Source organism: Blastococcus sp. TF02A-26 (assembly GCF_003319125.1).
Taxonomy (GTDB): Bacteria; Actinomycetota; Actinomycetes; order Mycobacteriales; family Geodermatophilaceae; genus Trujillonella.
In genome coordinates this window covers 1-55,548 of the sequence record NZ_QOHG01000021.1, presented here as the reverse complement: position 1 = coordinate 55,548, position 55,548 = coordinate 1, and the positions used below count along the sequence as shown (strand labels likewise).

The 55,548-nt window shown below is 75.0% G+C and carries 61 protein-coding genes and 1 pseudogene (1 of these 62 only partly in view); 34 read left to right on the top strand and 28 right to left on the bottom strand.

All coding sequences use genetic code 11. The features are described 5' to 3' along the window. Positions 1–955, bottom strand: the 5' portion of a protein-coding gene (locus tag DQ240_RS19720; protein WP_113841412.1) for an MDR family MFS transporter. The gene continues 803 nt to the left of window position 1, outside the view; only the first 955 of its 1,758 coding nucleotides appear in the window; it begins with the start codon at positions 953–955; its stop codon lies beyond the left edge, outside the window. Beyond that, complete coding sequence (locus DQ240_RS19715) at positions 952–1,464, bottom strand: MarR family winged helix-turn-helix transcriptional regulator (protein WP_233498839.1); 513 nt, start codon at positions 1,462–1,464, stop codon at positions 952–954. The genes DQ240_RS19720 and DQ240_RS19715 overlap by 4 nt, the downstream gene beginning before the upstream one ends. A 253-nt stretch (positions 1,465–1,717) precedes the next feature. On the opposite strand from DQ240_RS19715, the gene hrpA reads away from it, so the two are divergent. Beyond that, the gene (gene hrpA / locus DQ240_RS19710) at positions 1,718–5,674 is read left to right on the top strand and encodes an ATP-dependent RNA helicase HrpA (protein WP_113841411.1); all 3,957 of its coding nucleotides are present in this window, start codon (positions 1,718–1,720) and stop codon (positions 5,672–5,674) included. 47 nt (positions 5,675–5,721) lie between these two features. Here the strand turns inward: hrpA and DQ240_RS19705 are convergent, their stop codons facing one another. Further along, positions 5,722–6,102: a hypothetical protein gene (locus DQ240_RS19705; RefSeq protein ID WP_199589411.1), complete on the bottom strand. Its 381-nt coding sequence runs from the start codon at positions 6,100–6,102 to the stop codon at positions 5,722–5,724. A gap of 218 nt (positions 6,103–6,320) precedes the next feature. Between DQ240_RS19705 and DQ240_RS19700 the strand changes: the two genes are divergently transcribed. From DQ240_RS19700 to DQ240_RS19695, 3 genes are all read left to right on the top strand, one after another. Beyond that, positions 6,321–6,710 carry an ATP-binding protein gene (locus DQ240_RS19700; protein WP_113841410.1) on the top strand — a complete coding sequence of 130 codons (390 nt, stop codon included), beginning with the start codon at positions 6,321–6,323 and terminating at the stop codon, positions 6,708–6,710. Positions 6,711–6,827: 117 nt separating this feature from the next. Further along, entirely contained in the window at positions 6,828–6,956 is a 129-nt protein-coding gene (locus tag DQ240_RS24315) for a hypothetical protein (RefSeq protein ID WP_255410920.1), read from the top strand. Between the two features lie 94 nt (positions 6,957–7,050). Beyond that, the gene (locus DQ240_RS19695; protein ID WP_113841409.1) at positions 7,051–8,409 is read left to right on the top strand and encodes a cytochrome P450; all 1,359 of its coding nucleotides are present in this window, start codon (positions 7,051–7,053) and stop codon (positions 8,407–8,409) included. Here DQ240_RS19695 and DQ240_RS19690 read toward each other — a convergent pair. From DQ240_RS19690 to DQ240_RS19655, 8 genes are all read right to left on the bottom strand, one after another. After that, positions 8,396–9,622 (bottom strand): MFS transporter, encoded by a 1,227-nt coding sequence (locus DQ240_RS19690; protein WP_113841408.1) that lies wholly within the window; start codon positions 9,620–9,622, stop codon positions 8,396–8,398. The genes DQ240_RS19695 and DQ240_RS19690 overlap by 14 nt on opposite strands. After that, a complete protein-coding gene (locus tag DQ240_RS19685) occupies positions 9,619–10,983 on the bottom strand; it encodes a sulfate adenylyltransferase subunit 1 (protein ID WP_113841407.1) in 1,365 nt (454 codons plus the stop codon). The genes DQ240_RS19690 and DQ240_RS19685 overlap by 4 nt, the downstream gene beginning before the upstream one ends. Continuing rightward, positions 10,983–11,891, bottom strand: a complete 909-nt coding sequence (gene cysD, locus DQ240_RS19680) for a sulfate adenylyltransferase subunit CysD (protein WP_113841406.1) — start codon at positions 11,889–11,891, stop codon at positions 10,983–10,985. Before cysD ends, DQ240_RS19685 begins: the two co-directional genes overlap by 1 nt. 116 nt (positions 11,892–12,007) lie before the next feature. Continuing rightward, complete coding sequence (locus tag DQ240_RS19675) at positions 12,008–12,733, bottom strand: inositol monophosphatase family protein (RefSeq protein WP_113841405.1); 726 nt, start codon at positions 12,731–12,733, stop codon at positions 12,008–12,010. Then, positions 12,730–13,446, bottom strand: a complete 717-nt coding sequence (locus DQ240_RS19670) for a PaaI family thioesterase (protein ID WP_233498838.1) — start codon at positions 13,444–13,446, stop codon at positions 12,730–12,732. The genes DQ240_RS19675 and DQ240_RS19670 overlap by 4 nt, the downstream gene beginning before the upstream one ends. Before the next feature lie 31 nt (positions 13,447–13,477). Next, entirely contained in the window at positions 13,478–14,971 is a 1,494-nt protein-coding gene (locus DQ240_RS19665; protein WP_113841404.1) for a cell wall metabolism sensor histidine kinase WalK, read from the bottom strand. After that, positions 14,968–15,708 (bottom strand): response regulator transcription factor, encoded by a 741-nt coding sequence (locus DQ240_RS19660; protein ID WP_113841403.1) that lies wholly within the window; start codon positions 15,706–15,708, stop codon positions 14,968–14,970. The genes DQ240_RS19665 and DQ240_RS19660 overlap by 4 nt, the downstream gene beginning before the upstream one ends. 102 nt (positions 15,709–15,810) lie before the next feature. Then, on the bottom strand, positions 15,811–16,584 hold the full coding sequence (locus DQ240_RS19655) for a siderophore-interacting protein (protein WP_233498837.1): 774 nt from the start codon (positions 16,582–16,584) through the stop codon (positions 15,811–15,813). Positions 16,585–16,917: 333 nt separating this feature from the next. Between DQ240_RS19655 and DQ240_RS19650 the strand changes: the two genes are divergently transcribed. Both DQ240_RS19650 and DQ240_RS19645 read left to right on the top strand, forming a co-directional pair. Continuing rightward, positions 16,918–17,127 (top strand): DUF2945 domain-containing protein, encoded by a 210-nt coding sequence (locus DQ240_RS19650; protein ID WP_113841439.1) that lies wholly within the window; start codon positions 16,918–16,920, stop codon positions 17,125–17,127. Between the two features lie 40 nt (positions 17,128–17,167). Beyond that, the gene (locus DQ240_RS19645) at positions 17,168–17,599 is read left to right on the top strand and encodes a DUF2795 domain-containing protein (protein ID WP_113841402.1); all 432 of its coding nucleotides are present in this window, start codon (positions 17,168–17,170) and stop codon (positions 17,597–17,599) included. A gap of 25 nt (positions 17,600–17,624) precedes the next feature. Here DQ240_RS19645 and DQ240_RS19640 read toward each other — a convergent pair whose 3' ends face one another. After that, positions 17,625–18,551 (bottom strand): hypothetical protein, encoded by a 927-nt coding sequence (locus DQ240_RS19640; protein ID WP_113841401.1) that lies wholly within the window; start codon positions 18,549–18,551, stop codon positions 17,625–17,627. A gap of 171 nt (positions 18,552–18,722) precedes the next feature. Between DQ240_RS19640 and DQ240_RS19635 the strand changes: the two genes are divergently transcribed. After that, complete coding sequence (locus DQ240_RS19635) at positions 18,723–20,825, top strand: LCP family protein (protein ID WP_113841400.1); 2,103 nt, start codon at positions 18,723–18,725, stop codon at positions 20,823–20,825. Here DQ240_RS19635 and DQ240_RS19630 read toward each other — a convergent pair. Beyond that, positions 20,812–21,273 (bottom strand): ArsI/CadI family heavy metal resistance metalloenzyme, encoded by a 462-nt coding sequence (locus tag DQ240_RS19630; protein ID WP_113841399.1) that lies wholly within the window; start codon positions 21,271–21,273, stop codon positions 20,812–20,814. The genes DQ240_RS19635 and DQ240_RS19630 overlap by 14 nt on opposite strands. A 94-nt stretch (positions 21,274–21,367) precedes the next feature. Here DQ240_RS19630 and DQ240_RS19625 point away from each other — a divergent pair, with 94 nt between their 5' ends. Beyond that, complete coding sequence (locus DQ240_RS19625; protein WP_113841398.1) at positions 21,368–21,718, top strand: Rv2640c family ArsR-like transcriptional regulator; 351 nt, start codon at positions 21,368–21,370, stop codon at positions 21,716–21,718. A gap of 18 nt (positions 21,719–21,736) precedes the next feature. On the opposite strand, the gene DQ240_RS19620 is transcribed toward DQ240_RS19625, so the two are convergent. Further along, positions 21,737–22,117, bottom strand: a complete 381-nt coding sequence (locus tag DQ240_RS19620) for a helix-turn-helix transcriptional regulator (RefSeq protein WP_113841397.1) — start codon at positions 22,115–22,117, stop codon at positions 21,737–21,739. A 143-nt stretch (positions 22,118–22,260) separates the two neighbouring features. Between DQ240_RS19620 and arsB the strand changes: the two genes are divergently transcribed. The 4 genes from arsB to DQ240_RS24310 are packed head-to-tail and all read left to right on the top strand — an operon-like array spanning position 22,261 to position 24,606. Next, the gene (gene arsB / locus DQ240_RS19615; protein ID WP_113841396.1) at positions 22,261–23,379 is read left to right on the top strand and encodes an ACR3 family arsenite efflux transporter; all 1,119 of its coding nucleotides are present in this window, start codon (positions 22,261–22,263) and stop codon (positions 23,377–23,379) included. Next, positions 23,376–24,035 carry a three-helix bundle dimerization domain-containing protein gene (locus DQ240_RS19610; protein WP_113841395.1) on the top strand — a complete coding sequence of 220 codons (660 nt, stop codon included), beginning with the start codon at positions 23,376–23,378 and terminating at the stop codon, positions 24,033–24,035. Before arsB ends, DQ240_RS19610 begins: the two co-directional genes overlap by 4 nt. A gap of 26 nt (positions 24,036–24,061) precedes the next feature. Then, positions 24,062–24,481 (top strand): arsenate reductase ArsC, encoded by a 420-nt coding sequence (locus DQ240_RS19605; protein WP_113841394.1) that lies wholly within the window; start codon positions 24,062–24,064, stop codon positions 24,479–24,481. Continuing rightward, entirely contained in the window at positions 24,478–24,606 is a 129-nt protein-coding gene (locus DQ240_RS24310) for a hypothetical protein (protein ID WP_255410919.1), read from the top strand. Before DQ240_RS19605 ends, DQ240_RS24310 begins: the two co-directional genes overlap by 4 nt. 133 nt (positions 24,607–24,739) lie before the next feature. Here the strand turns inward: DQ240_RS24310 and pstB are convergent, their stop codons facing one another. The 6 genes from pstB to DQ240_RS19575 all read right to left on the bottom strand — a co-directional run bounded on the left by pstB (position 24,740) and on the right by DQ240_RS19575 (position 30,771). After that, a complete protein-coding gene (gene pstB, locus DQ240_RS19600) occupies positions 24,740–25,519 on the bottom strand; it encodes a phosphate ABC transporter ATP-binding protein PstB (RefSeq protein WP_113841393.1) in 780 nt (259 codons plus the stop codon). A 26-nt stretch (positions 25,520–25,545) separates the two neighbouring features. Continuing rightward, a complete protein-coding gene (gene pstA / locus DQ240_RS19595) occupies positions 25,546–26,625 on the bottom strand; it encodes a phosphate ABC transporter permease PstA (RefSeq protein WP_113841392.1) in 1,080 nt (359 codons plus the stop codon). Next, positions 26,625–27,578 (bottom strand): phosphate ABC transporter permease subunit PstC, encoded by a 954-nt coding sequence (gene pstC / locus DQ240_RS19590; RefSeq protein WP_113841391.1) that lies wholly within the window; start codon positions 27,576–27,578, stop codon positions 26,625–26,627. Before pstC ends, pstA begins: the two co-directional genes overlap by 1 nt. Positions 27,579–27,678: 100 nt before the next feature. After that, positions 27,679–28,806: a phosphate ABC transporter substrate-binding protein PstS gene (gene pstS / locus DQ240_RS19585; RefSeq protein ID WP_113841390.1), complete on the bottom strand. Its 1,128-nt coding sequence runs from the start codon at positions 28,804–28,806 to the stop codon at positions 27,679–27,681. 245 nt (positions 28,807–29,051) lie between these two features. After that, positions 29,052–30,038, bottom strand: a complete 987-nt coding sequence (gene mshD, locus DQ240_RS19580) for a mycothiol synthase (protein ID WP_233498836.1) — start codon at positions 30,036–30,038, stop codon at positions 29,052–29,054. Continuing rightward, on the bottom strand, positions 30,004–30,771 hold the full coding sequence (locus DQ240_RS19575; protein WP_113841389.1) for a response regulator transcription factor: 768 nt from the start codon (positions 30,769–30,771) through the stop codon (positions 30,004–30,006). Before DQ240_RS19575 ends, mshD begins: the two co-directional genes overlap by 35 nt. 196 nt (positions 30,772–30,967) lie before the next feature. Here DQ240_RS19575 and DQ240_RS19570 point away from each other — a divergent pair, with 196 nt between their 5' ends. The 7 genes from DQ240_RS19570 to DQ240_RS19540 all read left to right on the top strand — a co-directional run bounded on the left by DQ240_RS19570 (position 30,968) and on the right by DQ240_RS19540 (position 35,239). Further along, complete coding sequence (locus tag DQ240_RS19570) at positions 30,968–31,813, top strand: hypothetical protein (RefSeq protein WP_113841388.1); 846 nt, start codon at positions 30,968–30,970, stop codon at positions 31,811–31,813. Between the two features lie 7 nt (positions 31,814–31,820). Beyond that, positions 31,821–32,510 carry a DUF2993 domain-containing protein gene (locus DQ240_RS19565; protein ID WP_113841387.1) on the top strand — a complete coding sequence of 230 codons (690 nt, stop codon included), beginning with the start codon at positions 31,821–31,823 and terminating at the stop codon, positions 32,508–32,510. A gap of 40 nt (positions 32,511–32,550) precedes the next feature. Then, on the top strand, positions 32,551–32,994 hold the full coding sequence (locus DQ240_RS19560; protein WP_233498835.1) for a thioredoxin family protein: 444 nt from the start codon (positions 32,551–32,553) through the stop codon (positions 32,992–32,994). Positions 32,995–33,141: 147 nt separating this feature from the next. Beyond that, the gene (locus tag DQ240_RS19555) at positions 33,142–33,576 is read left to right on the top strand and encodes a DUF4395 domain-containing protein (RefSeq protein WP_113841386.1); all 435 of its coding nucleotides are present in this window, start codon (positions 33,142–33,144) and stop codon (positions 33,574–33,576) included. Between the two features lie 35 nt (positions 33,577–33,611). Further along, positions 33,612–34,439, top strand: coding sequence for a sulfurtransferase (locus tag DQ240_RS19550; RefSeq protein ID WP_113841385.1), 828 nt, complete (start codon positions 33,612–33,614; stop codon positions 34,437–34,439). 11 nt (positions 34,440–34,450) lie between these two features. Then, complete coding sequence (locus DQ240_RS19545) at positions 34,451–34,738, top strand: DUF1416 domain-containing protein (protein WP_113841384.1); 288 nt, start codon at positions 34,451–34,453, stop codon at positions 34,736–34,738. Positions 34,739–34,807: 69 nt separating this feature from the next. Continuing rightward, a complete protein-coding gene (locus DQ240_RS19540) occupies positions 34,808–35,239 on the top strand; it encodes a hypothetical protein (protein WP_113841383.1) in 432 nt (143 codons plus the stop codon). A 12-nt stretch (positions 35,240–35,251) separates the two neighbouring features. Here DQ240_RS19540 and DQ240_RS19535 read toward each other — a convergent pair whose 3' ends face one another. Both DQ240_RS19535 and DQ240_RS19530 read right to left on the bottom strand, forming a co-directional pair. Beyond that, positions 35,252–36,442 (bottom strand): PP2C family protein-serine/threonine phosphatase, encoded by a 1,191-nt coding sequence (locus DQ240_RS19535; protein WP_233498834.1) that lies wholly within the window; start codon positions 36,440–36,442, stop codon positions 35,252–35,254. A gap of 167 nt (positions 36,443–36,609) precedes the next feature. Further along, the gene (locus DQ240_RS19530; RefSeq protein ID WP_113841382.1) at positions 36,610–37,287 is read right to left on the bottom strand and encodes a TetR/AcrR family transcriptional regulator; all 678 of its coding nucleotides are present in this window, start codon (positions 37,285–37,287) and stop codon (positions 36,610–36,612) included. A gap of 128 nt (positions 37,288–37,415) precedes the next feature. On the opposite strand from DQ240_RS19530, the gene DQ240_RS19525 reads away from it, so the two are divergent. The 3 genes from DQ240_RS19525 (at position 37,416) to DQ240_RS19515 (ending at position 40,686) form a co-directional block, all read left to right on the top strand. Beyond that, complete coding sequence (locus tag DQ240_RS19525; protein ID WP_113841381.1) at positions 37,416–38,345, top strand: NAD-dependent epimerase/dehydratase family protein; 930 nt, start codon at positions 37,416–37,418, stop codon at positions 38,343–38,345. Between the two features lie 134 nt (positions 38,346–38,479). After that, positions 38,480–39,013 (top strand): FABP family protein, encoded by a 534-nt coding sequence (locus DQ240_RS19520; protein ID WP_113841380.1) that lies wholly within the window; start codon positions 38,480–38,482, stop codon positions 39,011–39,013. Continuing rightward, entirely contained in the window at positions 39,010–40,686 is a 1,677-nt protein-coding gene (locus tag DQ240_RS19515) for a DUF885 domain-containing protein (RefSeq protein ID WP_113841379.1), read from the top strand. Before DQ240_RS19520 ends, DQ240_RS19515 begins: the two co-directional genes overlap by 4 nt. A gap of 31 nt (positions 40,687–40,717) precedes the next feature. On the opposite strand, the gene DQ240_RS19510 is transcribed toward DQ240_RS19515, so the two are convergent. After that, entirely contained in the window at positions 40,718–41,422 is a 705-nt protein-coding gene (locus DQ240_RS19510; protein ID WP_233498843.1) for a hypothetical protein, read from the bottom strand. Positions 41,423–41,757: 335 nt separating this feature from the next. Beyond that, positions 41,758–43,149 (bottom strand): Na+/H+ antiporter NhaA, encoded by a 1,392-nt coding sequence (nhaA, locus tag DQ240_RS19505; protein ID WP_113841377.1) that lies wholly within the window; start codon positions 43,147–43,149, stop codon positions 41,758–41,760. 152 nt (positions 43,150–43,301) lie between these two features. On the opposite strand from nhaA, the gene murD reads away from it, so the two are divergent. The 11 genes from murD to DQ240_RS19450 all read left to right on the top strand — a co-directional run bounded on the left by murD (position 43,302) and on the right by DQ240_RS19450 (position 52,417). After that, the gene (murD, locus tag DQ240_RS19500; RefSeq protein ID WP_158548815.1) at positions 43,302–44,672 is read left to right on the top strand and encodes a UDP-N-acetylmuramoyl-L-alanine--D-glutamate ligase; all 1,371 of its coding nucleotides are present in this window, start codon (positions 43,302–43,304) and stop codon (positions 44,670–44,672) included. After that, positions 44,669–45,988 (top strand): hypothetical protein, encoded by a 1,320-nt coding sequence (locus DQ240_RS19495; RefSeq protein ID WP_113841375.1) that lies wholly within the window; start codon positions 44,669–44,671, stop codon positions 45,986–45,988. The genes murD and DQ240_RS19495 overlap by 4 nt, the downstream gene beginning before the upstream one ends. A gap of 4 nt (positions 45,989–45,992) precedes the next feature. Next, positions 45,993–46,937 carry a glutamate cyclase domain-containing protein gene (locus DQ240_RS19490; protein ID WP_113841374.1) on the top strand — a complete coding sequence of 315 codons (945 nt, stop codon included), beginning with the start codon at positions 45,993–45,995 and terminating at the stop codon, positions 46,935–46,937. Beyond that, entirely contained in the window at positions 46,868–47,326 is a 459-nt protein-coding gene (locus DQ240_RS19485) for a Fur family transcriptional regulator (protein WP_113841373.1), read from the top strand. Before DQ240_RS19490 ends, DQ240_RS19485 begins: the two co-directional genes overlap by 70 nt. Continuing rightward, positions 47,323–48,426: a folate-binding protein YgfZ gene (locus DQ240_RS19480; protein WP_113841372.1), complete on the top strand. Its 1,104-nt coding sequence runs from the start codon at positions 47,323–47,325 to the stop codon at positions 48,424–48,426. Before DQ240_RS19485 ends, DQ240_RS19480 begins: the two co-directional genes overlap by 4 nt. Beyond that, on the top strand, positions 48,423–49,154 hold the full coding sequence (locus DQ240_RS19475) for a 3-keto-5-aminohexanoate cleavage protein (RefSeq protein WP_113841371.1): 732 nt from the start codon (positions 48,423–48,425) through the stop codon (positions 49,152–49,154). The genes DQ240_RS19480 and DQ240_RS19475 overlap by 4 nt, the downstream gene beginning before the upstream one ends. After that, positions 49,151–49,708 (top strand): aerial mycelium formation protein, encoded by a 558-nt coding sequence (locus tag DQ240_RS19470; protein WP_113841370.1) that lies wholly within the window; start codon positions 49,151–49,153, stop codon positions 49,706–49,708. The genes DQ240_RS19475 and DQ240_RS19470 overlap by 4 nt, the downstream gene beginning before the upstream one ends. Next, positions 49,705–50,673 carry an asparaginase gene (locus DQ240_RS19465; protein ID WP_233498832.1) on the top strand — a complete coding sequence of 323 codons (969 nt, stop codon included), beginning with the start codon at positions 49,705–49,707 and terminating at the stop codon, positions 50,671–50,673. Before DQ240_RS19470 ends, DQ240_RS19465 begins: the two co-directional genes overlap by 4 nt. An 88-nt stretch (positions 50,674–50,761) precedes the next feature. Continuing rightward, positions 50,762–51,265 carry a helix-turn-helix domain-containing protein gene (locus DQ240_RS19460; protein ID WP_113841369.1) on the top strand — a complete coding sequence of 168 codons (504 nt, stop codon included), beginning with the start codon at positions 50,762–50,764 and terminating at the stop codon, positions 51,263–51,265. Beyond that, complete coding sequence (locus tag DQ240_RS19455; RefSeq protein ID WP_113841368.1) at positions 51,262–52,014, top strand: hypothetical protein; 753 nt, start codon at positions 51,262–51,264, stop codon at positions 52,012–52,014. Before DQ240_RS19460 ends, DQ240_RS19455 begins: the two co-directional genes overlap by 4 nt. A 112-nt stretch (positions 52,015–52,126) precedes the next feature. After that, positions 52,127–52,417: a DUF2516 family protein gene (locus DQ240_RS19450; RefSeq protein ID WP_113841367.1), complete on the top strand. Its 291-nt coding sequence runs from the start codon at positions 52,127–52,129 to the stop codon at positions 52,415–52,417. 15 nt (positions 52,418–52,432) lie between these two features. On the opposite strand, the gene DQ240_RS19445 is transcribed toward DQ240_RS19450, so the two are convergent. The 3 genes from DQ240_RS19445 to DQ240_RS19435 are packed head-to-tail and all read right to left on the bottom strand — an operon-like array spanning position 52,433 to position 54,382. Beyond that, on the bottom strand, positions 52,433–52,624 hold the full coding sequence (locus tag DQ240_RS19445) for a PspC domain-containing protein (protein ID WP_113841366.1): 192 nt from the start codon (positions 52,622–52,624) through the stop codon (positions 52,433–52,435). 31 nt (positions 52,625–52,655) lie between these two features. Then, positions 52,656–53,516 (bottom strand): spermidine synthase, encoded by an 861-nt coding sequence (locus DQ240_RS19440; RefSeq protein WP_158548813.1) that lies wholly within the window; start codon positions 53,514–53,516, stop codon positions 52,656–52,658. Continuing rightward, positions 53,513–54,382: a class I SAM-dependent methyltransferase gene (locus DQ240_RS19435; RefSeq protein WP_113841365.1), complete on the bottom strand. Its 870-nt coding sequence runs from the start codon at positions 54,380–54,382 to the stop codon at positions 53,513–53,515. Before DQ240_RS19435 ends, DQ240_RS19440 begins: the two co-directional genes overlap by 4 nt. Here DQ240_RS19435 and DQ240_RS19430 point away from each other — a divergent pair. Continuing rightward, complete coding sequence (locus DQ240_RS19430; protein ID WP_369832021.1) at positions 54,307–55,425, top strand: UDP-N-acetylmuramate dehydrogenase; 1,119 nt, start codon at positions 54,307–54,309, stop codon at positions 55,423–55,425. The two genes, DQ240_RS19435 and DQ240_RS19430, sit on opposite strands and share 76 nt — an antisense overlap. Here the strand turns inward: DQ240_RS19430 and DQ240_RS19425 are convergent. Then, positions 55,422–55,548: pseudogene (locus DQ240_RS19425) on the bottom strand (integrase core domain-containing protein); the annotation flags it as partial. The gene DQ240_RS19430 and the pseudogene DQ240_RS19425 sit on opposite strands and share 4 nt — an antisense overlap.

Sequence of the window (55,548 nt, the reverse complement as noted above, 5' to 3'; positions counted from 1 at the left end):
CGATCTGCAGGTACTGCGGCAGCAGCAGGATGCCGCCGAACATGCCGGCGCCCATGACCACGCTGCCGACGCCCGCGACGGCGAACGTGCGGTTGCGGAACAGGCGCAGCGGCAGCAGCGCCTCGTCGCGGTACGCGCGCTCGGCGAGGACGAACAGCACGAAGCCGACGGCGCCGATGGCGTAGCAGGTCAGCGCCGCCCCGGAGCCCCAGCCCCATATGCGGCCCTGCTCGGCCACGATCAGCAGCGGCACGAGGAAGACCACCAGCGCGACGGCGCCGGGCCAGTCGATGCGGTGCTCGCGGCGGGTGTGCGGCAGGTGCAGCACCCGGCTGACGACGACGAGGGCGAGGACGCCCAGCGGGACGTTGATCAGGAAGATCCAGCGCCAGCCGGTGAGGCCCAGCAGCGACTCCTGGCCGGCGAGGAAGCCGCCGATGACCGGGCCCAGCACGCTGGAGGTGCCGAAGACGGCCATAAAGTAGCCCTGGTACCGCGAGCGCTCCCGCGGCGGGACGACGTCCCCGATGATCGCCAGCGCCAGCGACATCAGACCACCGGCACCGATGCCCTGGATCGCCCGGAACGCCGCGAGCTGGTACATCGACTGGGCGAACGCGCAGGCCAGCGAGCCGACGACGAAGACGGCGATGGCGAACATGTAGAACGGCCGCCGGCCGTAGATGTCGGACAGCTTCCCGTACAGCGGGGTGCTGATCGTCGAGGTGATGAGGAACGCCGTGGTCGCCCACGCCTGGAGGTCGTAGCCCTGCAGGTCGTCGGCGATCGTGCGGATGGCGGTGGACACGACGGTCTGGTCCAGGGCGGCCAGGAACATCGCCACCATCAGCCCGACGATGATCGTGACGATCTGCCGGTGGGTGAAGCTGCCGTCGTCGTTGCCGGCGCGGGTGGCGCCCCGGGGGGCCACGGCGTCGCGGGTGGTCTGGCTCATGGGGTCTCTCTCGGGGTGGGGGCGACGGGAGCGGCGTCGGCGTCGTCGGGCAGCAGGGCGGCCATGCCGTCGACGAACCGGCCGAAGAGCTGGGTGAAGGCGGTCAGGTCGGCGTCGTCCCAGTCGGCGGTGATCCGGGCCAGGTGCGCCTCCCGCTCGGCCCGCAGCTGGGCGAGCGTCGCCTGCCCGGCCTCGGTCACGACCAGCCGGCTGGCGCGGCCGTCGGTCTCGTCGGCGACCCGGCGGACGAGGCCGCCGTCCACCAGCGCGGCGACGTGCCGGCTGACGGTCGACGGGTCGGCGTGCACCAGGTCGGCCAGCGCGCCCTGGCGCAGCGGGCCGAGCCGGTCGAGCGGGAAGAGCAGCACGTGCGCCGCGCGGTCGCGGCTGTCGCCGGCCGTGGCGGCCTTGATCGCGTGGATCACCCGCATCATCCGCGGCAGCTGCTCGCCCAGGACGTGCAGCTGGGCCGGGCGGACGGCAGGCGTCGCCGGGGCGGGAGGGCTCACAGGGTCTCCGGAGGGGAGGACGACGGCGGCACAGCGCCGGGAACAGGTGCACCATACAACCGGTTGCTGAGTACATGCATCCAGTTGCGGGGTGCACGCGCGGGTGATGTGGGGCACGCCGGCCGTTGCCTCGACCGGACCGCGCCACGGGGAGTGGGATCCTGGGACGGCTGGTACCCGTCGAACCCGTCGCCACGCGCGCCCCACCGTCCGGGCCGGGCCCCGCCACCAGCCCCACGAGAGGAGTTCCGCCATGGCCGTCGACGCGTCGGCCGCCGGCGACCTCCGGTCGCGGCTGGCCACCCTGACGATCGAGGACGAGCACCGGCTGGGTCGCCGGCTCGACGGCACCCGGCGTACCCGCGACCTCGAGGCCCGCGCCCGGCAGCGGGAGCGGATCGCCGCCGACGTCGCCACCGCCGAGGAGCGGATCGCCCGCCGCCGCGCCGCCGTCCCGCCGGCCACCTACCCGGCCGAGCTGCCCGTCTCGGCCCGCCGCGACGACATCGCCGAGGCCCTGCGCGACCATCAGGTGGTCGTCGTCGCCGGGGAGACCGGCTCGGGCAAGACGACCCAGCTGCCCAAGATCGCCCTGGAGCTCGGCCGCGGGGTGCGCGGGCGCATCGGGCACACCCAGCCGCGCAGGATCGCCGCCCGCACCGTCGCCGAGCGGATCGCCGAGGAGCTGGAGCGGCCGCTGGGCGACGTCGTCGGCTGGAAGGTCCGCTTCACCGACCAGGTGTCGGACTCGACGCTGGTCAAGGTCATGACCGACGGCGTGCTGCTCGCCGAGATCGCGCACGACCGGCTGCTGCGCCAGTACGACACCCTGATCATCGACGAGGCCCACGAGCGCAGCCTCAACATCGACTTCCTGCTGGGCTACCTGGCCCGGATCCTGCCCCGCCGTCCCGACCTCAAGGTCGTCATCACCTCCGCGACGATCGACGTCGAGCGGATCGCCCGGCACTTCGCCGCCGACGGTGCCGAGGTGCCGGTCGTCGAGGTGAGCGGCCGCACCTACCCGGTGGAGCTCCGGTACCGGCCCGTCGTCGACCCCGACGATCCGGACGCCGACCCCGACCGCGACCAGGTCACCGCGATCGGCGACGCCGTCGAGGAACTCGTCGCCGAGGGGCCGGGTGACGTCCTCGTGTTCCTCGCCGGCGAGCGGGAGATCCGCGACACCGCGGACGCGCTGACCGACCGCTTCCCCGGCGTGGAGATCCTGCCGCTCTACTCGCGCCTCTCGGCCGCCGACCAGCACAAGGTCTTCCAGCGGCACACCGGCCGCCGGGTCGTGCTCGCCACCAACGTCGCCGAGACGTCGCTGACCGTCCCGGGCATCCGCTACGTCGTCGACCCCGGGACGGCGCGCATCTCCCGGTACAGCGCGCGGACCAAGGTGCAGCGGCTGCCGATCGAGGCGATCAGCCAGGCCTCCGCGCGGCAGCGGTCGGGCCGGTGCGGCCGCACCTCCGACGGCATCGCGATCCGCCTCTACACCGAGGACGACTTCGACGCGCGGCCCGAGTACACCGACCCGGAGATCCTCCGGACCAGCCTGGCCTCGGTGCTCCTCCAGATGGCGGCCCTCGACCTGGGCGACGTCGCGGAGTTCCCCTTCATCGACCCGCCGGACCGCCGCGCGGTGGCCGACGGCCTGGCGCTGCTGGAGGAGCTCGGCGCGCTCGACGAGCACGGGAAGCTCACCCCCACCGGCCGCGCCCTGGCCGCGCTGCCGCTGGACCCGCGGATCGCCCGGATGGTCGTCGAGGCCGACCGGCGCGGCGTGCTCGACGAGGTGCTGGTGATCGCCGCCGGCCTGACCATCCAGGACCCGCGGGAACGGCCGGCCGAGCACCAGCAGGCCGCCGACCAGGCGCACGCCCGCTTCGCCGACGAGAACTCCGACTTCCTCGCGCTGCTCAACCTGTGGCGGTACCTGGAGGAGCAGCAGGACGCGCTGTCCGGCAGTGCCTTCCGCCGCACCGTGAAGCGCGAGTTCCTGCACTACCTGCGCATCCGCGAGTGGCAGGACCTCTACGGACAGCTGCGCAGCACCGCCCGCCGGCTGGGCATGACGCCGGCCGAGCCGGCGACCGAGCCCGACGAGCGCGGCATCACCGCCGCCCTCCTGGCCGGGCTGCTCTCGCAGATCGGCCTCCAGGTCGAGGACACCCGCAGGTCCGACGGCGACCGGCGCCGCGGCGGCCGCGAGTACCTCGGTCCCCGCAACGCCCGCTTCGTGATCGCCCCCGGGACCCCGCTGGCGAAGAGGCCGCCGCGCTGGGTGGTCGCCGCGGAGCTGGTGGAGACCAGCCGGCTGTTCGCCCGCATGGTGGCCCGGATCGACCCGGAGACGGTCGAGCGGCTCGCCGACCACCTGGTCAAGCGGGAGTACTCCGAGCCGCGCTGGGACGCCAGGCGCGGCTCCGTCGTCGCCACCGAGCGGGTCACCCTCTACGGCCTCCCGCTCGTGGTGGGCCGGCGCGTCCAGTACGGCTCGATCGACCCCGTCGTCTCCCGCGAGCTGTTCATCCGGCACGCCCTGGTGCAGGGCGAGTGGACGACGCACCACCGCTTCTGGGCGGAGAACCAGCGGGCGCTGGAGCGGGTCGCGGAGCTCGAGGAGCGGGCCCGCCGCCGCGACATCCGCGTCGACGACGAGACGCTGTTCGAGCTCTACGACGCGCGCGTCCCGGCCGACGTCGTCTCCACCCGGCACTTCGACCGGTGGTGGAAGGAGGCCCGGCGGCGCACGCCGGACCTCATGTCGCTCACCGTGGAGCAGCTGACGAACGCCGCGGCCGCCGGGCAGGTGCGCGAGGAGGACTTCCCCGACGCCGTACCGCTGACGCAGGGGCTGACCCTGCCGCTGTCGTACGCCTTCGCCCCCGGTGCGCCGGAGGACGGCGTCACCGTCGACGTCCCGCTGGCGGTGCTCGACACCGTCGCCGAGCGCACCGCCGGCAGCTCGCTGGCGTTCACCGTGCAGGGCCAGCGCGAGGAGCTGGTGACGGCGCTGCTGCGCACCCTGCCCAAGCAGCTGCGCCGGGCGCTGGTGCCCATCCCCGACCGCGTGCGCGAGGTGCTGCCGCGGATCGAGCCGACCGAGCCGTTGCTGCCCGCGCTGGAGCGGGAACTGCGCCGCTCGGCGGCCGTCGTGATCCCGCCGGACGCCTGGGCGCCGGACCAGGTCCCCGACCACCTTCGGGCCACCTTCCGCGTGGTCGACGACCGGCAGCGGACCCTGGCCCGGGGGAAGGACCTGTCCGCGCTGCGTGCCGAGGTGGCGCCCCAGGCCCGGGCGAGCCTGGCCCGGGCCGCCGTCGACCTGGAGCGCACGGGGCTGACCGCCTGGACGATCGGGGACCTGCCCCGCACCGTCGAGGTGCAGCGCGGCGGCCACGTGGTGACCGCCTTCCCGGCGGTGGTCGACGAGGGCGAGACCGCCGGCGTGCGCGTGGTGGCCACCGAGGCCGAGGCGGTCCGCCTGCACTGGCGCGGCGTGCGCCGGCTGCTGGTGCTGGCCGCGGGCTCACCGGTCCGGCAGGTGGTGAAGGGGCTCGGGCCGCGCTCCAGGCTCGCGCTGCAGTTCAACCCCGACGGCGAGATCCCCGACCTCGTCGCCGACTGCGTCGACGCCGCCGCCGACGAGCTGATCGCCGCCGCCGGCGGGCCGCCGCGCGAGGAGGCCGCCTTCACCGCGCTGGTGGAGTCCGCTCGCGCACAGCTGCCGTCCCTGACGAAGGACGTCGTCACCCGGGTCGAGGGCGTGCTCACCCAGGCCCGCGAGGTCGCGGTCGCGCTGGGCGGGGCCGCCGGCCGGCGAGTGCCCGAGGCGGCCATCGCCGACCTGCGCCGGCAGATGGCCGGGCTGCTGCACAAGGGCTTCGTGGCCGCGACCGGCCGGCGTCGGCTGCCCGACGTCGTCCGCTACCTGAAGGGCATGGCGCACCGGCTGGAGAAGCTGCCGGCCAACGCCGCCCGCGACGCGCTGGCCATGCACCAGATCGAGGCGGTGACCGCGGAGTACGACCAGCTGCGGAGGCAGGTGCCGCCCAGCGGCGCCCCGGACGACCCGGTCACCGCCGTCCGCTGGATGCTCGAGGAGCTGCGGGTGGCGCTGTTCGCCCAGCAGCTCGGTACGCCCCGCGCGGTCTCCGAGCAGCGCATCTACAAGGCGATCGACCGCATCTCCGCCTGAGGGGTGAGGAGATCCGCCGGCGTGACGCCTGCGGATCTCCTCCACGGTCAGTCGAGGGTGGCGAGGCCGGTGTCCTCCGGACGGTCGCGCAGCAGGGCGGAGATGCGCTGTCGCGTGACGCCGAACAGGGTCGCGATCCGGTTGATGCTCACCTGTTCGGCGTGGAGTGCGCGAGCCTGCTCCCGCCGCCAGGCGCCGCCGGCCGAGGCGAGGGTGGCCAGGACCGTGCTGATCCGCTCCACGACCAGCGGGCGCGCCTCGTCGGTGACGATGTCGAACCAGGCCCCACCCGCCGCACGCTGACGCAGCAGGTCCTCGGCCCGGGAGCGGGCCTGGCGCAGCTCCTCGGTCGAGGCGTCGATGGCGGTCACCAGGGCGCGCAACGCCGCGAGCGCCGAGTCGTCCCCCACCGGGGTGTCCGTCGCCACTGTGCTCCGCTCGCTCGGGCCGGGTCTCAGCCGATCGGTTGCCCACTATGCATCTGAACCCGTGTTGCATGCAACCCCTGTCGCATGCAACACGCCTTACACGCAAGGGGGGTTGCATCTGGCCGGGTCGGATGGTTCTGTATCGCGCAACGGGATAACGCGTCATGCACTGGGCGGCGCGTCATCCCGTCTCCATCGACGCGCACCACGGAGGCTCCATGTCCACCCTCACCGCCTCCATGGACCTCTCGCCGTCCTCGCGCAGCGTGACCGTCGCCCGGCACCTCGTGCTGGACCTGCTCCGGTCGTGGCGTGCGCCGCACGACCCGGAGGACGCCGCGCTCCTCGTCACCGAACTGGTCGCGAACGTCGTGGACCACGTCGGGGGAGACGAGCCGTTCACCCTCGAGGTCGCGTTCTCCGAGGAGTGGCTGCGGATCGGCGTGGTCGACGGATCCGCAGTACGCCCCGTCGTCCGGGAACTGGACACGGGGAACCCGCGCGGACGCGGCATGCGGTTGGTCGCTGCGATCGCCGACCGATGGGGCGCCGAGGACCACCGGGGCGGCAAACGGGTGTGGTTCGAGCTGCGGCCACCCACCGTGTGACTCCGGGCGCGACGGGTTTCGTGCCCTCGGTCGGCGGGGAGGGTCCGGGGGAACAGTCCACGCAGTCGAAGGAGATGCGCGATGACGGAGCCCGGTACCCACGCTGCAGGTGAAGGCGTGTCCGACGAGGAGATGATCGAGAGCGTCGCCGGCCAGACCGACAGCGCCTCGGAGCACGCGGACCAGGCCGGGAAGGACTGGGCGGGCAAGGACCTCGACGCGCCGGCCCCCACGGACCAGGGCTGACCTCCGCGCCGCCCGGGTCCCTGCCCGGGCGGCGTCCGGCCTCCGACGTCCGGCTGCCCCGACGTCCGTGAGCGGTCGCTGGGAGACTCCGCTCATGGGCTCGCCGACGACCGACCTCGACCAGACGGCACCGGTCCGCGAGCCGTCGCCCTCCCCGCTGCTGCGTCCCGCGCGGACCGCCGCCCGCTACGCCGTCCGCCACGCGCTGCCGGCCCGCTACCTCGCCCGCGCCGCGCGCCAGGGCGATCCGGTCGCCCGGCTGATGCGCGACCCGGACCTCCGGCAGCAGCCGTACGCGCTGTACGAGCAGCTCCGCGCGGCCGGCCCGCTGACGCCCAGCGCGCTGGGTCTGGTCAGCACCTCCCACGCCGTGGTGCAGGACGTGCTGCGGTCCGACCGCTTCGGCGTCGGCTTCGACCTCGCCCGTGTGCCCGGGCGGATCGGCCGCGTGCTGCGCTTCGGTGACGAGCTCGACGCCAGCGGCGTGGCGGAGCGGCCCTCGATGCTGGTCGTCGACCCGCCCGACCACACCCGCTACCGGCGGCTGGTGAGCCGGGCCTTCACCCCGCGGGCCACCGCCGCGTTCGAGCCGATGATCCAGCGCACCGCCGACGCGCTGCTCGACGACCTGGCCGGCGCCCAGGGCCCGGTGGACCTCGTCGACGGCTTCGCCGCCCAGCTGCCGGTCCTGGTCATCGCCGAGCTGCTCGGCGTCCCCACAGACCGGCGGGCGGACTTCCTGCGGTGGGGTGCCGCCGCCGCGGCGACGCTGGACGCCGGGCTACCTCTCCGCCGCTACCTGGCCGCCGAGCGTGGGCTGCGCGCCATGCACGGCTTCCTCCGCCAGCACTTCGACCGGCTGCGGCGCGATCCCGGCGACGACCTCGTCAGCCGGCTGGTGGGCCTGCCCGGCGAGGAGGCACTCACCGAGCGCGAGCTGCACGCCACCGTGATGCTGCTGCTCGGCGCCGGGTTCGAGACCACCGTCAACCTGATCGGCAACGCCGTCGTCGCCCTGGACGCCCACCGCGACCAGTGGGACGCGCTGCGCGCCGAGCCGTCGGGCTGGGCGAACGCGGTGGAGGAGGCGTTGCGCTGGGACAGCCCGGTGCAGCTCACCGGCCGCACCGCGCGCGCCGGGGTCGAGGTCGCCGGTCGCCGGCTGCCGCCCGGGACGCGGGTCACGGTGCTGCTCGGCGCCGCCAACCGCGACCCCGGCGTGTTCCCCGACCCGGCCCGCTTCGACGTCACCCGCGCCAACGCCCGCGAGCACCTGGCCTTCTCGGCGGGCGTGCACTACTGCGTGGGCGCGGGCCTGGCCCGGCTGGAGGCGGAGGTGGCGCTGCGGGTCCTGTCCGAGCGCTTCCCCCGGCTGCGGGTGGCCGGCCGGCCGGTGCGCCGCGACCTGCGGACGCTGCGCGGCTTCGAGGTGCTGCCGGTCAGCCTCGGCTGAGCGGGGCGGCGGACGCCGGCTCGGGAGCCTGCTCGGGGGCGGGGAGGACGACGTCGCGTGCGGCACCCCACCCGGCCCACGCCATCGGGACGAGGGCGGCGATCAGCAGGAGCAGCGGCCACGTCCACCCGGAGGTCAGGTCGTGCACCGCGCCGAGCAGCAGCGGGCCCGACGCCGCGACGAGGTAGCCGACGCACTGCGCCACCCCGCCGAGCCGTGCCGCCACCAGCGGGGTGGGGCTGCGCAGCACGATGAGTGTGAGCGCCACGGCGAAGCCCGCTCCCTGGGCCACGCCCCAGGCGCACACCCAGACGACGGTCCCGGCGTCGGGCGAGAGCAGCAGCCCGGCCAGGCCGACGGCGTAGGCGGCCACGACCGCCGCCACGAGCGGCCGCTGCCCGCGCATCCGGCCCGCCTGGGCCGGGGCGAGGAGCGCGCCCGCCGCCCCGACGACGTTGGACAGCCCCAGCAGCAGCCCGCCGTCGCCGCGGGGTACCCCGGCGTCGGCGAGCAGCGTCGGCAGCCAGGCCGAGACCGAGTAGAACTGCACGCTGTTCATGGACAGGAAGAGGCAGACCCGCCGGGCCAGCGGCAACCGCAGCAGCGACCAGGAACCGCCGGGGACGGGGTTCGCCGCCCGCCGTTCGGCGCGGCCGGTCCCGGCGACCGGCAGCCAGAGGACCAGGGCGCCGAGGGCGACGAACAGCCACAGCCCCAGCCCAGTGCGCCAGCCGACGTCCAGGGCGTCGGCCAGCGGCAGCGTGAGCGCGGCGCCGGTGGCCGCCCCGATGTTGAGCGCCGCGGAGTAGGCGCCCATCACGGCGCCGGGCCGGGCGAACTCACGCTTGACGTAGGCGGGGAGCAGCACGTTGGCCAGCGCGATCGCCGCACCGGCCAGCAGGCTCCCGGCGTAGAGCAGCGCGACGGGGGAGAGCAGGCGCAACGCGATGCCGCCGGCGAGCAGCAGCAGCGAGGCCGCGACCGCCGTCTCCAGGCCGATCCGCTGGGCCAGCCGCGGCGCGACCGGCGCGAAGGCCCCGAAGCAGAGCACCGGCACGGTGGTCAGCAGGCCGCCCATGGCCGAGGAGAGCCCGGTGTCGGCCCGCAGGTCCTCGAGCAGCGGCGCCACCGCCACGATCGCCGGCCGCTGGTTCAGCGCCACCGCGACGATCGCGGCGACGAGCAGCCACGCGCTCAGGCGTGCGCGCGTCATCCCGCCGGGGTCAGCATCCCCGCGCCGACGGTGGCGTTGGTGGCCTCGTCGACGAGGATGAAGCGGCCGGTCACGCGGTTGCGCAGGTAGTCGTCGACGAACAGCGGCTGCGTGGTGCGCAGCACGACCCGGCCGATGTCGTTGAGCCCGAGCTCGGCGACCTCCGGCTCGCGGTGCAGGCTGTTCACGTCCAGCCGGTACGCGACGTCCTTGACCATCGCCCGCACCGTGCGGGTGGTGTGCTTGACCGCCAGGCGCTGCCGCGGGCGCAGCGGCTCGTCGGCCATCCAGCACACGAGCGCGTCGAGGTCCTGGGTGACCTGCGGGGCGTTGGTCGGCCGGCAGATCAGGTCGCCACGGGAGACGTCGAGGTCGTCGGCCAGCCGGACGGTGACCGACATCGGCGCGAACGCCTCCTCGACCGGCCCGCGCGGGCCGTCGATGCCGGCGATGGTCGTGGTCAGGCCGCTGGGCAGCACCTGCACCTCGTCGCCGACCCGCAGGACCCCGCTGGAGACCGTTCCGGCGTAGCCGCGGTAGTCGTGGAAGTGCGCATCCCCGGAGCCGTGGATCTGGGGCCGGATGACGTACTGCACGGGGAACCGCGGGTCGGTGAGGTTCCGGTCGCCGGCCACGTGCACGTGCTCGAGGTGGTGCAGCAGCGTGGGGCCCTCGTACCAGGGCGTGTTCGGCGAGTGGGTGACGACGTTGTCGCCGTGCAGCGCCGAGATGGGGACGACGGTCAGGTCGGGCACCGACAGCTTCGCGGCGAACGCGCTGAACTCGTCGCTGATCGCCTCGAAGGTCTCCTCCGACCAACCGACCAGGTCCATCTTGTTGACCGCGACGACGAGGTGCGGCACCCGCAGCAGCGAGGCGAGGAAGGCGTGGCGGCGGCTCTGCTCCAGCAGTCCCTTGCGCGCGTCGACCAGCACGATCGCGAGGTCGGCGGTCGAGGCGCCGGTGACCATGTTCCGCGTGTACTGCACGTGCCCGGGGGTGTCGGCGAGGATGAACGTCCGCCGCGGGGTGCTGAAGTACCGGTAGGCGACGTCGATCGTGATGCCCTGCTCGCGCTCGGCTCGCAGGCCGTCGGTGAGCAGCGCCAGGTCGACGAAGTCGCCCTTGCTGGCCCGGGCCACCGCCTCGTACTGGTCCTCGAAGACGGCCTTGCTGTCGTAGAGCAGGCGCCCGATGAGGGTGCTCTTGCCGTCGTCCACCGAGCCGGCGGTGGCGATCCGCAGGATGTCCCTGCGGGCGGTGGCGATCTCGGCGGCGTGCTCGGCCACCGGGGAGTGGACGTCGACGGCGTTCTCGCCGAGGTGGGTACCGGGCTGGGCGGCCCCAGGCTGAGCGGCCATCAGAAGTAGCCCTCCTTCTTCCGGTCCTCCATGGCCGCGTCGCTGACCTTGTCGTCGCCACGGGTGGCGCCGCGCTCGGTCATCCGGGTCACCGCGATCTCGGCGATGACCTCCTCGACCGTGGTGGCCTGCGAGCGCACGGCGGCGGTCAGGTTCGCGTCGCCGACGGTGCGGTAGCGGACCGTCTCGCGGACCACCTGCTCGCCGTCGCGCGGGCGGATGAACTCGTTGACCGCGTAGAGCATCCCCTGCCGCTCCACGACCTCCCGCTCCTGCGCGAGGTACAGCGGCGGGATGGCGATGTTCTCCCGCGCGATGTACTGCCAGATGTCGAGCTCGGTCCAGTTCGACAGCGGGAAGACGCGGATCGACTCGCCCAGGTGGATGCGGCCGTTGTAGAGGTCCCACAGCTCCGGGCGCTGGTTCTTCGGGTCCCACTGGCCGAACTCGTCGCGGAAGGAGAACAGCCGCTCCTTCGCGCGCGCCTTGTCCTCGTCGCGCCGGGCGCCGCCGAACAGCGCGGTGAAGCCGTGCTCCTCGACCGCGTCGAGCAGCACCGGGGTCTGGATCCGGTTGCGGGAGCCGTTGGGCTCCTCCTTGACCGTGCCGGCGGCGATCGCGGCGGGCACGGAGGCGACCACCAGCTCCACGCCGAGCTCGGCGACCCGCTTGTCCCGGAACTCCAGGACCTCGGGGAAGTTCAGGCCGGTGTCGACGTGCATGACCGGGAACGGGATCCGCGCCGGGGCGAACGCCTTCCGGGCCAGCTCCAGCATCACGATCGAGTCCTTGCCGCCGGAGAACAGCAGCACCGGCCGCTCGAGCTCGGCGGCGACCTCGCGGATGACGTGGATGGACTCGGCCTCCAGCGTCTCCAGCTGCGTCAGCCGGTAATCAGGACTCGTCACGAACGATTTCTCCGGAGCCGGGGGAACACGGGCGGCGGTGCGCGGGGACACCTCTCGTGCCAGCACCAACCGCACCGGTTCGGGAGGGATTCCCGCTCCAGTGTCCGGCATGGTGTTCAGCCGACGGCGGCCAGGAGGGCCGAGGACAGCTCCGGGCGGCAGACCAGCAGGTCCGGCAGCCACGGGTCGGGCTCGTTGTAGCGCAGCGGCGAGCCGTCCAGGCGGCTGGCGTGCAGCCCGGCCGCCAGGGCGATCGCCACGGGCGCGGCGGAGTCCCACTGGTACTGGCCGCCGGCGTGCACGTAGGCGTCGGCCTCGCCCCGGACCACGGCGGTCACCTTGTAGCCGGCCGACCCCATCGGCACGAGCTCACCCCCGACGGCGTCGGCCGCGGCGGTGGCCACCGCCGGCGGGCGGCTGCGGCTGACCGCGATGCGGGGACGGCGGCCCTGGACGTCCGGCACCGCCGGCGGCGGGTCGGTGACCAGCACCTCGCCGACGCCGGGGAGGGCGACGGCGGCCGCGGCGAGGTCGCCGCCGGCCCACAGCGCCACGTGCACCGCCCAGTCGCCGCGGCCGGGCTCGCCGTACTCGCGGGTGCCGTCCAGCGGGTCGACGATCCAGACCCGCTCGGCGGTGAGCCGGCGCGCGTCGTCGGCCGCCTCCTCGCTGAAGACCGCGTCCTCGGGGCACCGCTGCGCCAGCACCGCGGCGATGGCCCGCTGGGCCGCGGCGTCCCCGGCGTCCCCGAGCTCGCGGCCGGTCAGCCCGCCCGCGCGCAGCTCCAGCAGGACGGTGGCGGCGGCCCGGGCGGCCTCGACGGCGATCTCGACGTCGGTCACGGCCGGTCCGCCGGCAGGGGGGCGGTCGCGTCGGTGGGCCGGCCGGGCGGCGACGGCCGACCGGAGGCGTCGGTCACCGTCGAGAAGTAGCTCGCCATCTGCTCGGCGCGGGGCGTGACGAAGACGCCGCGGGCCTCGATCAGCGCGCGGTCGGGATCCGAGGCCAGGGCGATCGAGCCGGTGACCACGGTCTTGCGCCCCGCTGCCTCCGTGACCCGGCCGTTCAGCACGACGCGCGTGTCCAGCGGGATCGGCCCGCGGTAGTCCACCTCGAGGCGGACGGTCATCCCCCACAGGCCCGCGTGGATCGCGGCCGCTCCGAGGACCTGGTCCATCACCAGGCCGGTCATCCCGCCGTGCAGGAAGCCGGGCGGGCCCTCGTAGGCCAGCCCGAACGTGGCCTCGCCGACCACGGCGCCGTCGGCCTCGCGCAGGACCACGGGCGGAGCGAGGGCGCTGCCGACCCCGCTGACCGGGCTGTAGACCCGGCGGAACGCCGGGACGTCGTCGAGCGGGGACAGCTGGCCGGCCGGCCGCTGCGCCGCGGCCAGCCGGGTGGTGAGCTCCCGCGCGCCGGCGGCGGCCGCCCGGAGGTCCTCCGCGGGGACGGCGGTCCGCACCGAGGCGTCGACCAGCCCCCGCAGGGCGTCGCCGAGCTCGGTGACGGCCGCCATCAGCTCGGCGTCGTAGGGCGGTCCGTCGTGCGTCTCCACGTACCGGACGGTAACCAGGGGGACGGCGTCCTCAGCCGGGCACCCCGGCCTGCTCCGGCGGGCCGCTGCGGGGCAGTCTCACCGTGAAGACGGCGCCCTGGCCCGGCGCGGTGTCGAGCCGGACCGTCCCGCCGTGCGCGGCCACCAGCGAGGAGACGATCGCGAGCCCCAGGCCGGTGCCACCGGCCGCGCGGTGCCGGCTGGGATCGGCCCGGTAGAAGCGCTCGAACACGCGGGCGGCGTCCTCGGGGGTCATTCCCGGGCCCTCGTCGGCGACCCGGACCACGACCGTGCCGCCGTCCTCCTCGGCGCCGGGGGGCGCCGGCTCCTCGGCCAGGGTCACGGTCACCCGGGCGTCGGCGGGGGTGTGCACGAGCGCGTTGGTGACGAGGTTGCCGAGGACCTGCCGCAGCCGGGCCTCGTCGCCGAGCACGACCGGCAGCTCGGTCATCGCCGGGTCGACGACGAGCTCCACCGGGCGGTCGGGCTGCAGCGCACGGGCGTCGTGGACGACGTCGCCGGCCACCTCGGCGAGGTCGACCGGGGTCACGGCCAGCGGCCGCTGCTGGTCGAGGCGGGCCAGCTGCAGGAGGTCCTCCACGAGCAGCCCCATCCGGCCGCCCTCGGCCTCGATGCGCTGCATGAGCCGGGCGACGTCCTCGGGGTCGCGCACCGCTCCCTGCCGGTAGAGCTCGGCGAAGCCGCGGATCGACGTCAGCGGGGTGCGCAGCTCGTGGCTGGCGTCGGCGACGAACCGGCGCATCCGGCCCTCGGAGGCCCGGGCCTGCTCCTCCGAGGCGCGCTGGGCGGAGAAGGCGCTCTCGATCCGCGCCAGCATCCCGTTGAGCGCTGCGGAGAGCCGGCCGACCTCGGTGCGCCCGTCACCGGCGGGCACCCGCCGGGAGAGGTCGCCGGCGGCGATGGCGCGCGCGGTGTCCCCGACCTCCTCCAGCGGCCGCAGGCTGTTGCGCACGAGCACGTACCCCGCGACCCCCAGCACCGTCAGCACGATCAGGCCGACGACGACCTCGATGCGGACCAGCCGGGCGATCGCCTTCCGGTCCCCCTCGAGGTCCGAGCCGACCACGAGCGTGTAGCCGCCGGGCAGCTCACCGGCAGCCATCCGCCACTGCTCGCCGTCCGCCCAGACGCTGATCGGCCGGGAGTGCTCGCGCAGCTGGTCGACCTCCCGCGCGCTGAGCTCCGGCAGCTCGTCACCGTCCGGTCCCTGCGGCTCGCCGAGCACCACCGGCTCGTCGCTGTCGGGCGTGAGGCAGGCGACGTAGAAGGGCGTGGGCTGCGGGTAGCCGGGCTCGATGCAGAGGCGGACCAGGGTCGGCCGCTGTGCCTGGATGTTGGCCTGGAGCTCCTCGTCCTGCTGGTCCAGCAGGTAGCCCCGCAGCAGGGACGTCGCCGCGAAGCCGGTGGCGAGCAGGGCGAACGCCACGAGGGCGACGAGCAGGGCGACGAGCGTGACCCGGAGCGGGACCCGGGGGCCGCGGGGCGCGGGAACCGGAGGCGTCATGTGCCCCGCGGCAGCCGCAGCGTGTACCCGACCCCGCGGATGGTGTGCAGCAGCCGCGGCTCGGTCGTGTCGACCTTGCGCCGCAGGTAGGAGATGTAGGACTCGACGACGTTCGCCTCGCCGTTGAAGTCGTAGTTCCAGACGTGGTCGAGGATCTGCGCCTTGGACAGCACCCGTCCGGCGTTGGCCATGAGGTAGCGCAGCAGCTTGAACTCGGTGGGGGACAGGCTGATCAGGGTGCCGGCCTTCAGCACCTCGTGGGACTCCTCGTCCAGCTCGATGTCGGCGAAGGTCAACCGGGGCGCCTCCGCGCCGCGCTGGGCGGCCGCGCTCGTCCGGCGCAGCACCGCCCGGATGCGGGCGATCACCTCGTCGAGGCTGAACGGCTTGGTGACGTAGTCGTCCCCGCCGAGCGTCAGGCCGGAGATCTTGTCCTCGGCGGCGTCCCGGGCGGTGAGGAAGAGCACCGGGGTGTGCCGGCCGGTCTCCCGCAGCCGGCGCACCACGCCGAAGCCGTCGAGCCCCGGCATCATCACGTCCAGGACGAGCAGGTCGGGGCGGAACGAGGCGGCCATCGCCAGGGCCTGCTGGCCGTCCGCCGCCGTCGCCACCTCGAAGCCGGCGTAGCGGAGGCTCGCCGACAGCAGCTCGCGGATGTTGGGCTCGTCGTCCACCACGAGCAGGCGCGCCTCCGGCGCCCGCCCGGCGGAACCGCCCGGATCCCGGGTCCCCTGCACCAACCCTCCCGCAGAACGCACCGATGCCGTCATGGCCCCAGGTTCCGGTCGACGGCTGCGGTCGGACTGGACGCTACCTGTGAAGTGTCTGTACGCCCGCCCTCACCCGGCGGGGGACATCGCGCGGCCGCGGCGCCAGTAGCCGATCGCGTGGTGGCCGGAGCGGCCCAGCCCCCAGCGCGAGCGGAGATCGGTCCGGATCGTCCGGACGGCGGCGGACTCCGCGCCCACCCAGGCGAAGACGTCGCCACCGGGAGGGTCCAGTGCGGCGACCGCGTCGACGAGCAGCGTGCTCTCGCCGGGCGGGGTCCCGCCACGGTGCAGCCAGCGGACCGTCACGCCCGCCGGCGCGGCCAGCGGCTGCTCCTCCTCCGGCCCGGCCACCTCGAGGAGCGCCAGTCCGCCGGTGGTCGGCTCCGCCTCGGCGAGGATCCGGTTGATCGCCGGCAGCGAGGTCTCGTCGCCGACGAGGAGCAGCCAGGAGGCCGGCCGCAGCGCCAGGTCGCCACTCCCCGCGACGCCCAGCACGGCGCCGGGCTCCGCAGCCGCGGCCCAGGCCGCCGCCGGACCGTCCCCGTGGAGCACGAAGTCGATCTCGACCTCGCCGCGCTCGGGGTCCTGCCGGCGGGCGGTGTAGCTGCGCAGGGCGATCCCGTGCGCGCCGATCGGCCAGACGACCCGACCGTCGCGCGCCACCTGCGGCCACCGCGGCGCGGGATCGCCGACCCGCGGCACCAGCAGGTTGACCGTCGGCCCCGCGGCGGCGACCGCCTCCGCCGTCCCGGTGAGCGTCACACGGCGGACGGTGGGCGTCACGGCGGCGACCGAGACGACGGTGAGGACGTCGACCTCGCGCAGGCCGTCGGGAGCGGTCACGCGGCCGAGGGTAGGCAGCCCGGGTGTCCAGGGCCCACGAGGGGCCAACGAGGAGCCCACGAGGGGCCGACCCGGCCGACCCCGGGGGAATGGAGTCGACCGGGCCGGCGATCGAGGACGCGGGTGTCACGGTCGGTAGTCGCCGACCGGTCTCCGACCTGGCAACTCCCGGGGCACTCCCGCGTCGGACACCACGCTAGGTGACCGCGACCGCGGATGCAGCGCCCGCAGGAGTGAACCTCCTGCCCGCGCGGGTGATGTGTGTCGCGCCGGTTCCGGGGGCAGGCAGCGGAGGACGGACGCGACGGCGCCCGACCACGGGAGGACGACGGCATGGCGGACGAGCTGAGCAAGGGCGACCACGTCACGTGGAAGAGCCACGGCGGCGAGGCCGAGGGCACCGTCCGGAAGAAGATCACCGAGGACACGGAGGCGGCCGGCCGGACGGTCAAGGCCAGCCCCGACGAGCCCCAGTACGAGGTGAAGAGCGACAAGAGCGGCGGCACCGCGGTGCACAAGCCGTCGGCGCTGAAGAAGGAGTGACCCCGGATCCACCGCACCACCCAGAACACAGGAGGCAACCGTGAGCGAGTCCGACGACCAGTTCGCCGGCGTGTCATCACGCAGCACGAAGCACAACCCGCGCCTGGACCAGGAGCTCGAGCACGAGATCCAGGGGATGCTCAAGGCCGAGCACGCCACCCGCTCCCACGAGTGGCGCGAGACCGAGCCCGTGGCCGAGGGGGAACCCGACCTCACCACCGACCCGGCCGGCACGCTCGTCGGCGGAGTGCCCGTCGGCATGACCGAGGACGCCGTGGTGGCCCGCGCCGAGCTGGCCCGCTGGCTCGACCGCGCGGACTTCCCGGCCGACGGCCCCGCGCTGGTCGAGGCGGCCCTCGACCACCGGGCCACCGACGCCGTCGTCGACGAGCTGCGCCGGCTGCCCGAGGGCCAGACCTTCGAGCGGATCGGCGACGTCGTCCGCGCGCTGGGCTACCCGACCGAGACCTGACGCTGTCCGGGAGGAGCGGGCCGGCTCAGGAGCCGGCCTGCTCCTCCTGCTCGTCCTCGGCGATCTCCTCCGCGCCCCGGCGGCGGAACAACTTCGAGCCGGGGAAGCCCTTCACCACCTGACGCAGGTCCTGCATCGTGTCGACCAGGTCGTGCACGTCCGGTCCGACCCCGTCCAGGGACTTCAGCACCGGCAGCACGTCGTCGTCCAGGTGGCCCAGGAGGGTGGGCAGCCGGTCGATCATCGTGACCATCGCCTCGATCTCGTCCGGCGCCATGGTCTCGGCCAGCCGCCTGACGACCGGCACCAGCTGCTGCAGCGGCCCCTCGAAGCCGGCCAGCAGCGGGTCGACACGGGCGACGAGGCCCTCGGCCTGACCGACGGTCCCCTCGGCCCGGCCGATCGTGCCGCCCACGGCGTCGATGGCGTCGTCGGCCTTCTGCTGCGTCTCCCCGACGGCGCCGATCGCGTCGTCCGCCTTCTGCTGGGTCTCGCCGACCCGCTCGATGGCGTCGTCGGCCTTCTGCTGGGTCTCGCCCACCCGGTCGATGGCGTCGTCGGCCTTCTGCTGGGTCTCGCCCACCCGGTCGATGGCGTCGTCGGCCTTCTGCTGTGTCTCCCCGACCCGCTCGATCGCCTCGTCGGCCTTGCGCTGGGTCTCGCCGACGGCGGTGATCGCCTCGTCGGCCTCCTCCAGCGTCCCGCCGGCCCGGGTGATCGTCTCGTCGGCCCGGCGCCGGGTGGCCTCGAGGTCGCCCACCGCGTTCTCCACCCGCGCGAGCAGCCCCTCCGCGGTGGTGACGACCGCCCCCACGCGGTCGAGCAGGCCCTCGATCCGGCCGACGGCGCTCACCACCCGGGGCACCAGGGCGACCGCCTCGGACAGCCCCTCGCGGAGGCCGTCCACGGCGGCGAGGACGTCGGAGGGGCCGGGGATCGAGGGGAGGCGCACCTCTCGACGCTACGTCCGTGATCCGACCGACGCCGGACGATCTCCGCGCGTCACCCGTCCGGAGGGCCGCGGGGACGTATCGTGAGGGACCGCCTCCGAAGCGTGTGCGGTCTACCCGCGTGCACGCGGGTAGAGGAACGGCACGGACCACGACGATGGGATGTCGACGCGGTGGGGGACTCGCGAGCGGGGGGCGGCGCCGGCGACGGCGCGTCCGGTCGTGACGGCGAGCCGCTGACCCTCGAGCAGCTCATCCTGCGGCAGGGCGCCGGCCCGAGCGGCCGTCGCGCCGCACGCCGCACCGGCGAGGTGCCGATCCCGCTGCTGCCGGGCGAGTCGCTGCCCGCGCACCGCGGTCCCCGTCCCGCCGTCCCGCCGGCCGCTGCCGGGCGTCCTGCCGCCGACCGGGCCGCGGCGTCGTCCGCACCGCGACCGGCCGCCCCGCGGGCCGACGACACGCCGCCCCCCGCCCGCGGGCTGCCCCCGGTGCCGGCCGCGACGCCGCAGCGACCGGCCGCCGCGGCCCCGCCGTCGTCGCCGCCCCGGCCCCTCCCGGCCGCCCCGCCCGTCGCGCCGGGCGTCCGGTACAGCCAGCCGGTGCCGCCGCTGCCGGGCGGCGGACCGGGGATCCAGCGCAGCGGACCGGTGCCCCCGCTCCCGGGCGTGCGCCACAGCCAGCCCGTCCCGCCGCTGCCCGGCCGGCCGCCGGCCGATCGCCGCGGCAGACCGCTGCCCCCCATCCCCGGTCTCGACGCCCCGGGGCGCTCCGGCGCGACCGCGGCGCCCCGGCCGCCCCGCAAGGAGACCCGGGCCGCCCGCCGGGCGGCGCGCTCGCCCGGCCGCCGCCGCCTGGTCCGGCTGGCGCAGGCGGCCGCGGCGCTGATCGCCGTCGTCGTCGCCTACCACCTGGGGCTCTACGTCTACGTCGACAACAGCATCGAGCGGGTGGAGGCGCTGGCCGTCGACGGCCCGGAGCTCGTGGCCCCGCAGCTGCAGGAGGGCGCGGCCACCTACCTCGTCGTCGGCACCGGCCTCCCGGGTGCGGAGGGCGTGGCGGGCGTCGCGGCCCTGCTGGCCCGCGTCGCGCCGGACGAGGAGTCCGCCGTCCTGGTCAGCCTGCCGCCCACGGCCCTGGTCGACACGCCCTCGTGCCGCACGTCCGACGGCGACGTCCGCGAGCCCGCCACGGAGGCCCTCGGCGAGGCGCTGCTCGACGGCGGCCCGGCCTGCCTGGTCCGCGCGGTGCAGCAGCTGTCCGGACTGCGGGTCGACCACTACCTCGGGGTCGACCTCGCCCGCCTGCCGGACATGGTCGACTCCCTCGGCGGCATCCCGATCTGCCTGCCCAGCGTCACCGACGCCTGGGCCGCGGCCGCGGAGCCCCTGCCGGCCGGCGCCTCCGACCTCGACGGCGAGCGGGCGGCGGGCTGGCTGGCCCCCGGCGACCCCGCGGCCGACGTGAACGGCACCGCCGTCGCCGAGCGGGCCCAGGTCCTGCTCACCTCGACGCTGCGCGAGGCGATGTCGTTCGACGTGCTCGGCAACCCGGTTCGCCTGACGTCGTTCCTCACCACCGCCGCCGACGCGCTCACCGTCGACGAGGCGACGAACCTCGGTGACCTGCGCACCCTGGCCGCCACCCTGGGCGACCTCTCGGGGGACTCCGTCCAGCGGACCGCGCTGCCGGTCACCCAGGTCGGCTACGTGCCCGTCGGCCGGGACGAGGCCTACGTGCTGCTGGACCGCACCGCCACCCGCATCCTCTTCGAGACCGTCCTCGAGGAGGGTGAGCTCCCCGCGGAGGCGCTGCCCGCGGAGGCCGCGCCCCCTGCGGCTCCCGTCGAGGCGGCGCCCCCGGCCGAGCCGCCCGCGGCACCGGCGCCGACGCCGTCCGAGGTCACCGTCGACGTCCTGAACGGCACCGGGACGGCGGGCCTGGCCGGCACCGTCGCCGACGCGCTGCGCGGGGTGGGCTTCGTCGTCGGCGAGGTCGGCAACGAGCGCGGCGGGGTGGACGCCACCGTGGTCCGGCACGGCCCCGCGGCGCTCGCGCAGGCGCAGACGGTGCTCCAGGCGGTCCCCGGGGCGGTCCTGCAGGCCGACGACTCCCTCGGCGACCGGGTCCAGCTCGTCGTCGGACCGAACTACGCGTCCGTGGTGGCTCCGCCCCCGCCCGCGCCTCCGGCCCCCGAGACCTCCGCCGCTCCCTCGCCCTCGGCCGACGTCCTGGCCGTCGAGGCCGCGCCGGCCTCGGCGACGGTCAGCTGCGGCTGACGGACGAGGACGCGTCGCAGCAGGCCCCGCCGACCGGCGCCTGGTCGATCTCGACGAGGGTGCGCCGGCTGGTCCCGAAGCTGTCGCTGTCGGCGAGCACGGTGTAGACCTCCCAGCGCTCTCCATCGGGACCGGTGACCCAGACCTTGTCCTGGGTGGCGAAGCAGCAGGTGGTGCCCATCTCCTCGTCGGTGAACAACCCCTCGTCGGACAGTCGGGTGATCTCGGAGTGCACCTTCTCGGTGGACTCGACCTCGACGCCGAGGTGGTTCAGGCTGCCGCCCTGGCCAGGGTTCTCCAGCAGCACCAGCTTCAGCGGCGGCTGGATGACGGCGAAGTTGGCGTAGCCGGGCTTGCGCTTGGCCGGCTCGACGCCGAGCAGCTTGCTGTAGAAGGCGACGGCCGTCTCCAGGTCGTCGACGTTGAGGGCGAGCTGGACGCGGGACATGCGGACCTCCGACGGGTTCGACGTACGTCTAAGTACGTGGGACCACCGTGCCAAGGTCTTTGACGTACGTCAAGTAGGTGGGAGGATCGACCGCATGCCGAAGGCTCTGCCCGTCATCGACGCGACCGCGCCGGTCTGCTGCGCCCCGGTGGCCGCCGCCCCGATGGGCGAGGAGGCGGCTCTCGAGGTCGCGGTGCGGCTGAAGGCGCTCGCCGATCCGGTCCGGCTCCGACTGCTGTCCCTCCTCCTGGCCGGCGAGGAGGTCTGCACCTGCGACCTCGCGCCGGCGGTGGGCCTGACGGAGGCGACCGTCTCCCACCACCTCGGGCAGCTGAAGAAGGCCGGGTTCGTCTCCGGCGAGCGCCGCGGGATGAACGTCTACTACCGCGCCCACCGCGATGCGCTCGGCGCGATCGCGCAGGTCATCGATCCCGCCTGCTGCTGATCCCGCCGACCGGACGCGTCAGGCGGTGACCAGCGCGCCGACGCCGGGCAGCTCGGCACCGACGGCCCGCATGGCGCCGGGCACCAGGGAGTAGTGCGCCCACACACCCCGCTTGTCGCGACGGAGGAAGCCGGCGTCGACCAGGACCTTGCAGTGGTGGGAGACGGTCGGCTGGCTGAGCTCCAGCGGGCCGGTGAGATCGCAGATGCAGGCCTCACCGCTCGGGCTGGCCGCGATCAGGGACAGCAGTCGCAGCCGGGCAGGGTCGGCGAGCGCCTTCAGGGTCCGCGCGAGATCCGCCGCCCGCTCGGTGCTCAGCCCTCCCGACAGGCCGGCCGGGGCACAGGCATCGCCGCCCGCGACCAGCGGCAGCTCGGAGCCGGTTCGACTGCTGTTCACCCGCCCAGTCTGCCCCGCGCATTGACCGATGTCGATGCCTGTTGCACTGTTATCGACGGACGTCGATGCCTGCTGGCGCGGCGGCCGAAGCCGGCGGAAGCGCACGCCGGCCTCCCGCAGACGTCGAGGAGCCCCGACCGCAGATGAGTGACACCGTCCACGAGACCGCCCGAGGTGGCCTGGAGGCGCCGGTCCTGGCCCGGCTGTCCACCCTGGACCGCTTCCTGCCGGTGTGGATCATCGCCGCGATGGCCCTGGGCCTCGGCCTGGGACGGCTCGTCCCCGGGCTCGACGACGCCCTGGACGCGGTCCGGGTGGGTGACGTCAGCCTGCCGATCGCCATCGGCCTGCTGCTGATGATGTACCCGGTGCTGGCCAAGGTCCGGTACTCCGAGCTCGACCGGGTCGCCGGCGACCGCACGCTCCTGGTCGCCTCGCTGGTGCTCAACTGGCTGCTCGGCCCGGCGCTGATGTTCGCCCTGGCCTGGCTGCTGCTGCCCGACCTGCCCGAGTACCGCACCGGCCTGGTCATCGTCGGGCTGGCCCGGTGCATCGCCATGGTGCTGATCTGGAACGACCTGTCCTGCGGCGACCGGGAGGCGGCCGCCGTCCTGGTGGCGATCAACTCGGTGTTCCAGATCCTGGCCTTCGCCGCGCTCGGCTGGTTCTACCTGCAGGTCCTTCCCGGCTGGCTGGGCCTGTCGACCACCTCGGCGGAGTTCAGCGTCTGGGCGATCGTCCTCAGCGTCATGGTCTTCCTCGGCATCCCCCTGCTGGCCGGCTACCTGACCCGCACGCTCGGCGAGCGCGCCAAGGGCCGGGACTGGTACGAGAGCCAGTTCCTGCCGAGGATCGGTCCCATCGCGCTGTACGGGCTGCTGTTCACCATCGTCATGCTCTTCGCCCTGCAGGGCGACGCCATCACCTCCCAGCCCTGGGACGTCGCCCGCATCGCCCTGCCCCTGCTGGCCTACTTCGCGCTCATGTTCGGCGGGTCGTTCCTGCTCGGCATGCGCCTGAGCCTGGGCTACGCGAAGACCGCGACGCTGGCCTTCACCGCCGCCGGCAACAACTTCGAGCTCGCCATCGCCGTGGCCATCGGCACCTTCGGCGTCACCAGCGGCCAGGCGCTCGCCGGCGTCGTCGGCCCGTTGATCGAGGTGCCCGTCCTCGTCGCGCTCGTCTACGTGTCCCTGTGGGCCGCCCGCCGCTTCTTCCCCGGCGACCCCACCGTCCCCGACGCCGTACGGAGTGCCCGATGACCGACGACCACAAGTCCCTGCCCGGCGTGCTCACCCCCGAGGCGGGGCTGCACCGGCTGGCCGATCAGCTCGCCGAGCGCTTCACCGGCGTCTTCGCCCGCGAGACCATCGACCGCTACGTCTTCGAGTCCTACACCGCGCTCGCCCGCACGGCGAAGGTCACCATGCACCTCCCGGTGCTGGCCGGGCGCTTCGCCACCGAGCGGCTCACCGCACTGGCCCAGGCCAAGGGCGCCATCCCCAGCGACGTCTGCGAAGTCCTGTTCGTCTGTGTGCACAACGCCGGCCGCTCCCAGATGGCCGCCGGCCTCCTCGCCCAGCGCGGCGCCGGCCGCGTCCACGTCCGCTCCGCCGGCTCGCAGCCCAGCGCGACCATCGACGCCGCGGTCATCGAGGCCATGGCCGAGGTCGGCGTCGACATCACCGCCGAGTTCCCCAAGCCCCTCACCGACGACGTCGTCCGCGCCGCCGACGTCGTCGTCACCATGGGCTGCGGCGACGCCTGCCCCGTGTACTCCGGCAAGCGCTACCTCGACTGGCAGGTCCGCGACCCCGCCGGCCTCTCGGTCGGCGAGGTCCGCGCCATCCGTACCGACATCGACACCCGCGTCCGTGCCCTGCTCGCGGAGCTGCACCCCGCCGCAGCCCGGGCCTGACAACCCGTACCGATCGAGAGGTCCACGTGTCCGACAAGCCCAGCGTCCTGTTCGTCTGCGTGCACAACGCCGGCCGCTCCCAGATGGCCGCCGGCTGGCTGCGCCACCTCGCCGGCGACACCGTCGAGGTCCGCTCCGCCGGCTCCATCCCAGCCGACCAGATCAACCCGTCCGCCGTCGAGGCCATGGCCGAAGTCGGCATCGACATCACCGATCAGACCCCGAAGGTGCTCACCACCGAGGCCGTCGAGGCCTCCGACGTCGTCATCACCATGGGCTGCGGCGACGCCTGCCCGATCTTCCCCGGCAAGCGCTACCTGGACTGGGCGCTCGAGGACCCCGCCGGCAAGGGCGTCGAGTCCGTCCGGCCGATCCGCGAAGAGATCGAGGCCCGCATCCGCGGCCTGCTCAGCGAATTGCAGAGCGAGTCGGTCGCCACACGATGAGCCACCGGCCGCAGGTGATGCTCGTCTGCGTGAACAACGCCGGCAGGTCCCGGATGGCCGCCGGCCTGATGGAGCATGCGTGCGCCTGGTCGACGACGACACCGCCTGCCGCGTCGCTGCGCTGACCGAGGAGCTGAGCGGCCGGAGGCGGACGAGGGGTCCGGGGCCCGCGCGCAGGCCCGCCCGGAGACCGGACAGAACTCGGCCCCGGTCGCGCGGGCGACCGGGGCCGAGATCGTGGTGGTGCAGCGGGTCAGGTCATCCGAAGCGGCCGGAGATGTAGTCCTCGGTCGCCTTCTGGTCGGGGTTGCTGAAGATCTTCTCGGTCGGGTTGAACTCGATCAGGCGACCGGGCTGGCCCACCCCGTTGAGGTTGAAGAAGCCGGTCTGCTCGCTCACGCGGGCGGCCTGCTGCATGTTGTGCGTGACGATGACGATGGTGAACCGCTCCTTGAGCTCGCCCATGAGGTCCTCGATGGCGAGCGTGGAGATCGGGTCCAGGGCCGAGCACGGCTCGTCCATGAGCAGCACGTCGGGCTCGACGGCGATCGCCCGGGCGATGCACAGGCGCTGCTGCTGGCCACCGGAGAGGCCCGAGCCAGGACGGTCGAGGCGGTCCTTGACCTCGTTCCAGAGGTTGGCGCCGCGCAGCGACTTCTCGACGAGCTCGTCGGTCTCGGACTTCCTCATCCGCTTGTTGTTCAGGCGGTTGCCGGCGATCACGTTGTCGTAGATCGACATCGTCGGGAACGGGTTGGGCCGCTGGAAGACCATCCCGATCTGCCGGCGGACGTCGACCGGGTCCACGTCGCCGCCGTACAGGTCCTGGCCGTCCATGACGACCTTGCCCTCCACGCGGGCGCCGGGGAGCACCTCGTGCATCCGGTTGAGCGAGCGCAGGAAGGTGGACTTCCCGCAGCCGGACGGGCCGATCAGCGCCGTGATGCTGCGCGGCTCGATGGAGACGTTGACGCCCTCCACGGCGAGGAAGTTGCCGTAGTAGATGTTGAGGTCGCTGACCTCGATGCGCTTGGCCACGTGGTGTGTCCTCCTGGTCGGGCCGGTCAGCGACCGGTCTTGGGAGCGAAGAAGCGGCTGATGAGGCGAGCCAGGATGTTGAGCGCCATCACGAAGATGATGAGGACGAGCGCCGCCGTCCACGCGCGGTCGAGGAACGCCTGCGTGGCCGTGCCCGGCTGGGTGAGCTGGTAGAACGCGAACACCGGCAGCGTCGCCATGCGTCCGTCGAACGGGTTCAGGTTGGTGCCGGTGATGAGACCGACGGTGATCAGCAGGGGTGCAGTCTCACCGACGACGCGGGCCACCGACAAGGTGACGCCGGTCCCGAGTCCGGCGATCGCGGTGGGGAGCACGACCTTGACGACCGTCCGCCACTTCGGCACGCCGAGGGCGTAGCTGGCCTCGCGCAGCTCGTTGGGGACGAGCTTCAGGACCTCTTCGCTCGAGCGGACGACGACGGGGATCATGAGCACGGACAGGGCGACGGCGCCCATGATCCCGGCGCGGAAGTCGTTGCCGAACAACAGCGTGAACAGGGCGAAGGCGAACAGACCCGCGACGATCGACGGGATACCGGTCATCACGTCGACGAAGAAGGTGATGGCCCGCTTGAGCCGACCGGTGCCGTACTCCACGAGGTAGATCGCGGTGAACAGGCCGATGGGCACCGAGATGACCGTCGCCACCAGCGTGATGATCAGCGTGCCGAGGATGGCGTGGTAGGCGCCACCGCCCTCCCCGACGACCCGGTACATCGAGTTGCTGAAGAAGTCGCCGTCCAGCCGCGCCAGCCCCTTGTCGAGGACCGTGTAGACCAGCGAGACGAGCGGGATCATCGCGATGCCGAACGCGGTGGTCACCAGGCAGGTCACCAGCCGGTCGGTGCCCTTGCGGGATCCCTCGACGGTGCGGGAGGTCAGGTAGACCGCGGCCGTCCCCAGGATCACGCCGTAGACGACCGTGGACGTCACGCTGAAGCCGGTCAGGGCGGAGAGCCCGGCGCCGAGCGCGATCCCGGCGAGGTAGAGCCCGAGGGGGGCGAACCGGGGCAGGCGGCGGTGGCTCCGGACGGGCCCCTCGGGAGAGGCGGCGAGCCGGGGCTCGGAGCGGGTGTCGGTGCTCATCAGTTGGCTCCGGAGAAGTCGGCGCGCCGGTTGACGATGTACCGGGCGAGCATGTTGACCGCGAGGGTGATGAGGAACAGCACCAGCCCGCTGGCGATGAGCGTGTTCACGCCGAGCCCGGTGGCCTCGGGGAACTTCAGGGCGATGTTCGACGCGATGGTCGACGGGTTGGAGCTGGTGATCAGGTTGAGGGTCGCGGCGCCGCCGCCGGAGAGGATGATCGCGACCGCCATGGTCTCGCCCAGCGCGCGGCCCAGGCCCAGCATGGCGCCGGCGATGACACCGGACTTGCCGTAGGGCAGCACGGCCATCTTGATCATCTCCCAGCGCGTCGCGCCGAGGGCGAGAGCGGCCTCCCGGTGCAGCGCCGGGGCCTGGCTGAAGACCTCGCGGGCGATCGCGGAGATGATCGGCAGGATCATCACGGCCAGGACCAGGCCCACGGTCAGCATGGTGCGGCCGCTGGCGGAGGCCGGGCCGGCGAAGAGCGGGATCCAGCTCAGGTTGTCCGCGGCCCACTGGTGGAAGGGCACCAGCTGCGGCGCCAGCACGGCGAGGCCCCAGAAGCCGTAGACCACGCTGGGGATGGCGGCCAGCAGGTCGATCACGTAGCCCATCGCGGCGGCGATCCGCCGGGGCGCGTAGTAGGTGACGTAGAGGGCGATCCCGACGGCCAGGGGCGTGGCGACCAGCAGGGCGATGACCGCGCCGAGGAGGGTGCCGACGATGAGCGGCCAGACGTAGTGCCCCAGCCCCTCGCCGCCGGGGACGTCCTCCGCCGACGCGGTGATGGCCGGCAGCGCCTCGCTGATCAGGAAGGCGGCGACGCCGGCCAGGACGAGCAGGATGAAGATGCCGGAGCCCTTGGCGGTGCCGGCGAAGACGCGGTCACCGGGCCGCCGGACGACGCGTTGCTGAGACGGGGGTTCGGTCGGGGCCTTCGTGGCGGTCACCGCTGCTCCGTGGGGATCGATCGTGGGTGCGGATGCCCGGGTCCGGGCGGTGCGGTGGCCCGGGGCGGAGATCCGCCCCGGGCCACCGCGGGAGCCGGGATCAGCCGGCGGTGATGGCGTCGACCGCGGTCTGCGCCTGCTCGCGCAGGGTGTCCGAGATCTCGGCGTTGCCGGCGTTCTCCGAGGCGGCCGCCTGGCCGTCCTCGCTGATCACGTAGCCCATGAACGCCTTGACGTTGTTCGCCGTCTGCTCCTCGTCGTACTGGATGCAGCCGACGTGGTAGCTGACCAGGACGATCGGGTACTCGTCCGCGCTCTCGGTGAGGCGGTTGAGCTCGATGGCGAAGTCGTACTCGCCGCGGCCCTCGAGGGCAGGGGAGTTCTCGACGACGGCCGCGGCGGCCTCCGGCGACGGGGCGACGAACTCCTCGCCGACGGCGATGTTGGCCACGCCCAGGTCGCCGGCCCGGCTCGCGTCGGCGTAGGTCACGGCACCGTCGGTGCTGGTGACGACCTCGATGACACCGGAGGTGCCGTTGGCGGCCTCGCCGCCCTCGAGCGGCCACTCGCCGTCCGGCTCCGACGTCCAGACGTCGGGAGCCGCCTGGAACAGGTAGTCGGTGAAGTTGTCCGTCGTGCCCGAGTCGTCGCCGCGGTGCACGGGCGTGATGGTCGTGCTCGGCAGCTCGGCGTCGGGGTTGTCCTCGGCGATGGCCGGGTCGTTCCACGTCGTGATGGCGCCGGTGAAGATGCCCGCGATGGTCTGCGGGGTGAGGTTGAGCTCGTCGACGCCCTCGAGGTTGAAGACGACGGCGATCGGCGAGATGTAGTTCGGCAGCTCGAAGATCTCGCCACCGCCGCAGCGCTCCTGCGCCGCGGCCAGCTCCTCCTCGTCCAGCGCGGCGTCGGAGCCCGCGAAGGCGGTGGTGCCGGCGATGAACTGCTCGCGCCCGGCGCCGGAGCCGGCCGGGTCGTAGCTGAACTGGACGTCGGGGTACTCGCCCTCGAAGCCGGCCTGCCACGCCTCCATGGCGGCCTGCTGGCTGCTCGCGCCGGCGCCGGCGAGCGCGCCGCTCGCCTCGATGCTCTCGCTGCCGCCGCCGTTGCTGCCCTCGCCGCCGGAGGAGTCGGAGTCGGACTCGTTGTCGGCGCCGCATGCGGCCAGGGCCAGGGTGGCGGCCAGAGCCGTGGACAGGGCGAGGGTGCGCGTCCTGTTGCGCAGCTTCACGTGAGTGCCTTTCGGAGGGTGCCCGGACCTCGATGCCGGGCAACGCGGATCCAACGTGGAGGGACGCTAAGCAGCCGAAGTGGCCGCATCCGGGTCGCTCGGTGAACGCGGGGTGAACGCCGTCGAAGGGCTTCCCGACCGGGTGAGAAGCAGCTCACGTCCAGCGGGTGAACGAGCCGCGTGGCGCCTCGCATCACGGTCCGGTAACGGGGATGGTGGGCGGTTGGGCGCCGCGCACCGGACGCTCAGTCGCGGGTCGCGCGCCGCCAGGAGACGTCGACGGCGTGGCGGGTGAAGCCGCGCTTCTCGTACAGGCTCACGGCCGGGACGTTGTCGCCCTCGACGTAGAGCAGCACGTCGCGCAGCCCGCGGCCGCGCAGGTGGGCCAGCCCGACGTCGGTCAGCGCCCGTCCGAGGCCGCCGCCCTGCGCACCGGGGTCGATGCCGAGGACGTAGACCTCGCCGATCGCCTCGTCGCCGGCGTCCCCCGCCGGGTGGACCTTGGTCCAGTGGAAGCCGAGCAGCTCGCCGCCGGCGTCCGGCTCGCCCCGCCAGGCGAGGAAGAATCCGGCCGGGTCGAACCACGGCTCGGCCTCGCGCAGCGCGAGGTCCTCGGCCGTCCAGCTGCCCTGCTCGGGGTGGGTGGCGAAGGCGCGGCCGTTGACGCGCAGCCACGCCTCCTCGTCGCGGCCGGGACGGAAGGGGAGCACCCGCACGCCCTCCGGGAGGGCCGGCCGCGGGTCCGGGTCGACGCCGGCGAGCGGACGGCGCATCTGGAGCAGGACGCGCGCCCGGTCGTAGCCGCCGGCGGCGGCCAGCTCCGCGGAACCGGGGAGGTCGCCGTGCGCCCAGACGCGCAGCGGACGCGGGCCGGCCAGCTCCTCGAGCCGGCGCAGGAGGGCGCGGCCGACGCCCCGCCGGCGGGCCTCGGGGTGGACCACCAGCTCGCCCTCGGCGTCGCCGGACCCGTCCCCGCCCTCGAAGCGGGCGTAGCCGACGAGGGCGTCCCCGGCCTCGACGAGCACGTCGCGACCGCCGGTCGGGCCGCCGTGCTGCAGCCGCAGCTCGGCCTCCTCCGACAGCGGACGGACGCCGTCGGCGGTGGTCGCCGCGCGCAGCAGCGACAGCACGGCCGGGACGGCGGGGGTGTCCAGCCGGGGGACGTCCCGGACGGAGTGCTCGAGGGTCAGCTCGGGCTCAGCGGAGGGGAGCGGTGGTCCGGTCGACCGCACTGCCGGCCGGGGCCTCGGCGGCCTCGGCCCTGGCCGCTGCGGCGGTGGCGTCCGCGACCTGCTGGTCGAGCTTGTAGCCGACGTTGCGGACGGTGCCGATCAGCGCCTCGTGCTCGGTGCCGAGCTTCGCCCGCAGCCGGCGGACGTGGACGTCGACCGTGCGGGTGCCGCCGAAGTAGTCGTAGCCCCAGATCTCCTGGAGCAGCTGCGCGCGGGAGAACACCCGGCCCGGGTGCTGCGCGAGGTACTTGAGGAGCTCGAACTCCTTGTACGTGAGGTCCAGCGGGCGGCCACGCAGCTTCGCCGAGTAGCTGTGCTCGTCGATGACCAGCTCGCCGGCCTGGGTGACGCCGCCGTCGGGACCATCGGCCGGGGTGGCCGCGGCCAGGCGCCGGGCGGTCGCCCACTTGAGCCGGGCGTCGACCTCGGCCGGACCGGCCGTGTCGAGCAGGACGTCGTCCACGCCCCAGTCGGCCGACAGCGCGACCAGGCCGCCCTCGGAGAGGACGGCGACGAGAGCGGAGGCGACGCCGGTCGAGGAGAGCAGGCCGCACAGCGTCCGGGCCTGGATCAGGTCGTGCCGGGCGTCGACGAGGACGACGTCCCCGGAGTCGCCGTCGAGCAGGCTGGACAGCTCCGGGGCCACCACGCGCACCTGGTGGCCGAGCAGCCCGAGCGCGGGCAGCACCTCGGTCGTGGCCTGGCGCGCCGCGGTCATGAGCACGAGTCGCATGTCGTCTCCTCACGGAGCCGGGGACGAGCGGGTCGTCCGTGGGCCCGCGACGGCGCTGTCGCGTGAGGACGCAGGATAACCGACGGGTGGCCGGAAACGGGGGCTCGGGCCGGAGTCGGTCCAGTGGACGTCGTCACTGCCCCGCCGTTCCGCTCGTCGAGCGGATCGGCGGCCGGCCGTCTGCCACGATCGGGGCGTGAGCTCCGCCGTGTCCGACGTCGACCTGCCGGCGCGGGCGCACCACCTGCCGGCGGCCCTCGTCGCCGCCGTCGGCACGGCTCTCCTGGTCCTCCTCCCGGCGCAGCTGGGCGAGGAGGGGACGCTCGCCGCCGTCCTCGTGCTGCAGGCCGCGCTCGTCGCGGCCTGGGGCCCGGCGACCGGTCTCCGGGGGAGCGCCGGGGTCACCGCGCTGGGACTGGCCGCCACGGCCGCCGCCGACCTCGTGCTGCTGCTCCCCGCCGAGACGCACCTCGGTCACCTCCTGGCCGTGCCGGGCGTGGCCTTCGTCGCCGCGGTGCTGCACCAGATGGTGCGGCGGGCTCCACGCCGGGACGTCGTGGGCTCGCTCGCCGGGAGCCTGCTGCTGGTCTGCGCCGTGTGCGGCCTGGCCGTCCTCCTCCGGCTGCCCGACGTGGCCGGCGGCGCGCGTCCCGCCGCGACCGCCGCGCTGGTCGTGGGCGCCGCCCTGGTGGCCGGCCGGCTGGTCGACGCGGTGCTGCCGCGCCCGCGGATCGCCGCCGGGGTCGACCACGGGGTGCTCGGGATCGTGGTGGCGCTGCTGGTCGGGGCCGGGGTGGCGCTGCTGCGGCACACGCCCGGCGGACTCGGGGACACCCTCTCGTCGGTGACCGTCGGGCTGGTGCTGGCCGGTGTCGCGGCGCTCATCGCGCTCGCCGGCGGCTACATCGCCGCCGGCGCGGCCGCGGAGCCGGTCCGCCGGGCGCCCGGGTCGACCGTGGCGATGCCGGTGCTGCAGGCCGTGCTGCCCATCGCGGCGTGCGGCCCGGTGGCCTTCGCGCTCGCCGTCCAGACGGTGATCTGAGGCACCGGTGAAGGCGCTGCTCGTCACGCTCGTCGTCCTGCTCGTGCTGGCCGTGGCCGCCGACCGCGTCGCCGTCGCCGTCGCCGAGGACCGGGTCGCCGAGGCCATCGAGCAGCGCGGTGAGCTCGCCGGGACGCCGGACGTCTCCGTCGACGGCTGGCCGTTCCTCACCCAGGTGGTCGCCGGCGACTACCGGGACGTGCGCATCCGGCTCAGCGCGGCCGATCTCGGGCAGCCGGAGGGGACGACGGCCGACGTCCGGCTGCGGGGGCTGCACGCGCCGCTGTCGGACCTCGTCGACGGCTCGATCACCGAGATCGCGGTCGACCGCATCGACGGCACGGTGACCCTCTCCTACGAGCTGCTCTCCCGGGAGCTCGGCACCGACACCACGCTGGTGCCCGAGGGCGAGGGCCTCCGGCTGACCAAGACGGTCGAGGTCCTCGGGTACGAGGTGCCGCTCACCGCCGTCGGCCGGGTGACCCTCGAGGGCCAGGACCTGGTCATCGCCGTCGACGAGGCGGGGGTGGCCGGGGTGGACCTGCCCGGTGCGGTGGTGCGGGAGGCCAGCGACGCGCTGGACCTGCGGTACGGGATCGAGCTCCCCTTCGGGCTCGAGCTGACCGGGGTGAGCCCGGGGCAGGACGGCGTCCTGGTGACCGGCGGCGCCGTCGACACGGTGCTCAGCGGCGGCTGACCGCGGGAATGCGCCGCTGCCGCGGGGTGCTCCTGGCGGTGTGGACGCGACGGGGCTGATCGTGCTGCTCGCGGCGCTGGCGGTCACCGCGACGGTCGCCTGGTGGCTGCGGGCCCGCAGCGGGGCGGTGCGCGCGGGCGGGAAGGGGGAGGACGGCATGGACGAGACGGCGGTGCTCTCCGGGCTCGGTGTCCGGCCGGCCGAGGCCGACCTGACCGTCGTCCAGTTCTCCACCGCGTTCTGCGGTCCCTGCCGCGCCACCCGGGCCCGGCTGCAGCAGCTGCAGCGCACCCGCCCGGGGCTCGCCTACGTGCACGTGGACGCGGAGAGCCACCTGGAGGAGGTCCGCGCGCTCGACGTCCGCCGCACGCCCACGCTCTTCTACCTCGACCGCGCCGGCCGGCTCCTCGGCCGCAGCAGCGGGGCGCCCCGGCCGGAGGAGCTGACCGCCCTGGTCGAGGCCCACACGGGGATCCGGGAGTGATCGGTTACTCTCGCCCCGTGGGCCTCATGCTGACCTCTCGTCGCACAGTCGACCTGTGCCGCGTCGGCAGCTGCCTCTGTCCGACCCCCTGAGGGCCGGCCTCGCCTGCCCAGACGCGCCCTGACCGCCGTCCGGAGAGTCGTACCCATGTCCCGATCGTCCGCGTCCGTCGACGTGCGGGGTCCCCGCTTCGCCGCCTGGGTGACCAGTGCGGTCCTGGCGGTCGCCCTGCTGCTCGGCTCCGGCTGGGTCGTCGCGGCCCAGGCGGTCGTCTTCGCCGTCGGGGCGTCCGCCGGGATGCGGCGGGCGCCCTACGCGCTGCTGTTCCGGGTCCTCGTCGCACCGCGGCTGGGGCCGGTCCGCGAGCGCGAGCCCGAGGCGCCGCTGCGGTTCGCCCAGTTCGTCGGACTGCTCTTCGCCGCGACCGGAGCCGCCGGGTACCTGCTCGGCGCCCCCGTCGTCGGCGCCGTCGCCACCGGCCTCGCGCTCGTGGCGGCCCTGCTCAACGCGGCCATCGGCTTCTGCCTCGGCTGCGAGCTCCACCTGCTCCTCCGGCGGGCTGTGCCCGCCCGCACCGCCTGACCGTCCGTACACCCCAACAGGGAGGAACACCCCCCATGAGCCGTAACGACGTGCTCGTCACTGTCGACTGGGTCCAGGAGCACCTCGGTGAGCCCGGCCTCGTCCTCGTCGAGGTCGACGAGGACGCCAGCGCCTACGACGGCGGCCACATCGAGGGCGCCGTCAAGCTGGACTGGAAGCAGGACCTCCAGGACCCGCTGCGCCGCGACTACATCGACAAGTCCGCGTTCGAGGCCCTGCTGTCGAGCAAGGGCATCGGCAACGACGACACCGTGGTGCTGTACGGCGGCAACAACAACTGGTTCGCCGCCTACGCCTACTGGTACTTCAAGATCTACGGCCACCAGGACGTGAAGCTGATGGACGGCGGCCGCAAGAAGTGGGAGCTCGACGGCCGCCCGCTGTCGAAGGACGCCGTGGAGCGCCCGGCCACCTCGTACACGGCCGGTGAGCCCGACCTGTCGATCCGTGCGTTCCGCGACGAGGTCGTCGCCGCGATCGGGAACAAGAACCTGGTCGACGTCCGCTCGCCCGACGAGTTCTCCGGCAAGATCCTCGCCCCGGCGCACCTGCCGCAGGAGCAGTCCCAGCGGCCCGGCCACGTGCCCACGGCGATCAACATCCCGTGGAGCAAGGCGGCCAACGAGGACGGCACCTTCAAGTCCGACGAGGAGCTGACCAAGCTCTACGCCGAGCAGGGCTTCGACGACAGCAAGGAGACCATCGCCTACTGCCGCATCGGCGAGCGGTCGAGCCACACCTGGTTCGTGCTGCAGGAGCTCCTCGGCAAGAAGAACGTCAAGAACTACGACGGCAGCTGGGTCGAGTACGGCTCGCTCGTCGGCGTCCCGATCGAGAAGTGAGCTGATCCCCGATGTGCGCAGCACCCAAGCAGGGCAACGGCACGATCGACGTCGGTAACCAGACGGTGATCCAGGGCCAGGTCTGGCACGACGGCGCTCCCGTCGCCGGCGCCTACGTCCGGCTGCTGGACTCGACCGACGAGTTCACCGCCGAGGTCGTCACCAGCCCCGAGGGCGAGTTCCGCTTCTTCGCCGCGCCGGGCCAGTGGAAGCTCCGCTCGCTGGCCCAGGTGGGCAAGGGCGAGCGGGTCGTGGACGCCGAGGTCGGTCTGAACGAGACCACCGTCGTCATCGAGTGAGGACCAGCGCCCCTCCCCGCTCCGGCGGGGAGGGGCGCTGTCACGTCCGGGGTCGGGCAGGATGCCGATGTGCAGAACGCGCCCGTCTCGCAGCGACCGGTGGTGCTCCGGCCCGGTGGCACGTGGGCGACCCCCTGCCTGACGCTGCTCTGGATCGCCTGGGTGGTCGTGCCGGCGGCCGTCGCGCTCGAGGGACTGCAGCTGGTGGTCACCTTCCTCGGCGACTCGGCCACGGACGCCGAGCAGGCGCACGCGCGGAGCCTGTTCGTCCGGGCGGCGGTCCTCGCCGTCGTCATCCCCGTGGTCGGGCTGGTCGTGGGCCTGGCGACCCGGCGCCGGGGCAACGCGATCGCGTCCGGGGTCGCCGTCGCGCTCTCCGGTCTCGTGGCCCTGGTGGTGGCCGTCGCGGCCGCGGCCGCGGTCCCGGAGGAGGTCCCACCCCGCGAGCCGACCGGGTGCCAGGAGCACAGCGGCGGGGACAGCGACTGCCCGGGCGGCTGACGGCGCGAGAGGTCAGTGGACGCCGGGCGGCAGCCGGTTGGGGCCGGCCTCCGCCGGGCGGGGGCGGTCCTCGGGGTGGGCCCGCACGGCGACCAGCGCGACGTCGTCGGCGGCCTGCTCCGTGAGCATCCGGTCCAGCAGCAGGTCGCACAGCTCGTCCAGCGGCCGGTCGCCGACGTCGGCGAGGGCGGCCTGCAGCGCGACCAGGCCCGCGTCGAGATCGCTGTCGCGGCGCTCGACGAGGCCGTCGGTGAACAGCAGCAGCGTGGACCCGTCGGGCAGCTCCACCAGGTGGTCGGCCCGCGGCGCGTCGGGGTCAATGCCCAGCATGAGGTCCGGGCGGGTGTGCAGGAACTCGCTGGTGCCGTCGGGGTGGAGCAGGAGCGGCGGTGGGTGCCCGGCGTTGCTCCACCGCAGCCGGCGCACCCCGCCCACGGGCTCGTCGGGACGCCGCTCGATGCGTGCCAGCACCGCGGTGGCCATCGTGCTCACCGCGAGCCCCCTGGCGGTGTGCTCGACCCGTCGCAGGACCGCCGCCGGCGGCTCCTCGGTCGAGTAGGCCAGCGCGCGCACCAGGCCCCGGAGCTGTCCCATGGCCGCCGCGGCGTCGCTGTCGTGCCCCACCACGTCGCCGACGACGACCACCGTCGCGCCGTCGGGCTGGAGGAAGGCGTCGTACCAGTCACCGCCCACCTGTGCCTCGTGCGAGGCCGGCCGGTAGCGGACCACGACGTGCAGGTGGTCGGGCTCGGGCGGCGGCGTGAGCAGGGCCTGCTGGAGCCGGTCGGACAGCGCCTTCTCCGCGGCGGCCCGGGTGCTGAGCCGGGCCAGCTCCTCGGCCTGCCGTCGCGCGGCGATCCGGTCGGTGAGGTCGCGGAAGGAGACGACGACGCCGGTCACCGCGCCGTCCTCCACCGTGGGGACGGCGATCAGGGTGACCGGCACCGCCGTGCCGTCGGCGCGCCAGAAGGCCTCCTCGTCGGCGACGACGGTGCGGCCGGAGTGCAGCGCCTCCCAGACCGGGCACTCCTCGCGCGGGTACGGGCGGCCGTCGGGACGGCGGCTGTGCAGCAGGGCGTGCTGGTCGGTGCCGAGCTGCTCGTCGGCGGACCGGCCGGTGATCGACACGGCGGCCGCGTTGACGAACTCCACCCGTCCGTCGGCGTCGAGGCCGTAGATCCCGTCGGCGACGTTGGCCAGCACGCGCTCGGTCAGGGCCAGCGCACGCGAGAGCTCCGCCTGGACCGCGCGCAGGGCCTGGACGTCGTCGGTGCTCTCCGGCGCCCGCTCGTCGATGGCTCCTCCTGTCGCGTCGTCCTGCGCAGGTGATCTTCCCCCGACCGGGTCGGCGGGAACCGGCCGGGCTGCGGTCAGAGGCCGATCAGCCCGGCCAGCTCGGTCATCGCGCGGTCGAAGTACCGGTCGCCGTCGGTCAGCGAGCCGACGAAGTGACCGAACAGCTCGAAGCTGATCGTCCCGTAGACCGCGCTCCAGGCCAGCAGGGCGCGGGCCCGCACGCTGTCGGTGAGCGCCGGGTGGTCGCCGCCGAGGACCGCCGCGGCGTCGTCGGTGACCAGGGGCTCGCCGGTCTCGGCCGGCGGCTCGGCCAGGGCGCCGGCCCGGGCCGCCTCGCCGAGGATGCGCCCCATCACGACGCCGACCCGGGAGGCGGCCGGGACGGTGTCCTGCGGGGCCGAGTAGCCCGGTACCGGCGACCCGTAGAGCAGCCCGTACTCGTGCGGGTGGGCCAGCGCCCAGTCGCGGGCGGCGCGGCACACGCGCACCCAGCGCTCCCGCGGCGGCGCAGCCGGGTCGTCGGCCTCCTCGGCGGCGGCTCCGAGGGCGTCGTACCCGTCGATGATCAGGCGGGTCAGGAGCTCGTCGCGGCTCGGGAAGTAGCGGTAGACGGCGGACGACGCCATGCCCAGCTGGCGGGCCACCGCACGCAGCGAGAGGGCGGCCGCGCCCACCTCGGCGAGCTGCCCGCGGGCGGCCTCGACGATCTCGCCGGTGATCTCGGCGCGGACGCGTTCGCGGGCGGTGGGCACGCCGCCATCATGCGACGTACAGAGCGGTGCACACAAGTGAGAGCAGTGCTCTTGACGTTGTCGGCGCGTCTGTGTGACGGTTGCTCCGGACCGAGAGCACCGCTCTCGGACGTCGATCGGAGGTCGTCATGGGACTGCACGTGATCGTCGGCAAGGGGCCGGTGGGGACCGGGACGGCGGAGCTGCTCGCCGCGCGCGGGCACGAGGTGCGGGTGCTGTCCCGCAGCGGGGGCAGCTCGACGGCGGCCGTGGAGCACCGGCAGGTCGACGCCGCCGACGCCGACGCGCTCGCCGAGGCCGCTCGGGGGGCTGCCGCCCTCTACAACGCGGTGAACCCGGTCTACTCCCGCTGGCCGCAGGACTGGCCGCCCGTCGCCGCCGCCCTGCTCGCCGCAGCCGAGCGGACCGAGGCCGTGCTGGTCACCATGGGCAACCTCTACGGCTACGGCCGGCCGGCCGGCGTCATGACGCCGGACTCGCCACTGGCCGCCACCGACACCAAGGGGCGGGTCCGCAACCGCATGTGGGCCGACGCGCTCGCCGCCCACGAGGCCGGCCGGATCCGGACGACCGAGGCCCGGGCCGCGGACTTCGTCGGACCGGGCGTGCCGGCGTCGAACTCCCACCTGGTCCGCCAGCTGCCCGCCGTGCGCTCCGGCCGCCGGGCATGGGTCGTCGGGGACCCGGACGCGCCCCGCTCGTGGAGCTTCCTGCCCGACGTGGCCGCGACGCTGGTGACGCTGGGGACCGACGAGCGCGCCCTGGGCCGGGCCTGGCACGTGCCCAGCAGCCCGCCCCGGTCGCAGCGCGAGGCGATCGCCGACCTCTGCGCCGCCGCCGGCCGGCCCGCCGTGCCGGTCAGCGGCATCCCGTGGCCGGTGCTGCGGGCCGTCGGCGCGTTCTCCCCGATGATGCGCGAGGTCGTCGACGTCCGGCACCAGTTCGACCAGCCCTACCTGATGGACGCGAGCGCGACGACGAAGACGTTCGGCCTCGTGGCCACGCCGTGGGACCGGGTGACCGCCGCGACCGTCGGGGCGGTGCGTTCGCCCGCCTGAGCCGGGCGGCTGCGGGGCTCCTACGGTGGGGCCATGGTCTCCGCCTGGGTCCTCGTCGTCCTGACGTCGCTGGCTGCGCTCGGCACCGGCTACGGCGCCGTCCGTCTCGCCCGCCGCCCGCGCGAGGTGCGGAGGTGACGGAGCCGACGCAGCTGCCGGTCGAGGACACCGTCGACGTCCGGTCCGGCCCCGAGGTCGCGCACGAGCTGCTCGGGCTGCTGCCGCTGCTCGGCGAGTGGCACGGTGAGGGCGTGAGCGCCGGCGACGGCGCCGACCGGCGCTTCGGCCAGTGGGCGCGGTTCGCCCACGACGGCCGGGGCTTCCTCGCCTACGAGTCGCGGACCTGGCTGATCGACGACGACGGGAAGCCGGCCGGACCCGACGCCCGCGAGTCCGGCTTCTGGCGGCCGCGCGGGGACGACGAGGTGGAACTGCTCGTCGTCGACCCGGCCGGGCTGGTCGAGCTCTACGTGGGCACCGCGCGGACGACGACCAGCTGGGAGCTCACCTCCGACGTGCTCGCGCACACCCCCGACGGGCCGGACGTCACCCGGTCGGTCCGCCTCTACGGGGTCGTCGAGGGCGCGCTGATGTACGCGATCGACCGGGCGATCGGGGACGCGCCGCCCCGTCCCACGATGTCGGCGCGGCTCGAACGCCTGCGGTGAGCGCGCCGGCCCCCGGCCCGCGCCAGGTCGCCGACCGCCACGTCGCGCAGCTGTGCGAGCTGGACCCGCTGGTCGCCACGTCGTTGGGCGAGGCCTCCGACCGGCTGCCCGACACCGGCCCGGAGGGCCTCGAGGCGCGTGCGGAGCTGGCCCGCCGCACGCTCGCGGAGCTGGCGGCGGCTCCGGCGCCCGACGCGGCCGCACGCCGCTGCGCCCGCCTGCTGGGTGAGCGGCTCGGCGCCGAGCTGGCGTGGCTCGACTCGGGCGAGGGGCTCCGCGAGCTCTCCCACCTGTTCAGCCCGGTGCACGCCGTCCGCCAGGTGTTCATGCTCATGCCCGCGGCGACCGAGGAGGACTGGTCCCTCCTGGTGCGGCGGATGGCGCGGGTCCCGGCCGCGTACCGCGGGTTCGTGGCCACCCTGCGGGAGGGAGCCGGCCGGGGGCTGCTGGTGGCCCCGCGACAGGTGCGCACCGTCGTCGGCCAGCTCGACACCTGGCTGGCCGGGCCCTGGTTCGGCACGTTCGCCGCCGCCGGTCCCGAGGTCCTGCGACGCGACCTGGATGCCGCCGCCACGGCCGCGGACGCCGCCGTCGCCGAGGTCCGCGACTTCCTGCGCGACGAGTACCTCCCGCGGGCCGAGGGCACGCCCGACGCCGTCGGCCGGGAGCGGTACGCCCTCGCCGCCCGTCGCTGGACCGGCGCCGAGCTGGGGTCCGGCGGCCGGCTGGAGGAGGCCTACGCGTTCGGGTGGGACGAGCACCGCCGGCTGCTGGCCGAGCAGCGCCGGGCCGCCGGCGAGGTGCTCTCCGGTGCCTCTCCGCTGGAGGGGATGCGCTGGGTCGAGCGCAACGGTCCGGCGGTGGACGGCGTCGAGGCGACCCGCGCGTACCTGCAGGGCGTCATGGACCGGGCGATCGAGGCCCTCGACGGCACGCACTTCGACATCGCCGGCCCGATCCGCCGCGTGGAGGCGGTGGTGTCGCCGCCCGGCAGCGCGGCCGGCGCGTTCTACACGCAGCCGTCGCAGGACTTCTCCCGGCCGGGGCGCACCTGGCTACCGGTCCTCGGCCGCGAGCGGTTCCCGCTGTGGGACCTCGTCTCGATCTGGTACCACGAGGGCGTTCCCGGCCACCACCTGCAGCTGGCCGAGTGGGTGCTCTGCGCGGGAGAGCTGTCGACCTTCCAGACGTCGGTGGGGATGGTGGGCGCCGACATCGAGGGCTGGGCGCTCTACGCCGAGCGGCTCATGGACGAGCTCGGCTACTTCACCGAGCCGTGGGCCCGCCTGGGCTACCTGGACGGCCAGCAGCTGCGGGCGATGCGGGTCGTCGTCGACCTCGGGATGCACCTGGGCCTCCCGGTGCCCGCGGACGCCGACGGGGTCCTCGCCGAGCACCGCGGCCGCCCGTGGACGCCGGAGCTGGCGCGGGCCTTCCTCGGCGAGCACAGCGGCAGCACCGCGGCGTTCCTCGACAGCGAGCTGGTGCGCTACCTCGGCGTCCCCGGGCAGGCGATCAGCTACAAGCTGGGCGAGCGGGCGTGGCTGGCCGGACGGGAGGCCGCCCGCCGCAGCCGGGGAGCGGGCTTCGACCTCAGGGCGTGGCACATGGCGGCGCTGGCACAGGGCTCCCTGGGCCTGGACGACCTGGAGTCCGAGCTGGCCCGACTCTGACTCCGCGCGCAACGGCGGTTCCGCCCGCCGTTCAGCTGCGCGGGGCGACCGGGTTCACCGCGTCGGCGGCGTAGCCCACCGGGTCGTCGGCCCGGGCGGGGTGCACCTCCAGCCGCGAGGCGAGCAGCGCGTCCACGACCTCGACGGGGCCGGCGACGTAGGTGCTCATCAGCTCCGGGTCGGTGGCCACGCACCAGGCGCGGTCGGCCGGCCACCACAGCGCGGGGCTCTGCTCCTGCGGCTCGGCGGCCATGTTCGCCGCAGCGAGGGTGATCGGACCGCTGACCAGCAGCAGCTCGCACGAGGGCAGCGTCAGGCGGGGCCCGGCCGCGGTCTCGTCGCAGGCGCCGAACCAGCACCGGTCCGGCGTCGTCGTCGCGGCGGTCAGCACCCCGGCCAGCTCCACCGCCACGTGCGCGGGCAGGTGCCCGGGAGCGGGGGTGTCGTTCCAGACGTCGGGCTGGTCCTCCTCGCCGACGTAGTCCCACGAGCCGGTGATCCCCGGCCACTGCATGAGCCGGTGCGCGCGGGTGCCGTTGTACGCGGCGACCTCGTCCCAGCGGACGTCGACGTCGTCGTCGCCGTCGTAGCGGACGGCGGGGTGCAGCACGCGCGCGTGAGCGGGGAAGCCGGCCGGCACGAGGGCGGCGACGGTGCCGCGCGCGGCGGAGGCCAGGGCCTCGACGAGCCACGCGGCGGCGGAGAGGTCGGTCTCGACGGGCCGCCCGGCCAGCATCACGGGACGGAACCTAGCCGGAGGACCCCGGGAACGGACAACCCCCGGGCTGTTCCGCTGCGCCCTGCCCCGTCGAACGGGGGAGCTGCACGCGGGCCGACTGGACAAACGTCGGCGGCCCGGGGGTCGGGTGACTGTCCGGTTCTCGCTCGCCGCCGTACGACGGACGGGCGATCATGCCGTCGTTCGGATTCCACTCCGAACGGGCGGCCCATCTGGACGGCGGCTAGCGGACAGCCACCTCACGTGTCCTGTAAGCATGCAAGTTACGGACCACCTCCTCTCTCGTGTACCTCGACGGTACGACTGGTTCCGGAGGTCGGCAACGAGCTTTTTCAGCCGTCGGCGGAACCGCCCGCGGACCGGCCCGGCGGCGGTGCGTCGCCCCAGCGGGACACGTGGTCGGCGCGGTCGTCCACGCTCTCGACCTGGTAGACGTCGGGGATCCCGTCGGCGTCGCGGTCGACCCGCTCCTCCATGAACATCTGCCGGTAGCGGCGGTTGCGGGCCCGGAGGATCACCGCGGCCAGCAGGGCGGCGACGACGGTCCCGACGAGGATGCCCACCTTGGCGTGGTCGTAGGTCGGCGAGCCCAGCCCGTACGCCAGCTCGGTGATGAGCAGCGAGACGGTGAAGCCCATGCCGCCGAGCAGGGCCAGGCCGACGACGTCGGGCCAGCCCAGGTTCTCGTCGAGCTGGGCCCGGGTGAACCGCGCGACCAGCCACGTGGCCGCGGTGATGCCGATGGCCTTGCCCGCCACCAGCCCCACCGCGATGCCCAGGGCCACGGTGTCGGTGGCCGAGTCGGCCAGCCCCGACAGGCCGCCGATCGTGACGCCGGCGGAGAAGAAGGCGAACACCGGGACGGCGACACCGGCCGAGAGCGGACGGATGCGGTGCTCGAAGTGCTCGGCCAGCCCCGGCCCGGCGTCGGGCCCGCCGGCGGCCTCGCTGCGGACCACGGGCACGGTGAAGGCCAGCAGGACCCCGGCCACCGTGGCGTGGACGCCGGACTCGTGCATCAGCACCCACGTCACCGCGGCCAGGGGGAGCAGCAGCCACCAGGACCGGATCCGCTTCTGCACCAGGAACCCGAAGACGGCCAGCGGCACGAGCGAGAGCAGCAGCGGGGTCACCGCCAGCTCGGACGTGTAGAAGACCGCGATCACCATGATGGCCAGGAGGTCGTCGACCACGGCCAGGGTCAGCAGGAAGGTGCGCAGCGCGCTGGGCAGGTGCGTGCTGATCACGGCGAGGACGGCGAGGGCGAAGGCGATGTCGGTCGCGCTCGGGATGGCCCACCCCTGCAGCGCGCCGTCGTCGCGGCCGAGGTTGAACAGCACGAACAGCAGCGCGGGCACCGCCATGCCGCCCACGGCGGCCGCGATCGGCAACGCGGCCCGGCGGGGTTCGCGCAGGTCCCCGGCGACGAACTCGCGCTTGAGCTCCAGGCCGGCGACGAAGAAGAAGATCGCCAGCAACCCGTCGGCCGCCCAGGTGCCCAGCGTCAGGTCCAGGTGCAGCGCCTCCGGCCCGACGCGGGTGTCGCGCAGCGTCTCGTACGCCGCCGACCAGGGCGAGTTGGCCCAGACCAGCGCGACCAGCGCGGCGATCAGGAGGAGGACGCCGCCGACGGTCTCCTTGCGGAGGACCCGGGCGATCCGCTCGGCTTCGGTCCAGGACCCGCGGCCGAGGAGGCGGGGGGCACCGGAGGCGGAACTGGGCACGGGAGCGGCTCCAGGGGGAGGTGGGGTCGGGTCAGCCCTGCTCACCGAGGAGCAGCCGCCGACCAGACTTCCCGGCACACCGCCGACGACCCTACCGGGAGTCCCGCTCGGCGGCCGGTCGGCGCGGGCGCCGGTCCGTAGAGTGGGCAGGCGTGGAACCGGCCCCCGCAGCACCCCCGCGGGAGCGCTCCGTTCGGCTGGAGGAGCTGGCCGGCGTCCGGGTCGGGGTCTGGGGCCACGGCCGCGAGGGTCGGGCCGCCGTCCGCGCGGCGCTGACCGCCGGCGCCGCCGCCGTGCACGTCGTCGACAGCCGCCCCGTGGACGTCCCCGGCGGCGTCACCGCCTCGGCCGACGTCGCCGACCTGGCCGGGTGCGACGTCGTCGTCCGCTCGCCGGGGATCAGTCCCTACCGGCCCGAGGCGCGGGAGCTCGCCGAGCGGACCTGCGTCACCACCGGCACGGGTGTCGCGCTCGCGGAGTTCGCCCGCCGCGCCGTCCCGACGCTGTGCGTCACCGGCACGAAGGGCAAGAGCACGACCAGCGCGCTGACCGCGGCCGCGCTGCAGGCGGCCGGCCGGCCGGCCGTGCACGCCGGGAACATCGGCACCCCGCTGCTCGACGTGCTGCTGGACGGGACGGCGGCGGACCGCACGCTCGTCGTCGAGATCTCCAGCTACCAGGCCGCCGCGGTGCCCGACTTCGCCGGCCTCGGCGCGCTCACCTCGCTGGCGCCCGAGCACCTGGACTGGCACGGGGACGTGGCGACCTACTACCGCGACAAGCTGCGCGTCTTCACCGGCTGCCCGGTCCGGTCGGTGGTGGTGGCGCCGCAGGCCCGGCGGATCGCGGAGCGCTACCTGGATCCCGCGCAGCTGGTCGACCCCACCGAGCTGGTGCCGGCCGGGCTGGCCGCCGCGCTGCGGCCGGAGCACCTGCTGGGCGAGCACAACCTGGGCAACGCGCGCGTCGCGCTGGCCGCCTGCGCGCTGCTCGGGCTCGGCCTCGGCGCGCACGTCGAGCAGGTGCTCGGCGCCGTCGGGGCCTTCCAGGCGCTGCCGCACCGGCTGTCGCCGATCGCCCGCCTCGGCGAGGTGACCGTCGTCGACGACACGCTGAGCACCACCCCGGTGTCGGTGCTGGCCGCCCTCGACGCGCTCGCCCCGCGGCCGGTGACCCTCATCGCCGGCGGGCAGGACCGCGGCCTGGACTACACCGGCCTCGCCGCGGCGTTGGTCGCCCGCGGGGACGCCGTCACGCTGGTCACCGTGCCCGACACGGGGACCCGGTTGGCCGCCGACGTCCGCCGGGCCGACGGGAGCTCGGCGGTGACCGTGCACGAGACGGCGTCGCTGGAGGAGGCGGTCGCGGCCGCCCTCGGGACGGCGGTGCCCGGCGGCGTCGTCCTCCTCTCGCCCGGGGCCCCCAGCTACAACCGCTTCCGCAACTACGAGGAACTGGCCGCGCGGTTCACCGAGCTCGTGCTCGCCGCCGGCGCGACCGCCCTCCCAGGAGCCGCCCGATGACCACCCCGCCGTTCGAGATCACCGACCGCTCCCTCGACGTCGCCACCGGCGAGGCCGCCTTCTCCTACCGGCTCGGCGACGACGAGTTCACCGAACGGCTGACGCTGGACCCCGCGCTGCTGCGCACGACCGCGCCCGAGCAGCTCGACGCCGCCCTCGACCTGGTCCACCTGGTCATGGGCACCAGCTACTACAAGCTCGCCGCCCCGGGGCACGTCGTCGTGCGGCGGGCGGTCAGCAAGGCCGCGTTCGCCGTGGCAGAGGCCGCCTACAGCTCCGGGCTGGGGGAGTTCGCCGCGGTCAACCGGCTGCCGCTGCCGCACGGGGTGCGGTGGGAGGTGGAGCTGCGCGAGGCCGCGGTCCCCGCTCCGGCGGCCGGCGGGCGCGGCGCGCTGCTCCCGGTCGGGGGCGGCAAGGACTCCGCGCTCGCCCTCGTCGTCCTCCCGGAGGGGACGGCGCTGGCGGTCAACCCGACCGACGCCCAGCGCGACGTCGCCCGTGCCGCCGGCGCCCCGCTGCTCGGCGTCCGCCGCCGGCTGGACCCGCTGATGATCCAGCGGACGAAGGAGGGCGGGCTCAACGGCCACGTGCCGGTGACCGCCATCAACTCCGCGATCTCCACGCTGGTCGCCGTCCTCGGCGGGTACGACCCGGTCGTCTTCGCCAACGAGCGCTCGGCCGACGAGGAGACGATGTCGGTCGACGGCGTGCCGGTGAACCACCAGTACTCGAAGTCCTACGAGTTCGAGCGGCTGTTCGCCGCCGCCGCGGCCGAGGTCGGCGTCACCTACTTCAGCCTCACCCGCCAGCTGTCGGAGCTGGCCACCGTGGCGGCGGTCGCGGCGCTGCCGCTGCGCGAGCACATCCTCAGCTGCAACCGCTCGTACACGCAGCGGCACATGGGCGGCGAGGCGACGCAGCGCTGGTGCCTGCACTGCGACAAGTGCCTGTTCACCTTCCTGGTGTTCGCGGTCTTCCTCACCCCGGCCGAGACCCAGCGGATGTTCGGCGGCAACCCGCTGGCCGACCTCTCCCTGGCCGACGGCTTCCGCGTGCTCTGGGCGACCGACAAGCCCTTCGACTGCGTCGGCGAGCGGGCCGAGAGCGCCGCCGCCATGGCGCACCTGGCCGGCAGCCGCGCCTGGCGCGACCAGCCGGTGGTGCGCGAGCTGGGCGAGGAGGCGGCCGCGTTCGCCGCGGTCACCGGCTCGACCGTCGCCGGGTTCCTCCCGCCGCGGGGCGAGCACGCCGTCCCCGAGGAGCACCTCGCCGTGCTGCGGCGGGTGCTGGACGACGCCCGCGCCCCGGTGGAGTAGCCCGCTGGACCCCCTCGAGCTCGCCGTCCTGCGCCCCGGCGCCCGGGACGTCTCCGCCCTGGGGGCGCCGATGGCCGGGCAGCTCGCCCGCCTGGCGGCGGTCCTGGCCGGGACGGCGATCGCGGGACGGCGGATCGGCCTGGTCACCGGCGTGCACATCGCCTGGGCGCCCCGGCCGGCCGCGGAGACCGACGGCCCGGTGGGCGCTGCCGTCCTCGCCCGGGCGCTGACCGTCCTCGGCGGCGAGCCGGTCGTGCTGACCGACGCGTGGTGCGGGCCGGTCGTCGACGCCTGCCTGGGCGCGGCCGGCTGCGGTCCCGCGGTCGTCCTGCCCCGGAACGCCACCGAGGACGAGGTCCGGACGACGGTGGCCGCCCTGGACCTCGGTGCGCTCGTCGCCGTCGAGCGGCTGGGCCCCAACCGGCACGGCCGCGTCATGACCATGCGCGCGGTGGACATCAGCGCCTCGACCGCGCCCCTGCACGCCGCGTTCGACCTGCCCGGGCTGCCCACCGGAGCGGTCGGCGACGGCGGCAACGAGATCGGCATGGGCACCGTGCCGCTCGACGTGGTGGCCACTGCGGTCCCGCACGGCAGCGAGATCGCCTGCCGCACACCCGTCGACCACCTCGTGGTGGCCGGCACCTCCAACTGGGGCTGCTACGCGCTGGTCGCCGCGCTCGCCCGCGCCGTCCCCGACCGGGGGGAGGCGCTCCGGGCGCTGCTGCACCCGGCGCTGGACGCCGCGCTGCTCACCGCCGCGGGCGAGGCCGGCGGCATCGACGGGGTGACCGGGGATCCCGGGCTCTCGGTCGACGGCGTCCCGGTCGCCGACTACGCCGACCTGTTCGCCGACCTCGCGCGCCTAGGCTCGGGGCCGTGGCCGACTCCTCCGCACCCGACGCCGCGCCGCTCGCCGAGCGGCTCCGGGCCCGCGGCCTGCGGCTGACCACCCAGCGCACGCAGGTGCTCGCGGCGGTCGCCGCCCTCGAGCACGCCACCCCGGAGGCCATCGGGGCGCGGCTGCGCGAGGAGGCGGGACCGGACGGCGCCGCGCCCGACACCTCGACCGTCTACCGCAACCTCGAGCTGCTCGAGCGGCTCGGCCTGGTGTGGCACACCCACCTCGGCAAGGGCGCGCCGGTCTACCACGCCTTCGAGCACCCGCACCTGCACGTCGTCTGCCAGGTGTGCGGGGGCATCGACTCGGTGGATCCGCACCTGCTCGACGCCGCCGCGGAACGTCTGGCGGCCGATCTGGGTTTCAGCCTGGACATCGGCCACGTCGCCCTGTCCGGGACGTGCCGGTCCTGCCGTACGACCGAGGAGCGACCGTGACCCCATCCGCCCTGCTGAGCCGACCGGGCGCCGTCGCCGTCGAGACCGGCGGGACCGCCGGCCACTACGGCGACCCGCTGCGCGAGCAGCGGCAGCTGGCCGAGGGCGCCGGACTGGTCGACCGCAGCGACCGCGACGTGCTCGCGATCCCGGGGCCCGACCGGCTGACCTGGCTGCACAGCCTGCTCAGCCAGCACGTCGAGCACCTCGCGGACCGCACGGGCACCGAGGCGCTCCTGCTCTCCCCGCAGGGACACGTCGAGCACCACCTGGCGATCACCGAACTCGACGGCACCGTCTGGGCCGACGTCGAGCCGGGCACCGGACCGGCGCTGCACACCTTCCTCGACCGGATGCGCTTCATGCTGCGCGTCGAGCCGGCGCTGGTCACCGCCGACTGGGCGCTGCTGTCGCTCGTCGGACCGCGCGGCGACGAGGTGCTCGCCGCCGCGGGTCTCCCGGTGCCGGCGGCGCCGTCGGCCGTCGAGCCGCTCGCCGGCGGCGGCTGGGCCCGCCGGATGCCGCCCATCGGCGACGGCGCGCCGGTCGTGGACCTCCTCGTGCCGCGGTCGGCCGTCGACGGCGTCGCCGACGCCCTCCTGGGCGCGGGCGCCGGCCTGGCCGGGATCGACGCCTTCGAGGCGCTGCGGGTCGAGGCCCGCCGTCCCCGGTTCGGCGTCGACAGCGACCACCGGACGATCCCGAACGAGCTGGAGTGGCTGCGCACCGCCGTCCACCTGCAGAAGGGCTGCTACCGCGGGCAGGAGACCGTCGCCCGGGTGCACAACCTGGGCCGGCCGCCGCGCCGGTTCGTCCTGCTGCACCTGGACGGCGTCAGCGAGGACCTGCCCGAGCCGGGGACGCCGGTGCTGCTCGGCGCCCGCGAGGTGGGCCGGGTCGGCTCCGTCGTGCGGCACCACGAGCTCGGCGTGATCGCGCTGGCCCTGGTGAAGCAGTCGGTGGCCGCGGACGCGGAACTGACGGTGGGCGGCTCCCGGGCGGCGATCGACCCCGACGACGGGCCGGCCGCTCTCGACGACGCGCAGGTCGCGGCCCGGGAGCGGGTGCGCGCCGTGCGGTCTGCCACCATTCAGCGGTGACCTCGGGGACCCTCGTGACCCTGGCGCCCGCTCCGGCGGCGCCGGACGAGCTCGCCGTCACCGCGCGGGACTGCCAGGCCGTGGGTGCCGCCGTGCTCGTGCTGCCGCCGCTCGACGCGGCCGCCGCCGGCGCGACCGTCGCGGCGGTCCGCGAGGAGACCGACCTGCTGGTGCAGGCGGCCGCCCCCGGGCTCGGCGCCGACCTGGTCACCGTGCCCCTGGACCTCCCGCGCGGACTGCTCGGCGAGCGGGTGGACGCCGTCCTCGCCGGAGGAGCAGCGCCCGTGTTCGAGGTCGGGGCCCTGCAGGACCTCGACGCCCTCGCCGAGCTGGCACCCGCCGCTGCGGTGCACGTCTCGCTGGTGCTCGGGCGCCCCGGCGGGTTGCCGGGCACGCTGGCCGCGGTCGCGGCCTGCCTGGAGCGGCTGCCCGCCGGTGCCGTGTGGAGCGCTGTCGGCGCCGGCACCTCGGCCCTGCCCGTGCTGCTCGCCGCGCTGTCGGCCGGCGGGCACGTCCGGGCCGGTACCGCGGACGGCGCGGACGGGTCCGCGCCCGGCGAGCCCGGTCGCGCCGACCTGCAGCTGGTGGCCCGTGCCGCGGGGCTGGCGCGGATCGCCCAGCGCCCGCCGGTGCCGCCGGCCACCGCCCGCGACCTCCTGCTCGGCCCGCCCGCCGGGCTGCTCGCACCCCGACCCGCACCGCACCCGACGTCCGTGGAGATCCGATGACGACCCAGCCTCCCCCCGCCGGCGGCGCCGACGTCGACGCGCTGCTCGACCCCGGTTTCCTCGAGTCCGCCGTCAGCAGCCCGATGGCCGAGGTACGCCGGCTGCGGCGGCACGCCGAGCAGCAGGAGGTCAACCTCTCCTACACGCGGCGGCTGCTGCAGGGGCGGCTGGACATCGTCCGCCGGGAGCTCCAGCGACGGGCCGAGCACGACGGCCGGTCCCTGCTCGACCTGCTGCCGGAGATCCTCGCCGAGAAGGGCCGCGGCCCCGCGCACGGCCTGGGCCGCCACCAGACGGTGCAGCCGGCCGCGCCGGAGGAGTACGAGTCCTGGGTCAACGCCCTGACCCCCGGCGTCGACCTCCTGGCCATCAGCGAGCTGCCCGACGCCGACCTCGAGCAGGCCGCCCGGGCGCTGGCCGCGGCCGAGGGGTCCCTCTCGGAGCGCCGTCGCGGCGTGCAGCAGGTGATGGACGGGCTGGCCGGCGAGCTCGCCCGCCGCTACCGCAACGGCGAGGCCGACGTCGCCGCCCTGCTCGCCGACGAAGGCCGGTGAGCGCCTGGCCGGACGCGCCGGTCCTCGTGGAGGTCTGGCGGTCGGGGTTCCTCGAGTCGGTGCACCGGGGCGCGCTCGTCGTCCTCTCCGCCGAGGGCGAGGTGGCTTTCTCGACCGGCGACGTCGACCGGCCGGTGCTGCCCCGCTCCTCGAACAAGCCGGTGCAGGCCACCGTCTACCTGGACGCCGGCTGGTCGCCCGGCTCCGCCGCCGAGCTCGCCATCGCGGCCGGCTCCCACTCGGGCGAGGACGGCCACCGGGACCTCGCGGCCGGCATCCTCGCCGCGGCCGGGCTCGGTCCCGAGGCGCTGGGCTGCCCGCCGGCCCTGCCCCAGCACGAGCGGACCCGCGCCGGCTGGCTGGCCGGCGGGCGGGCGCCCGAGCGGCTGGCCATGAACTGCTCCGGCAAGCACGCCGCGATGCTGGCCGCCTGCGTCGCCGCGGGGTGGCCGACCGAGGGCTACCTGGACCGCGAGCACCCCCTGCAGCAGGCGATCGAGGCACGCCTCGGCGAGGCCGCCGGCCGGCCGGTGTCCGCCGTGGTCGTGGACGGCTGCGGCGCGCCGCAGCACGCGCTCTCGCTCACCGGGCTGGCGCGCGGCGTGCTGTCCCTCGTCCGGGCCGCCGAGGGCACCGCCGGCCGGCGCGTGGCCGACGCGATGCGCGCCGAACCCTGGTACGTCGCCGGCACCGGCCGGGAGGACACCGGCCTCATGACCGCCGTCCCCGGGCTGCTGGTGAAGGGCGGGGCCGACGGCGTGCACGTGGCCGCGCTCCCGGGCGGGGGCGCGGTCGCGCTCAAGCTGGACGACGGCGGGGACCGCGGCCGGGGCCCGGCGCTGGCCGCGGGGCTGCGCCGGCTCGGTGTTCCCGCCGACCCCCTCGCGCCGTGGGAGCTCACCCCGGTGAGCGGCGGCGACGGCGTCGTCGGCGAGGTGCGCGCCGCGGCGGTCCTGACCGGCTGACCTCTTCCTCGTCGAGGTGAGGAGGGTCACGGCCGGGTGCTAGCTGTTCCGCTTGCAGGAGCTAGCACCCCCGATTACCGTCGTACCCGTGCAGACACCGACCGAGTTCGTGCGCGAGCAGGTGACCACCGTCCGCGAGAAGGTGGACCAGCTCGCCGGCAGCGTCGCGGACACGGTCGCCGCCGAGAAGGAGAAGGTCTCGGCGACCAGCTCGCAGGTCGGGGACTTCATCCGGGAGCAGCGCAGCGCCGCCCGGGTGTCGCTCCGGGAGCTCGCCCGCACCGCCGGGGTGAGCAACCCGTACCTGTCCCAGGTGGAGCGTGGTCTGCGCAAGCCGTCGGCAGAGATCCTGGCGGCCATCGCCAAGGGTCTGCAGATCTCGGCCGAGACGCTGTACGAGCAGGCCGGGATCCTCGACCGCCGGTCGGGCAACCCGGACACGGTCGCCGCCATCCGCGCCGACGAGGCGCTCTCCGAGCGGCACCGGGCCGTGCTCCTCGAGCTCTACGAGACCTACGTCCGCGAGCACGCCGCCAGCACGAAGAACACGCAGCAGACCACCACCCCAGACCCCACGGAGGAGTCGGCATGAGCACCACCGAGACCCTGAAGACCTACGGCGAGCAGCTCGCCGAGCGCGGCCGCACCCCGGTGCTGGCCCTCGTCGGCGCCGGCGACCTGGCCGTCGAGCGCGCCCGCGCCGTCGTCGGCTCGCTCGTCTCCCGCGTCGAGGCCCTGCCCGGCGAGGCCCAGGTCCAGGCGGACCTGGCCGCCAAGGAGGCCCGCACCCGCGCCGAGGAGGCCGCCGGCCGCGCCCGCGGCGCCGTGCAGACCGCCCGCACCACCGCCCTGCAGTTCGGCGAGTTCGTGAAGCCGGAGACCGTCCGGGCCACCGTCACCGGTCTGGTCGACACCGCCCGCACCCAGGCCGCCGGCACCCTGGAGACCCTGGCCGAGCGCGGCGCGACCGTCGTCGACGAGCTGCGTCGCCAGCCGGCCTTCCGCAAGGTCGTCGCCCGCGCCGAGCGCGCCGTCGACGCCGTCGAGGACACCCTGGAGGACGTCCTCGCCGACGGCGCCGAGGCCGTCACCGAGGCCTCGGACAAGGTCACCTCGGTCGCGCAGAAGACCGCGGCGAAGGCCACCAAGGCCGCCACCAAGGCCGAGACCGCCGTCGACGAGGCCGCGGACGCGATCAAGTCCGACCTGGAGACCGCCGAGCAGCCGGCCACCAAGCCGGTCAAGAAGCGGGCCACCCCCGCCCGCTCGAAGGCGACCGCCACCACCTCGGCGCGCGTGACCCGGGCCCGCTCGACCAAGAAGTCCGAGCCCACGGCCTGACGCCACCCGCCGACCCACGGCCGGCACCCCGACCAGGGCCCCGGAGCTGCCTTCGCGCTCCGGGGCCCTGTCATGTCCGGATCCGGTGGCCCCGCGCGGGTACCCTCGCGCCATGGGTTTCGGCTTCCAGGGCCTCGTCTTCGACGCGCTGTACTACGGGACCCTCGCGCTCGCCGTGTGGGCGCTGGGCGACGCGCTGGTCCGCCCCGCCGCCGGCTTCGTCGCCGCCGGCAAGCTGACGAAGCCGGCGTGGCTGGGCATCACCGCCCTGGCCGCGCTGCTCATCGTCGCGCTGGGCCCGATGAGCTTCCTCGGGCTCCCGGCGGTGATCGCCGCGATCGTCTACCTGGTCGACGTCCGCCCGGCCGTCCGCGGCCTGCCCCGGGGCAACACCGGCTGGTAGTCCCGGTCGCCCGGCTCAGTCCGCCGGGATCACCAGCCACAGCACCAGGTAGGCCACGATCTGCGGGCCCGGCAGCACGCAGGAGAGCACGAAGGCCAGGCGCAGCGCGCCCGTGGACAGGCCGTAGCGCCGGGCGATGCCGGAGCACACGCCGCCGAGCCGCTTGTGCCGGGTGTCGCGCCGCAGTCGGGGTGTCGGGGCCGTCATGCACCGACCCTACGGCGGCGCGGCCCGGAGGTCAGCGGGTGAAGACCCCGGCCGGCGGCTCGGGGGAGGGGGCCGCGTCGGCGTCGGTCACCGGCTGCGCGTCCCCGGTGAACCGGTCGAGGTCCGCGCCCTCGACCACCCGCGAGGGCATCGGGTCCGCCGCGCACCGCCGGGTCAGCGCGGCCACCGGCAGCGGGCCGTCCGAGGCGACGGCGACGAGGTTGCCGAAGCGCCGGCCGCGGAACGTCCCCGGCTCGGCCACCAGGCAGACGTGCGCGAACACCGACCGCAGCGTGGCCACCTGTCCGCGGGCGAACCGCAGCGGCGGGCCGTCGGCGACGTTGGCCGTGTAGAGCCCGCCCGGGCGGAGCACCCGGTGCACCTCGGCGGCGAACTCGACGGTGGTCAGGTGCGCCGGCGTGCGCGCGCCGGCGAAGACGTCGCAGACGACGACGTCGTTGCTGGCCGCGTGCGTGGCCGCCAGCCCCGCGCGGGCGTCCGCGGCCCGGACGCGGATCCGGGCGTGGCGAGGCAGCGGCAGGTGGGCCCGCACCAGCTCGGTGAGCGGCTCGTCCAGCTCGACCACCCGCTGCCCCGACCCGGGCCGGGTGACCGCGACGTAGCGGGCCAGCGTCAGCGCTCCACCGCCGAGGTGCAGCACGTCCAGCGGCGTGCCCTCGGGGGCCGCGAGGTCGAGGACGTGGCCCATCCGCCGCACGTACTCGAACTCCAGGTGCGTGGGGTCGGCCAGATCCACGTGCGACTGCGGGGTGTCGTCGACCAGCAGCACCCAGGCTCCGTCGCGGTCGGCGTCCCCCAGGAGCTCGGCGACGCCCCCGGCGACCGGCACCCGGCCGGGCGGCGGTAGCGGGTCGGGGGACCGGCGGCTCACCGCGGCGCCACCGCCGACCAGCGCACCGTCAGCTCGCCCTCGCGCCAGCGGCGGGTCGAGCCGACCAGCGGCCAGCCCTGGTCGCCCAGGGTCTGCGCGGCCGCGGCCCAGCGCTGCCGGGGCCCGAACGTCGACAACCCGGCGGCCGCGGCCCACGCCGCGTCGAAGGCCCGCAGGAAGTCGTGCACCGGCTGCCCGGGCACGTTGTGGTGGATCAGCGCCTTGGGCAGCCGCTCGGCCAGGTCGGAGGGGCGCTCCAGGTCCGCGACCCGCGCGGCCAGGGTCAGGGTCAGCGGCCCGCCGGCGTCCAGGGCGATCCACGCGGAGCGGCGGCCCCACTCGTCGCAGGTGCCCTCCACCAGCAGCCCGCCGGGGGCGAGGCCGGCGCACACCGTCTCCCAGGCCCGGGCCGCCGACGGCTCGTCGTACTGGCGCAGCACGTTGAACGCCCGGACGAGGACCGGTCGCAGCCCGGCGAGCTCGAACCCGCCGAGCCGGAAGTCCAGCCGCGGTGGATCGCGGTCGGCGGCCACCGCATCGACCCGCTCCGGGTCGATCTCCAGGCCCACGACCTCCAGGCCGGGCACCCGCGGCGCCAGCCGGTCGGCCAGCTCCACCGTCGTGACCGCGGAGGCGCCGTAGCCCAGGTCGACCACGAGCGGGTGGGCGGCGTCGCGGAGGCGGGGCACCTGGGTGGCGACCAGCCAGCGGTCGACCCGCCTCAGCCGGTTGGCGTTCGTCGTGCCCCGGGTGGGCAGGCCCAGGGCGCGGGCCCGGCCGGCGGCCAGCCGTGGGTTCGCCTTGCGCGGGGCGTTCGGCGGGAGGACGGCCCGCTTCTTGTGATCGCCCCCGCTCGCCTCGCTCACCGGCGCCGAGCGTAGTCGCGGCTAGCGTGGGGTGCGTGCAGGTCCGCTCCGATGCCCCACTCGCTCCGCTCACCACCCTCGGGGTCGGCGGGCCGGCCGCCCGGCTGGTGGAGGTCACCGACGCCGCCGAGCTCGTCGCGGCGGTCCGCGACGCCGACGACGCCGGCCGGCCGCTGCTGCTGCTCGGCGGGGGCTCCAACGTCGTCGCCCCGGACGAGGGCTGGCCCGGGGACGTCGTCCTCGTGCGCAGCCGCGGGATCGCCCGCGACGGCGCGGCCCTGGAGGTGCAGGCCGGCGAGCCGTGGGAGGACCTGGTCGCGTACACGGTGGCCGAGGGCCTGGCCGGCATGGAGGCGCTCGCCGGGATCCCGGGGTCGACCGGTGCGACCCCGGTGCAGAACGTCGGCGCCTATGGGCAGGAGGTCGCGCAGACCATCACGGCCGTGCGCGTCTGGGACCGGGCCGAGCAGCGCGAGCGGACCCTCACCAACGCCGAGTGCGCCTTCGCGTACCGCGACAGCCGGCTCAAGCGGGAGCCCGGCCGGTTCGTCGTCCTCACGGTCGGCTTCGCGCTGGAGGAGTCGGAGGTGTCCCGGCCGGTGGGGTACGCCGAGCTGGCCCGGGCGCTGGGCGTGGAGCTGGGGCACACCGCGCCGCTGGCCGCCGTCCGGGACGCGGTGCTCGGCCTGCGCCGGGGCAAGGGGATGGTCTGGGACCCGGCCGACCCCGACACCCGCAGCGCCGGGTCCTTCTTCACCAACCCGATCGTGCCGGCCGACCGCGCGGTCGAGGGTTGCCCCAGCTGGCCGGCCGAGGACGGCCGGGTGAAGCTGAGCGCCGCCTGGCTCGTGCAGTCGGCGGGCTTCGGGCGGGGCACCCGGCGCGGCCGCGTCGGCACCTCGCCGCGGCACAGCCTGGCGCTCACCACCGAGCCCGGCGCCACCGCCGCGGAGCTGCTTGCCTTCGCCGCCGACGTCGTCGCCACGGTCGAGGAGCGCTTCGGCGTGCGGCTCGAGCAGGAGCCGACCGCCGTCCGTCCCTAGCTGTACTGCCCGGACAGGTTGGTCAATCGAGTGATGGGCGGTCGGTTCTCCGTCGCGGTGTGGGGCCGGTGATGGTTGTACTCGTGGAGCCAGCCCGGCAGTGCTTTGCGGCGGGCTGATTCG

Bases quoted from the DNA above. Each gene is read 5' to 3' on its own strand.
- hrpA (WP_113841411.1), top strand. From the start codon at position 1,718: ATGGCCGTCGACGCGTCGGCCGCCGGCGACCTCCGGTCGCGGCTGGCC.
- DQ240_RS19700 (WP_113841410.1), top strand. From the start codon at position 6,321: ATGTCCACCCTCACCGCCTCCATGGACCTCTCGCCGTCCTCGCGCAGC.
- DQ240_RS19695 (WP_113841409.1), top strand. From the start codon at position 7,051: ATGGGCTCGCCGACGACCGACCTCGACCAGACGGCACCGGTCCGCGAG.
- DQ240_RS19690 (WP_113841408.1), bottom strand. From the start codon at position 9,622: ATGACGCGCGCACGCCTGAGCGCGTGGCTGCTCGTCGCCGCGATCGTC.
- DQ240_RS19685 (WP_113841407.1), bottom strand. From the start codon at position 10,983: ATGGCCGCTCAGCCTGGGGCCGCCCAGCCCGGTACCCACCTCGGCGAG.
- DQ240_RS19665 (WP_113841404.1), bottom strand. From the start codon at position 14,971: ATGACGCCTCCGGTTCCCGCGCCCCGCGGCCCCCGGGTCCCGCTCCGG.
- DQ240_RS19650 (WP_113841439.1), top strand. From the start codon at position 16,918: ATGGCGGACGAGCTGAGCAAGGGCGACCACGTCACGTGGAAGAGCCAC.
- DQ240_RS19630 (WP_113841399.1), bottom strand. From the start codon at position 21,273: ATGTCCCGCGTCCAGCTCGCCCTCAACGTCGACGACCTGGAGACGGCC.
- DQ240_RS19625 (WP_113841398.1), top strand. From the start codon at position 21,368: ATGCCGAAGGCTCTGCCCGTCATCGACGCGACCGCGCCGGTCTGCTGC.
- arsB (WP_113841396.1), top strand. From the start codon at position 22,261: ATGAGTGACACCGTCCACGAGACCGCCCGAGGTGGCCTGGAGGCGCCG.
- DQ240_RS19610 (WP_113841395.1), top strand. From the start codon at position 23,376: ATGACCGACGACCACAAGTCCCTGCCCGGCGTGCTCACCCCCGAGGCG.
- DQ240_RS24310 (WP_255410919.1), top strand. From the start codon at position 24,478: ATGAGCCACCGGCCGCAGGTGATGCTCGTCTGCGTGAACAACGCCGGC.
- pstA (WP_113841392.1), bottom strand. From the start codon at position 26,625: ATGAGCACCGACACCCGCTCCGAGCCCCGGCTCGCCGCCTCTCCCGAG.
- DQ240_RS19575 (WP_113841389.1), bottom strand. From the start codon at position 30,771: ATGCGACTCGTGCTCATGACCGCGGCGCGCCAGGCCACGACCGAGGTG.
- DQ240_RS19555 (WP_113841386.1), top strand. From the start codon at position 33,142: ATGTCCCGATCGTCCGCGTCCGTCGACGTGCGGGGTCCCCGCTTCGCC.
- DQ240_RS19550 (WP_113841385.1), top strand. From the start codon at position 33,612: ATGAGCCGTAACGACGTGCTCGTCACTGTCGACTGGGTCCAGGAGCAC.
- DQ240_RS19545 (WP_113841384.1), top strand. From the start codon at position 34,451: ATGTGCGCAGCACCCAAGCAGGGCAACGGCACGATCGACGTCGGTAAC.
- DQ240_RS19525 (WP_113841381.1), top strand. From the start codon at position 37,416: ATGGGACTGCACGTGATCGTCGGCAAGGGGCCGGTGGGGACCGGGACG.
- DQ240_RS19510 (WP_233498843.1), bottom strand. From the start codon at position 41,422: ATGCTGGCCGGGCGGCCCGTCGAGACCGACCTCTCCGCCGCCGCGTGG.
- DQ240_RS19495 (WP_113841375.1), top strand. From the start codon at position 44,669: ATGACCACCCCGCCGTTCGAGATCACCGACCGCTCCCTCGACGTCGCC.
- DQ240_RS19470 (WP_113841370.1), top strand. From the start codon at position 49,151: ATGACGACCCAGCCTCCCCCCGCCGGCGGCGCCGACGTCGACGCGCTG.
- DQ240_RS19455 (WP_113841368.1), top strand. From the start codon at position 51,262: ATGAGCACCACCGAGACCCTGAAGACCTACGGCGAGCAGCTCGCCGAG.
- DQ240_RS19450 (WP_113841367.1), top strand. From the start codon at position 52,127: ATGGGTTTCGGCTTCCAGGGCCTCGTCTTCGACGCGCTGTACTACGGG.
- DQ240_RS19445 (WP_113841366.1), bottom strand. From the start codon at position 52,624: ATGACGGCCCCGACACCCCGACTGCGGCGCGACACCCGGCACAAGCGG.